The following is a 57,051-nucleotide window of genomic DNA, read 5'->3' as shown; positions in this document are numbered from 1 at the left end:
CTCCGAGCCGCCGCGCGACGACTGGGCGGTGCACGTGGCGCTGTGGGCCTCCTCCAACGGCGGTGAGCTGATCGCCGGTGCGGTCGCGCAGCCGGCGCTGGCGGACGCCTCCGTGCAGAGCACCTTCCACACCGGTGCCGCACCGGTCGTGCCGCCCTCGACCTCGACCCGCCCCCGGATCGCCGTCTCCCGCAGCCGCCCCCCGGCGTTCGTGGAGGCGCTGGCCGAGGAGCTCGGCGCCGAGCTCGTGCCGATGGGATCGGCCGGAGTGAAGATGATGTCGGTCGTGCGCGACATCTCCGACGCGTACGTGCACGCCGGCGGGCAGTACGAGTGGGACTCCGCCGCTCCCGTGGCGGTCGCGGCTGCTGCTGGGCTGTTCACCTCGCGCATCGATGGCTCGCCGTTGCGCTACAACCAGGACGATGTCTATCTGCCTGATGTGATCGTGTGCCGGCCGGAGCTCTCCGAGCAGATCCTCTCCTTCATCAAGCGGCATGGGGTGGAGTGACGCCGTCTCGGATGCCCTGGCTCGCCGGTCTTTCTTCGCCGCGGTTGGGTGAATGTGTTTTGGTCGGCTGTGGGCCGCCGACCCGTTCTTGAGTGTTTCTCGACCTGGCCCGGAGTCAAGGACGGCCTGCGGCCGCCGGCTTCGCCGGCCGCTTGCGCGGTCCTGGACACCGGACCATGTCGAGAAAGATTTGGCTGGCTATCGGGGCGGCGGCCCGGGTGTGGCCGCGGACGATTCAGTTCTCGGCGGGTGACTGTTCTGGGGCGAACGAACATTCGTTCGTCCCATCGAACCTCCCTGCCGCAGGTCCGCGCACCGCGGTGAAAGAAAAGTTTCTTTCACCCACCGACCCCACACCCCGGCAGCGGACGGCCCGGGCACGAACGAACGTTCGTTCGTCTCCCGCCCCTACCCGACCAATCGGGACGAAACAACACCGGCCGAAATCCCCAAGCCCGTGCCCAACCAAGACCGTCGCACCAAACCCCTGCCGCCGACCCGATAGCCAGCCAGTCTTTTCTCGGCGACGGCCGGTGTCAAGGATCGCCGAAGGCGACCGGCGAAGCCGGCGGCCAAAGGCCGTCCTTTACTCCGGACGCCGCCGAGAACACCCTCCAAGCAAGGGTCGGCGGCAAACCCCAACCACAAAGAACGCCAACCCGCCGACGCGCAAGAAGCAAAGCTCAAGCGCCGACCAACAACTCCTCGAGCGACTCCAGACTCTGCCGCGCATACCCCTTCCACATCCACCCGAACACAGGCATCGCGAACGAGGCGAAACCAGAGGCGGGCGTGACGTCCCACGACCAGGTGACCCGCGTGCCGGTCCCGGCCGGGGCGAAGGACCAGCGCCCGCCGACATGCCCGACCAGGAGCTTGAGCGGGCCGGTGAGCGGCGTGATCTCGTAGGAGAACGACGAGGGGGCGTCGACCTCGGTCAGGGTCTCGCGCATCGTCGCGCCGTCGGCGAGGACGATCGTGCGGGTCTCGCCGGCGGCGTCCCAGCCGCCGGCCTGGTCGCGGACCTCGGCGATGGGGCCGATCGCGGCGTACCGGCGACCGAAGATCTGCGGCAGCGGCGCGGGGAGGACGCGGGCGAGGGCGGTTTCGTACGCGACCGGGATCGCGCGGGAGGATTCGAGGTGCAGTGCCTCGGGATGCTGGGTCATGAGGACGAGCATGACACCACCTGCCTGCCGGTAGCGTGAGGGTCGTGGTCGAACAGATCGAGATCGAGACACCGGACGGCATCGCCGAGGCCTATCTGGCCCGGCCCGAGAGCGCACCGAAGGGCGGTGTCCTCGTCTACATGGATGCCATCGGCCTCCGGCCGCAGCTGGCCGAGATGGTCGAGAGGGTTGCCTCCTGGGGCTATGTCGTGCTCGCCCCCAACGTGTTCTACCGCGACGGCAGGGTGGCCGAGCTGGCTCCGACGGCCGACCTGCGGGAGCCCGCGGCGAGGGATGCGTTCTTCGCGGACGGTGCGATGGCCCGGGTCCGGGCGCTGAGCGTGAACCGGCTGGCAGCCGACATCCCGGCGTACGTCGAAGCCCTCCGGACGTACGTCACCGGCCCGCTCGCAACCCACGGCTACTGCATGGGAGCCCGGATCGCGGTGCGGACCGCGGGGCGGTTCCCGGACGAGTTCGTCGCGGTCGCCGGCTTCCACGGCGGTGGGCTGGTCACCGCGGAGGAGGCCTCGCCGCACACCTGCATCGCCGGGACGCGGGCGGAGTACTACTTCGGGCACGCCGACCATGATCGCTCCATGACGCCGGAGAACGTCGCCGACCTCAGCACGGCGCTCGACGACGCCGGGGTGATCTACACCAACCTCATCTACCCCGATGCCCCGCACGGCTACACGATGGCCGACACCTCCTCCTACCAGGAGGCCGGGACTCATCGGCACTTCGCCGATCTCGAGGCGCTCTACGCCCGTACGATGGCGTGATGGCGAACCCCGTACTTGTCGTGATGGGAGTCTCCGGCTCCGGGAAGTCGACCATCGGGGCGGCGATCGCCGGGCGGCTGCGGGTGCCGTTCGAGGACGCCGACGACCTGCATCCGCCGGCGAACATCGAGAAGATGACTGCGGGGATCGCGCTCGACGACGATGACCGCTACCCCTGGCTCGAGGCGGTCGGGGAGTGGCTCGCCCGGCATGCCGAGCGCGGTGGCGTGATGAGCTGTTCGGCGCTGAAGCGGAGGTACCGCGATCAGCTCCGGCGGCACTGCCCGGAGGTGACCTTCCTCCACCTGGAGGGCACCCGCGAGGTGATCGCGAGGCGCCAGGCCAGCCGCCCCGGCCACTTCATGCCGGCCACGCTCCTGGACAGCCAGTTCGCGACGCTCGAGCCGCTCGAGCCGGACGAGGCCGGGATGGTCCTCGACGTCAACCAGCCGGTCGACGCGATCGTCGAGGAGTACGCCGGCCGCATCGGTGCCCAGGACGGGGCCCAGTAAGCACCGAGAGGCGGCCGACACGCGCCCATCTCGGGTTGGGCACTGCGTGTCGGCCGCGGCCACGCCCGGGTGAGGGACCAGCGGGCGGGCCCACTTTCGACCGTAACCCAGGATGCTTCCGCAGAACAGAGGGTCTTCGACTGTCGCTGCAGGTCAGCCCGTAAAATGTGTGGGGTAGAAGACGTCCGGAACCTCGGACGCCTTCGAGGTGAACTCCGGGGCCCGCTTCTCCAGGAACGCGGCGACGCCCTCCTTGCCGTCGCCGATCGAGGCGTAGAACATCGCCAGCGAGTCGGACAGGTGCGCCTCGAGCGGATGGCGGGCGGAGGCGTTGCGGGTGATCAGCTGGCGGACGAGAGCGGTGCCGACCGGCGACCGGTTCTGGGTGAACCTCCGGGCCAGCTCGAAGGCGGCGGGCAGCAGCTCGTCGGGCAGGTGGATGCTGCGGACGAGGCCGCCGTCGAGAGCCTGGTCGGGGTCGAGGATCTCCGCGGTGTAGAGCCACTCCAGCGCCCGCGGGACGCCCACCACGCGCGGCAGGAAGTAGGAGGAGCAGGCTTCGGGAACGATGCCGAGCTTGCCGAAGACGAAGCCGATCTTCGCCTTCGAGGAGGCCAGCCGCGCGTCCATCGCACACAGCATGGTGGCGCCGATCCCGACGGCCGGGCCGTTGACCGCGGCGATCACCGGCTTGGGGAGCGCGTGGATCGCGAGCGTGACCTTGCCGCCCGTGTCGCGTACGCCCTCGGCGTACTCGGGGTGGTTGGCCGGGTCGGCGAGGTGCTCGGCGAGCCTCTCCGGCGTCGGCTGCAGCGACTCGTCGAGGCCGAAGACGTTCCCGGAGGCGGAGAGGTCCATCCCGGCGCAGAAGGCCCGCCCGGCGCCGGTCACGATCACCGCGCGCACCTCGTCGGCCATCGCGTCGGTGGTGAAGACCTCCTCGAGCTCGCGCGCCATCGTCACCGTGAACGAGTTGAGCGCGTCGGGGCGGTTGAGGGTCAGGAGCGCGATGCCGTCGGCGTCCACGTCGAAGGTCAGGGTCTCGTAAGCCATGGGTCACAGTCTGTATCGACTGCGTTCGGCTATGGAAGGGCGGGTCTGCCTACTGTCGAAAGTCGGTACAGCCCGGTCAGGACGGCAACTACCGTGGTGAGCGTGAGTCTGCTGCGACGGCCCCGCCTGTCGGCTCGGTCATTTCCCGCGCCGATCCTGTCGGGCCTCCTGGTCGTGGCGGTCGCCGCCGAACACCTCTACATGAGCGAGGCCGGCCATCCGCAGTGGTCGGGCTGGTCGGCGCTGGCGGGCGTCCTCGGCGTCACCCTCGCGATGTGGGTCCGGCGCAGGCATCCGGCCCTCGCGGTCGCGCTCGTGTGCGCACTGGTCGGCGGCACCGTGGTGGCCAACGACGGGTGGATCCTGATCAGCTACGTCGCGTTCGCGGCCCTGGTGAGCTTCCTCGTCGGCAGATTGGCCGACCAGGTGTGGCCGTCGGCCGTCGTGGCGGGCATGGCCGTGGTGATGCTGACGGTGCTGGACACGGTCGTCAACGGCGGCGGGGTGCAGGTCGCGATGGCCGGCAACATGATGATCTTCATGGTGCTGCCGTGGCTCAGCGGTCGCTACCTGCGTCAGGTCGCTCGCCACCACTCGACCGAGATCGAGCAGGCCCAGCTCACCGAGCGTGCCCGGATCGCCCAGGAGATGCACGACTCCTTGGGCCACGAGCTCAGCCTGATCGCGCTGCGCGCCGGTGCGCTCGAGGTGGCGCCGGGGCTGTCCGACGCCCACCAGGAGGCGGCCGGTGCCATCCGTGCGGCCGCCGCCGGGGCCACCGCGCGGCTCGGCGAGATCGTCGGTGTCCTCCGACCCGCTGCCGAGGAAGCCCCGCTGACCCCTGCCGGGGCCGGGATCGGTGGCCTCGTCGAGCGCGCGCGTGAGTCGGGGATGGACGTACGCCTGACGGGATCGCTCGACGAGGGGGCCGTCCCGGTGCGGGACGCGGCCGTGCACCGGATCGTGCAGGAGGCGCTCACCAACGCCGCCCGACATGCTCCGGGGTCGTCGGTGACGGTCGCGGTGGAAGAGCACGAACCCGACGGCGTACGTCTCTCGGTGAGCAACGGCCGGGCGACCCTCCCGCCGCGGGCCGGCACGACGACCGGGCTGGGCCTGGCCGGGCTCGAGGAGGCGGCCCGCGCGGCCGGCGGCAGATTGCGCCACGGCCCCGTTCCCGGCGGAGGCTTCGAGGTGGTCGCCGACCTGCCCGCCCACCACCGGCGCGAGGCCGCGCTGTGATCCGGGTGCTGCTGGCCGACGACGAGGCGATGGTGCGGGCCGGCGTACGCGCGATCCTCGAGACCGACGAGGCGATCGAGGTGGTCGCCGAGGCTGCCGACGGCCGGGAGGCGGTCGAGGCGGCCCAACGTCACCGGCCCGATGTCGCGCTGCTCGACGTCCGGATGCCGCGGATGGACGGTCTGGCGGCGGGGGCCGAGATCGCCCGGACCGCCCCGGAGACCGCGCGGGTCATGCTGACCACCTTCTCCGAGGACGCCTACATCGCCCGGGCCCTCGGTGACGGGGCGAGCGGGTTCCTGTTGAAGTCGGGCGACCCGCGCGAGCTGCTCGCGGGGGTCCACGCCGTCGCCGACGGCGCTGCCTTTCTCTCGCCACGGGTCGCCCAGCGCGTCATCGCCGAGATCGGCGCCGGTGCCGGCGACCGGATGTCGCGGGCCGCGGACGCGCGGGCCAAGGTCGCCGTGCTCACCGACCGTGAGCGCGACGTGATGGCGCTGGTCGGCGCCGGGCTCTCCAACGCCGAGATCGGCCGCCGTCTCCACCTCGTGGAGGGCACCGTGAAGGCCTATCTGAGCAGCGCCTTCGGCCGTCTCGGCGTACGCAACCGGGTGCAGGCAGCGGTCCTCGCTCACGAGGCCGGGCTCGTGGGCGAGGACCGCTAGCAGGGCGAAGGCCTCAGGCGTCACGCCGGCGGAACACCAACTGACCGGCGAGCAGCGTGACCACCGACCAGGCGGCGAGGAGCCCGAGACCGCCGCTGGGGCCGTAGGGGAGCCCGTCGTCGAGCCCGAAGAGGGTCGCGATCCCGATGCCGAGGTATTCCGTGCCCGCCGTCCCCGGCAGGTAGTAGGACACGTCGGTCATCAGGTCCATCCCGCTCATCATCAGCACCATCGGCAGCAGGAAGAGCACCAGGAAGGCCACGACCAGCGCCCCGGCGGTGCTGCGCAGACCGACCGCGAGCCCGATGGCCAGCGCGACCACCACGCCCAGGTAGATGCTGACCTTGCCGGCCACCGTGGCCACCGAGGAGACGTCGAAGACGCCGTAGTCGCCGGCGGTCAGGTAGCCGAGGCCGGCACCCAGGACGGCGAGGAGCGCCCCGGCGACCACCGCCACCACCTCGACGACGACGAGCTTCGCGACCAGCACCCGGCCGCGCCGGGGCTCGCACTGCAGCGTCGTACGCATGCTGCCGGAGGCGTACTCCGAGGTCACCGTCAGCAGGGCCAGCGCGATCAGCGCGAACTGGGTGAACAGCAGCCCCGCGGTGGCGACCTCCTCGACGTGGAGCAGCTGGTCGGCGTGGGACAGGTCCGGGTTGGGCTCGGCGGCGTCGAAGCCCAGCGGGACGGCGTAGAGCGCCATCAGCGCCGCCGCACCGATCAGGCACCACCAGGTCGAGCGGACCGACCAGAGCTTGGTCCATTCGGACGAGATCGCAGCCAGCATCAGGCCACCTCCCCGGCGTACTCGACGCTTCCCGCGGTCAGCCGGAAGTAGGCCTCTTCCAACGAGGAGTGTCCGGCGAGGAACGAGGCCATCGAGGAGTCCGCGAGCAGCCGCCCGCGGCCCAGCACGATCAGATGGTCGGCGGTCTGCTGCATCTCGCTCATCAGATGGCTGGAGACGAGGACCGTACGCCCCTCCGCGGCGAGCGACCTCAGCAGCTTCCGGATCCACAGCACCCCGTCGGGATCGAGCCCGTTGACCGGCTCGTCGAAGAGCATCACCCGCGGGTCGCCGAGCAGCACGCCCGCGATCCCGAGCCGCTGGCTCATCCCGAGAGAGAGCGATCCGGCCCGGCGGCGCCCCACCCCGGCCAGGCCGACCCGCTCGAGCACCTCGTCGACCCGGGCCACCGGGATCGAGTTGCTCCGCGCCATCGCCACCAGATGCGTACGCAACCTCCGTCCCGGGTGCACGGCACGAGCGTCCAGCAGCGCACCGACCTCGCGCAGCGGACGCCGCAGCGAGACGTACGGACGTCCGTCGATCGTGGCGGCCCCCGACGTCGGCCGGTCCAGGCCGAGGATCATCCGCATCGTGGTGGACTTCCCGGCGCCGTTGGGGCCGAGGAAGCCGGTGACCCGGCCGGGCTGTATCTGCAGGGTGAGATCGTCGACCGCGGTGGTCGCGCCGTATCTCTTGGTCAGGTGGTCCAGAGTGATCATGCCTCGAACCTAGGGACGCGCGGGGCCGGGCACAGTGGACGAAAAGCAGCCGTCCCTACCGACGAAGGTCAGTAGGGACGGCGGCGAACCAAACGCGGGGTCAGCCGGTGACGCTCTTCGGCAGTCCGGTCGGCGTGCAGAGGTCGGCGGGGATGTCGTCGACCGTGTCCTCCTTGATGTGACCGAACATCGTCAGGGCGCGCTCCCGGTCCCACTGGGTGCTCATGCCCACGATCGGGACGCCGCAGGTCATCGCGGAGCCACCGGCGAGCGCCTTGAAGGCCCAGGCGAACTTCGCGCCGCCGATGACGCTCATGCCCTTGCCGACCTTGAGGCCCTCGGCGCCCTTGCCCATCTCGGCGAGCTTAAACGGGTTGAGCACGGTGGCCGGGTTGGTCATCTTCTTGCCGATGCCGGAGATGACCTCGGTCTGGTTGACGCCTCGCGCCAGGTCGCCGGTGCTCTCCACGTGACGCGAGCGGGCGTAGGCCAGAGCGGTCGCGCCGTCGGCCTCCTGGCAGCCCTTCTCGATGTCCAACCCGGCAAGCGGGTCCTTCATGTTCTGCTTCGGGCAGATCTCGACGCCGCCGACACCGTCGACCAGCCGGGCGAGGCCGCCCATGCCGATCTCGACGTAGCCGTCGATACGTACGCCGGTGTTCTGCTCGATCGTCTGGGTCAGCAGCTCGGGACCGCCGTAGGCGAAGGCCGCGTTGATCTTGGTGTTGCCGTGGCCGGGGATGTCCACCGGGGAGTCGCGCGGGATGGTGACCACGATCGTCTTGCCGGCACCCGTGTGCAGCAGCTTGATCGTGTCGGTGCGGCTGCCCGCGGCGTCGCCGGTGTGCAGCTTCTTCTTCTCCTCGGCGGTCAGGCCCTCACGGGAGTCGCTGGCGACGATGAGGTACGTCGTGCCGGGCTGGTCCGCGGGCCGCTCGCCCGCGGTCGGCTCGTAGGGGACCTTGTCGACCTTGTTCCAGGCGCTGATGCCGATCCAGGCCACCGCGCCGACCAGGATCAGCACCGGGATCATCACGATCGCGACGAACGTGCGGAACGGGTGGCGCTTCTTGGGCCTGGGCTGACGGGGCTGGCGGCCCCCGCGACCGCCGCCGTAGCCATCGCCCGGACCCCCATAGCCGCCGTTGCCGCCGTATTCGCTCGGCTGGCTCCAGTCCTGGTTGTAGCCCTGGTCGTAGCCCTGGTTGCCATACCCACCCTGTTGACCAGGGGTCGGCGCGATCTGCCCCGGCTGGGGCAGCGGCCGGTCGTAGCCGCCACGCGGCGGCGCTGCGGGAGGCGGGCCGCCGGACGGGCGCCGGACGGTGGGCATGACGTTGGTGGGCTCGGGCCCCGAGGGCTGAGCTTGCTGGCCGTTGCCGTACGCCCAGCCGTACTGCTGCGACCGGGGATCGTTGGGGCTGCCAGGGTTGCGGGGGTTTGGCATGCGCTCAAACGTACCGTGCCGGGCCGCTAAAGTTAGTCGGCGCGTCGCACCACCGTGTTACTCGTGTGACTGGTGATACTGGCGGTGCAGACTCACACCCGAGGGACCCCAGATGGCTGACCAGAACTACCGGCCCCAGCGTACGGCCGCCGAGCGCGCCTCCCGCGTGCGGTTCCGTCGCGCCATGGCGCTGCTGCTGATCACCCTGCTCCTGCCGGGGTCCGCCCAGCTCGTCGCGGGCAACCGCCGCGTCGGCCGGATCGCGATCTGGACCGTCATCGGTCTCGCGGTCACCACCGGGCTGGTCTTCGCGATCTCGCTGCTCTGGCACGGCCTGATCTTCCGCCTCGGCACGACGCCGTGGCTGCTGGGTCTGTTCCGCATCGGTCTCATCGCCGGCGCCATCGCCTGGGCCGGGCTCTTCATCGACGCCTGGCGCCTGGGCCGCCCGCTCGAGCTCGACCTCAAGCAGCGCCGGATCGTGGTCGCGATCAACGGCGCGCTGGCCTTCTCCGTGGCCGCGACCCTGATCTTCGGCGCCCACCTGGTCGGCGTGCACAAGGGGATGGTCGAGGCGATCTTCGCCGGCGCCGAGGCCGCCGAGGCCCACAACGGCCGCTTCAACGTCCTGCTCGCCGGCGCCGACTCCGACGGCGGGAAGACCCGCTGGGGCCTGCGTCCCGACTCGCTCACCGTCGCCTCCATCGACGCGGTCACGGGTCGCACCGTCCTCATCGGCCTGCCCCGCAACATGGCGAACTTCACCTTCGACGAGGGCTCCCCGATGGATGAGGAGTTCCCGCGCGGCTTCGACTGCGACGGCTGCTACCTCAACGGCGTGAGCACCTGGGCCGAGGACCACAAGGACCTCTACCAGGACGAGGACCACCCCGGCATGGCCGCCACGGTCGACGCGGTCGAGGGCATCACCGACCTGCAGATCAGCTACTACGCGATCGTCGATCTCAACGGCTTCCAGGAGATCGTGGACGCGATCGGGGGAGTGACCCTGAACGTCCGCCAGCCGATCCCGGTCGGCCTGCCCTCCGACAAGTTCTACACCCACATCCAGCCGGGGGTGAAGAAGCTCGACGGCTGGGAGACCCTCTGGTACGCCCGGGCCCGCCACGACTCCGACGACTACTCCCGGATGGCCCGCCAGAAGTGCGTCCTGAACGCGATCCTGCAGCAGACCAGCCCCGCCGACGTCGTACGCCACTACCAGGACGTCGCGAAGGCGACCGGCTCCACCATCACCACCAGCGTGCCCCCGAGCGAGATCGAGCGGTTCTCGGCGCTGGCGCTGAAGGCGAAGTCGCAGAAGATCTCGACGCTCTCGCTGGTCCCGCCGCTGGTCGACACCGCCGACCCGAACATGTCCGACATCCACGCCGAGGTGCGCAAGGCGGTGAAGAAGGCCACCCCGAAGAAGGAGGAGGTCTTCGCCTCGCCCGGCACCGGCGACGACGGCGAGACCAAGGCACCCGCGCCGGAGAAGAAGACCAAGGCCGCCGGCGACTCCGACAAGGGCGGCCCGGTCACCGGCGGCTCCCTGGGTTCGCGCAACAAGGGCTACCAGGCCAACGAGACCGACGACCTCGCCTCGGCGTGCTGAGCGTGTTGAACAACGCGTTAACGGGGCGTCACAGCGACTCGCTGATTCCCGGGATACCCCGCGGTCGCGGCTAGTCTGGATCCGTGCCAGGGAGCAATCGTGTCACCGCGGTCGTGGTGACCTTCAACCGTCTCGAGCTGCTGCAGCGACTGCTGGAGCGGCTCGACGTGGTCGACGGCCTCGACGAGGTGATCGTCATCGACAACGCCTCCACTGACGGTACGTCGCAGTGGCTCGCCGAGCTCGACGGCGCCGCGGAGCCGGGTCAGCGCCAGGTGCCGGTGATCGCCCGCACCCTGCAGCGCAACAGCGGCGGTGCCGGCGGGTTCCACGACGGCCTGAAGCTGGCCATCGAGCGCGACGCCGACCTGGTCTGGCTGATGGACGACGACGGCCTGCCCGATCCCGACTGCCTGGGGCTGCTGCTCAAGCAGACCGACCTCGACTTCTGGGGGCCGCTGGTCGTCGACGAGGGCGACCCCGGCCGCCTGGTGTTCCCGATCCGGCTCCCGGGCCGCTCCAAGGTCGTGCACCAGCTGCGTGATGTCGAGCAGGCCGCCACCGACGGCCTGATCAAGGACATCGTGATCCCGTTCAACGGCGTCCTGGTCACCCGTGACCTGGTGGAGCGGATCGGCTACCCCCGGGCGGAGTACTTCATCTGGGGCGACGACCACGAATACCGCCTCCGGGCCGAGAAGGCCGGGGCCCGGATCGCGACCGTCGTCGGCGCTCAGGTGCGTCACCCCTCCGTCGGCGATCTCGGCACCCCGATGGCGTGGGGGCGGGCGACGTACAACCACACGCCGAGCGACCTGAAGCACTACTGCATGGCGCGCAACAACCTGCTCAACCTGCGCGACTACCGAGGGTGGCCCTTCGCTTTGGCTTTCGTGGCCAAGACTCTATGGTTCTACCTGCTCACCAAGCCGCAGCCGAAGCGGATCCGGCTCTCTGCGCAGGCCTGGTGGGCGGCTGTCCGGGGGGACTTCAGTGGACACGAGAGGTTCCTTCGTTGAGCACCACCCGTGAGACGGTCGCGATCGTCGTCGTCACCTACAACCGCGCCGACATGCTGCGTGGGCTGCTCGACGGGCTCACCAAGCTCGATCAGCCCGCCGACGCCGTGATCGTCGTCGACAACGCCTCCACGGACCACACCGCGCAGGTCCTCGCCGAGGCGGTCACGCCCAACCTCCAGGTCATCGACAGCCCGGAGAACCTCGGCGGCGCCGGTGGCTTCCACCTCGGCACCAAGGCAGCGGTCGAGCAGGGCTGGGACCGTCTCTACCTGATCGACGACGACGTCGTCCCGGCCCACGACTGTCTCGAGGTGCTGCTCGCCCAGGACGAGGACTGCCTCTTCTCGGTGCGCGAGGACCGCAACGGCAACCTGATCGAGCTGGCCGCGCTGAAGTTCGACCTGCGCAACCCGCTCGCGATCAAGCCCAAGACCGCCGCGGTCATGGACACCTACCCGACCCGCGACGCCATGCCCGAGCGGGTGCCGGTGGAGAACGTCGCCTTCGAGGGCTTCATGATCCGCCGCACCGTCCTGGAGGAGATCGGTCTCCCCGACCCCTCCTACTTCATCTTCTACGACGACGTGGATCTCGCGATCCGCGCCCGCCGCTCCGGCCGCACCATCTGGGCCGTACGCGACGCGGTGCTCGTGCGACAGCTCGACTTCAGCCAGCAGCACGACCTGGCCGGCTGGAAGGGCTTCTACATGTACCGCAACCTCTTCGTCGTCCACCTCCGCTACGGCGAGAACGTCCTCGTACGTCTCAAGCCCTGGCTCATCACCGCGGCTGTGGTCCTCCTCAGCCCGCTGCGTGGCGGCAAGCACGAGGCCGTCAACGTGATCAAGGCCCTGCGCGCCGCGCGGGGCATGCGAACGCTGCCTGTTGCAGCACCCTCCACCTCCTCCTGACCGTCCCCTTACCCACAGAGACCTAGACTGAGCGATCGTGTCCTTCCCTGAAACCACTCCTGACCTCGTCGTCGTCGGCTCCGGCCTCTTCGGCCTGACCATCGCCGAGCGCGCCGCCACCGAGCTGGACAAGAAGGTGCTCATCATCGAGCGCCGCCCGCACATCGGTGGAAACGCCTACTCCGAGTTCGACGAGGAGACCGGCATCGAGGTGCACAAGTACGGCACCCACCTCTTCCACACCTCCAACGAGAAGGTGTGGAACTACGTGCGGAAGTTCACCGAGTTCACCGACTACAAGCACAAGGTGTTCGGGAAGTACAAGGGGCAGGTCTACTCCCTGCCGATGAACCTCGCGCTGATCAACTCCTTCTTCGGGAAGTCGCACACCCCCGACGAGGCGCGCGCGCTGATCGCGGAGCAGGCCTCCGAGTTCAACACCGAGGACGCCAAGAACCTCGAGGAGAAGGCGATCTCGCTGATCGGCCGCCCGCTCTACGAGGCGTTCATCAAGGGCTACACCGCCAAGCAGTGGGAGAAGGACCCGACGGAGCTGTCGCCCGACATCATCACGCGCCTCCCGGTCCGCTACACCTTCGACAACCGCTACTTCAACGACAAGTACGAGGGCCTCCCCGTCGACGGCTACACCGCGTGGCTGCAGCGGATGGCGGACCACCCGAACATCACGGTCCTGCTCGACACCGACTTCTTCACGGTCGTCGACGACTTCAAGGGCAAGGTCCCGATCGTCTACACCGGTCCGGTCGACGAGTACTTCGACTTCTCCGCCGGCAAGCTCTCCTGGCGCACCGTGGACCTGGAGTCCGAGACCCTCGACGTGGACGACTACCAGGGCACCGGCGTGGTGAACGCCAACGACCCCGAGGTCCCGTTCACCCGCGAGCTGGAGTTCAAGCACCTCCACCCCGAGCGCGCCGACCGCTACAAGCCCGGCAAGACGATCGTGGTCAAGGAGTACAGCCGCTTCGCCCAGGAGGGTGACGAGCCGTACTACCCGATCAACACCGCCGACAACCGCGAGAAGATCCTGGTCTACCGCGACCTGGCCAAGAAGGAGCCGATGGTGCTCTTCGGCGGCCGCCTCGGCACCTACAAGTACCTGGACATGCACATGGCGATCGCGTCCGCGCTCACCATGTTCGAGAACAAGCTCCGTCCCCACTTCGAGGACGGCACCCCGCTCACCTCCGGAGGCGTTGACGAATGAGCGTGACCCGACTGCTCCAGCGGCAGATCCTGCCCCTGGACCGTGACTCCGACGTACTCCCGCTCTACGTCGACAACCAGGCCGCGATCCTCGACGCCGACAAGTACGAGGTCGGCTCCGACAAGACGGCCCAGGCGCTGAACAACGCCCAGATCCGCCAGTCGATCAACGACGGGACCCAGATCCACCCCGACCAGATCGAGTCGCGTACGGCACTGCGGATCCTGAAGAGCGAGCGGCTCTCGCTCGGCACCTACTTCAACGCGTTCCCCGCCAGCTACTGGCGCCGGCACACCGTGGTCGACAGCGTGAAGCTGACCGTCGCGCTCCAGGGCCGCGGCGCGAGCGTCATCGTCTACAAGTCGATGGCCAACGGCCGCTCGCAGCGCGTCGACGCCGCGGACACCGGCACCAACCCCGAGGGCACCTTCACCTTCGACCTGCCGCTGAAGCCGTTCGTCGACGGCGGCTGGTACTGGTACGACGTCGTCGCCTCCGACGAGGACGCCGTCATCACCTCGGCCGAGTGGACCGCGGAGGTCCCCGACGACCGTGCCGAGCACGGCACCGTCGACGTCTGCGTCACCACGATGAACAAGCCCGACTTCTGCGCCAAGCTGCTCGCGCAGATGGGCGAGGACGAGCAGCTGCGCCCCTACCTCGACACCGTCTTCGTGATGGAGCAGGGCACCAAGAAGGTCGTCGACGACGTCGAGTTCCCCGCGGCCGAGAAGGCGCTGGGCGACCTGCTGCACATCATCGAGCAGGGCAACCTGGGCGGCTCCGGCGGCTACGCGCGCGGTCAGCTCGAGTCGCTGCGCAAGGGCACCGCGACGTACGCCCTGATGATGGACGACGACGTCGTCTGCGAGCCCGAGGGCATCATCCGCGCGATCACCTTCGGTGACCTCGCCAAGCGGCCGACCATCGTCGGCGGCCACATGTTCTCGCTCTACGCCAAGTCGCGCCTGCACTCCTACGGCGAGATCGTCCAGCCGTGGCGCTTCTGGTGGCAGTCGGCTCCCGGCGTCTACGGCGACTGGGACTTCGGCGCCCGCAACCTGCGCTCGACCCGCTGGCTGCACAAGCGCGTCGACGTGGACTTCAACGGCTGGTTCATGTGCCTGATCCCGCGCAAGGTGATCGAGGAGATCGGGCTCTCGCTGCCGGTCTTCATCAAGTGGGACGACTCCGAGTACGGCCTGCGCGCCAAGGCGGCCGGCTTCCCGACCGTCTCGTTCCCGGGTGCGGCCGTGTGGCACGTCCCGTGGACCGACAAGAACGACGCCCTCGACTGGCAGTCCTACTTCCACCAGCGCAACCGCTTCGTGGCCGCGCTGCTGCACTCGATCTACGACGACGGCGGCCGGATGGTCACCGAGTCGTTCTCCCACCAGATCAAGCACCTGGTCTCGATGCAGTACTCGACGGTCCTGCTGCGCCACCAGGCGCTGCTCGACGTGCTCGCCGGCCCCGAGAAGCTGCACGAGACGCTCGCGACCCAGCTTCCGGCCGTACGCGAGATGGTCAAGGAGTACCCGGACGCGCAGCTCAAGGCCGACCGTGACGAGTTCCCGCCCGTGCGCCGCCACAAGCCGCCGCGCAAGGGCAAGGAGGACACCGAGGTCCCGACCAACCGCGAGGTCAAGCTGGCCGCGCTCAAGGCGCCGATCCGGCAGATCATGAAGCCGCGCAAGCTCTCCACCGAGTTCCCCGAGGCCGAGCTCGCCGCGATGGACAACCAGTGGTACCGGATCACCAAGTACGACAGCGCCATCGTGTCGATGAACGACCAGCAGGGCGCCGCCTTCTACCGCCGCGACAAGAAGCTCTTCAACCAGATGCTGAAGGACACCGTCAAGGTGCACCGTCGGCTCAAGCGCCAGTGGCCCAAGCTCGCCGAGGAGTACCGCTCCAAGCTGAGCGAGTTCACCTCGCCCGAGGCCTGGGAGAAGACCTTCGAGCCGTGGCAGGCCGCTGAGGAGAAGGGGACCGATGGCAACCGGAGTTGATGAACGCCCCGTACGGATCGTCGATGCGCCGCTGGCGCCTCCGGCGGAGAACCTCGGGCTGCTCTCGGTCTTCAAGCGCCGCTACCTCCTCAAGCTGCTCGTGCAGCGGGAGATCAGCGGTCGCTACTCCAACTCGATCCTGGGCGTCTTCTGGTCCTACATCAACCCGCTGACGCAGTTCTGCGTCTACTGGCTGTTCATGGGCAAGATCATGGGCGCGGACAAGGGGATGGACAACTACCCGGTCCACCTCTTCGCCGGGCTCGTCATCGTCCACTTCTTCACCGAGACCTTCGGCGCCGGGACGCGTTCCCTGCTCGGCAACAAGGGCCTGCTGAAGAAGATGGCGATGCCGAAGGAGATGTTCCCGGTCGCCTCGATGCTGGTCTCGCTCTACCACCTGGTGCCGGCGACCCTGATTCTGGTGGTCGTCTGCGTGTTCAGTGGGTGGACGCCGACCTGGGAGACGGTTCCGTCCCTGCTGCTCGCGCTCGGCATCGTGATGGCGCTGGGCACCGCCCTGGCGCTGGTCTTCAGCCTGGCCAACGTCTTCTTCCGTGACTTCGGTAGCGCGGTCAACATCCTGACCAACTACATCCGCTTCGGCGTCCCGATGATGTACCCCTTCTCGATGATCGAGGAGGCGCTCGGGGACAAGTCCTGGATCTACCTGCTCAACCCGATCTCGGATGCCGTGCTGCTCTTCCAGCAGGCCTTCTGGGTCGGGGTGACCCCGAACCCCGAGGCGACCGCTGCCAAGCACCTGCCCGAGCATCTGTGGCTGTTCGGGCTGGGGGCGTTCGCCGTCTCGCTGGTGCTGCTGGTGATCGCCCAGCTGATCTTCAGCAAGCACGAGAACAAGATTCCGGAGCGTCTGACATGACCGCCGACTCGATCGTGGTGGACGGAGTCACCAAGAACTTCACGCTCCGCTACCACCGCAGCATCAAGGACATCACCGTCGCCAAGATGAAGGGACGGGCGGTCTCCAACACCTTCAAGGCGCTGGACGACGTCACCTTCACGATCAAGCAGGGCGAGTCGGTCGGCCTGATGGGCCTCAACGGCTCGGGCAAGTCGACGCTGCTGAAGCTGATCAGCGGCGTGATGCGTCCCGACCAGGGCGTCGTGAAGACGCGCGGTCAGATCGCCGGCCTGATCGCGACGGGCGCGGGTTTCCACCCGCAGCTGTCCGGCCGGGAGAACATCTTCCTCAACGCCGCGATCTACGGCCTCTCCGCCGAGGAGACGGCCGCGATCTACGACGACGTGGTGAACTTCGCCGAGCTCGGCGACCACCTCAACTCGCCGGTCGGCAACTACTCCTCGGGGCAGTACTCACGCCTCGGCTTCTCCGTCGCCGTCCACATCGACTCCGACATCTTCCTGGCCGACGAGGTCCTCGCCGTCGGTGACAAGCCCTTCAAGAAGAAGTGCATGGAGAAGATGGAGGAGATCCGCGACAGCGGCCGCACCGTGGTCTACGTCAGCCACGCGGCGGGCTCGGTCAAGCGGATGTGCGACCGCGTCATCTGCCTGGAGAAGGGCCGCCTGGTCTTCGACGGCGACGTCGACGAGGGCATCGAGTACCTCCACTACGGTGAGGACGACGCCAAGGGTTCGGCCAAGCTCAAGCAGCTCGAGGCCGCTGACAGCGCCCTGGGCGCGGAGGTCTGAGCCAGTTCCGGACTGGGAGCCCGCGGGGAATTACAGATATGTAGTTCCTCGCGGGCTCTTCCGTCCTCTGTGGCTGATGTGAAAGATGTTCCCTGGTGTTACGGAACCAGGGGGGTCCAAGACGTGTCTTCGCAGGCCGGAGAAGAGCAGTCGAACGAGGTTCAGCGCGCCCGGTCGCGCTATGTCGCCTCGACCCAGCAGCTGCTCGTGCTCGGGGTCGTCCTGGCCGCGCTGGTCCCGGCGAGCACGGTCGTCGACCTGAAGGTCGTCCGCCCCGGAGATGTCCCGGTCGCCGACACTCAGACGGCCGAGCCGTCCGCGGCGCAGGTGCCCGTGGACTCCGTCGACGCCCACCTCGAGGAGATCTCGCTGACCGAGCCTCTGGCCGGCGGCCGCGCGTCCGGGCGCGGGGTGGTCGGCCGGATCACCGCTGAGGCCACGAAAGCCACCTCTCGGGGCGATTCTCGGGACGATGCGGTGACCGTCACCAGCCGGCCGCAGCCGGTGGACGGCTTCGGGACGGTCGGACTCACCTGGGCCCCCGGCGCGGTCGTGCCGGAGGAGGCGGTCGGGGCCGACGTACGCACGCTGGTGGACGGGACGTGGAGCGACTGGCAGGCGCTGGACGTCCACCTCGACGACCATGCTCCTGACCCGGGCTCCGCGGAGGCCGACGGATCGAGGCCGGGCACCATGGAGGCGGTCGTCGGCGAGGTCGACCAGGTGCAGACGCGGCTGCGGCTGACCGGTGCCCAGGTGCCGGCCGACCTCAGGCTCGCGGTGATCACGCCCGGCGAAGCGACCTCGAGCCGCAGCGAGTCACCCGAGATCGAGACCGGGGCCGATGACGCGCCGGAGCCTGCGGAGGGCGCGGAGGGAGCCGAGAGCGCCGAGGAGGGGGAGGCCGCGACGCTGTCGGCGGCGGCGTACACCGCCAAGCCCAGCATCTACAGCCGACGCCAGTGGGGCGCCGACGAGAGCGTGCGCGAGGCCGGGCCGCCCGACTACCACGAGGTCCGCGGCGGGTTCGTGCACCACACCGTCAACACCAACTCCTACACCAGGGACCAGGTGCCGGGGATCATCCGGAGCATCTACGTCTACCACGTGCAGAGCCGTGGCTGGCGCGACATCGGCTACAACTTCCTGATCGACAAGTTCGGCCGGATCTGGGAGGGCCGCTACGGCGGCGTCGACCGTCCCGTCGTGGGTGCCCACACCTCGGGCTACAACAGCTACGCCTTCGGCGCCTCCGCGATCGGCAACTTCGACAACGTCGCAGCGCCGACCGCGCTGGTCAACGCCTTCGGGACGCTGTTCGCGTGGAAGCTGTCGCTGCACGGTGTCCGCGGCAACAAGGGCTCGACCCGGATCGGCGACCGCACCTTCTCGCACGCGATCATGGGCCACCGTGACGCCGGCTCCACCGCGTGCCCGGGCCGCTATCTCTCCGCCAAGCTGAGCACGATCCGCTCGCAGGCGGGCTCGAAGCAGGCGAGCTGGGCCGCGCGTGAGCTGCAGTCGCAGATCAGCGGCCGTGGCTACCCCGACCTGGTCGCCCGGCGAGCCACCGACAAGCGGATCGTCGTGCTCCGCACCGACGGCACCGCCCACTTCGGTACGCCTCGGGCGACCAACCTGATCGGCGGCACCTCGGCCACCTTGATGAACGCCGGTGACTGGGACCGCGACGGCGACGGCGACATCCTGATCCGCCACACCGACGGAACGATCCGGGTCAACCGCGGCAACGGCACCGAGACGTTCTCCTCCGGTGTCATCATCGGGCGCGGCTTCCAGTCCGTCTCGGTCATCGACGTGGTCGGCGACATCACCGGCGACGGCTGGCCCGACCTCGTGGGCAAGCACTCAACCGGCGAGATCCGGGTCTGGCCGGGCCGTGGGACCGGTGCGCTGGGTGCGTCCTACCGGATCCGCAGCGGTGTCAGCGGAGCGAATCAGGTCATCGGCGCCGGCCGCTTCTACGCTGACGACGGCTCGCCGGAGGTGATCTTCAAGCGCTCCAACCAGCTGCTGATCTTCCGCACCAACGGCCCTGGTGGCCTGACCACCTACTCCGACCCCGGGATCGACACCAGCGCCTTCGACTTCATCCTCGCGACCAAGGATCTTCGCGGTGCCTCCACCGGCGGCGACGTGCTGCTGCGCCGCAAGTCCGACGGGATGTGGTTCGCCTACGAGCACAACCAGAGCGGCGGCTGGGACCGGAAGACCCAGATGGGCGTCGTGCGGGGCTACGACCAGTTCGGCTGAGCGCGCTCGGCCTCCGCGAGGGCGGCCAGGCGGTCGTCGGTCGCGTGGGTCGCCAGCACCAGCGAGCCGCCACCGGCGAGCAGGGCGGCCAGGAGTTCGGCCCCGGCAGGGGAGGCCGAGGGGACGGTGGAGAGCAGCCGATCGGCCTTCCCGTCGCTGAACAGGTCGGCGTGGCTGGTCTCGACGCCCGCCCACGAGGTGGCGGTGTCGTCCGCGGCCGGCGGATCGATGGGGGTGAAGGCGTCCGGCTGCCCCCAGACCTCGATGCCGACGTCGTGCACGCCCTGGGGGAGCGGGTCGGCGAAACGTACGCCGAACGGCAGCAGCGAGCATGCCAGCGTCGGCCGCTTCCCGGCACCGTCCGCCCAGGTCAGCAGGGTCTCGGGTCCGCAGACGACCGCGTCGGGGCTCTCTGAGTCGGTCACCACGAGACCGGTGTTCCAGGCGGCGCCGAGGAAGACGGTGGCCAGCCAGTGGGTGGGCAGGTCGATCCGGATGCTGTCCCCGCGCTCGAGGCCGTGCTCGTCCACGAGCAGCCCCGAGGCCTTGGCCACCCAGTTGGCGTACGTCGTGGTCGAGAGCTCCTGGCGCTCGCCGCTCGCCTCGTCGTAGAAGGTCACGAACGGGCCACCGGGGTTGGTCCGCAGGGCTCGGGCGAGGGTCTCGGGGAAGCTGGTCACACGGAAACCCTAAGGTGTGCGGCATGACGTTCTGGGCAGTGATCCCTGCTGGTGGTGCCGGCACGCGGCTGTGGCCGCTCTCGCGGTCCTCGGAGCCGAAGTTCCTGCGCGACCTCACCGGCCACGGGCGCACCCTCCTGCAGGAGACCTACGACCGCCTCGAGCCCGTCTCCGACGGCATCATGGTGGTGACCGGCGCGATCCACGAGCGGGCCGTGTGCGAGCAGCTGCCCGAGGTGCCGCACGACGCGATCCTGGCCGAGCCGAGCGGACGCGACTCGATGGCGGCGATCGGCCTGGCCGCGGCCTTCCTGGAGCGGCGCGACCCGGAGGCGGTGATGGGCTCCTTCGCGGCCGACCACGTGATCCGCAACCTCGACAGCTTCCACGAGACCGTACGCAGCGCCGCGGCGGTCGCCGCGGACGGCTGGCTGGTGACGATCGGGATCTCGCCGACCTTCGCCTCGACCGCGTTCGGCTACATTGCCGAGGGCACGCCGTTGGCCGCTCATCCGGGTGCCTACCTGGTCGAGGAGTTCGTCGAGAAGCCGTCGGCCGAGGTCGCAGCCGGCTATCTCGCGACCGGCCGCTACCGCTGGAACGCCGGGATGTTCGTGGTCCGGCCCACCGTCCTCCTCGACCTGCTCGCGGAGTCGGACCCCGGCTTCACCGACCGGCTGCGGGCCATCGCCGCCGAGCCGTCGCGGCTCGAGGAGCTGTGGGAGACGCTGCCGAAGATCGCGGTCGACCATGCGGTCGCCGAGCCCGCGGCCGCGGCCGGCAAGGTCGCCACGGTGCCCGCCGACCTCGGCTGGGACGACATCGGCGACTTCGACTCGCTCGCGACCCTGCTCCAGGCCGCCGCCACGGCCTCGGCCGACGGCCCCACGATCCTCGGCGACCGCTCGCTCGTCCACGCCCTCGACTCCACCGGCCTGGTCGTGCCCCACTCCGGCCGCACCATCGCCCTCATCGGCCTCGAGGACATCGTCGTCGTCGACACCGACGACGTCGTCCTGGTCACCACCCGCGCCCATGCCCAGCAGGTCAAGCAGATCGTCGCCGCCCTCAAGGACTCCGACCGCACCGACCTCACCTGAGCGGTGCCTCGCTGGTCGACACGCCTCCGCCTAGCGGCTCCGGCGGCTCGACCAGCGGAGATGAGAGACGGCCGCCTCCCCGAAGGGAGACGGCCGTTTCGTACGTCCTGAGGGCCGGAATCACATGGCCTGGGCCTCGGGGCTGGCGGTGTAGGGGTACTTCTGCATGAAGTCCTTGATCGCCTCGCCGGAGACGCTCTCGCAGTACTGGAAGACACCCTTCTGGGTGGAGGCCTCGGTCGGGTTGGCCGGGTCGGCGGACCAGTGCGTCATGGCGATGTGGGTGCCCGAGGGGAACTCGGTCTTCTTGTCGCCGGCGACCGCGGTCTCCTTGGCGTCGGCAGCGGTCCACGGGGCCGCGATGAACTTGTAGCGGAAGTTGGACGTGCCGGCGAACTTGTCACCGATCGCCCGGAGCGTGTTCAGCTCGTCGTCGGAGACGGTGTCGTCGTACCACACGATCGTGTAGCCGTGCTCGAGGTTGTGCACCAGCGCCTCGAGGTCGGGACGGTCCCCGGCGGTGTAGAACTTGCGCGACATGTCGGCCGGCGCGACGTTGGCCTCGTTCCAGTGCGGACCGAAGGCCGGGGGAGCAGTGGTGTAGGTCTGCTCGGTGCCGGTGGCGATGTGGTTCTGGTTGCCGTCGGCGGCCATCTCGGTCACCTTCTGGCAGCCGGCCGCCTTGGTGCTCTTGCCGATGTCCTGCAGTGCGACGTCGTCGTACTTGCTGGACTTGAAGAAGTCCGTGATCGGACCCCACGCGGCGGCACCCACGATCACCAGGGCGATGACGATGCAGACACCGACGATCGCCGCGCCACGGACGCGCTCGGCGCGGCCCTGCTTCTTGCGGATGTCGTTGATGACCGCTTTGCGGTCTTTGTTGAGCGACTTGTTGGCCACTGTTCGGCGTACCTCGGGTCTTTTGTCGGGACGCGCAGATTCTAGGTGGTCACTGGTAGCAGAAGGGAAGTTGCCCCGCGATTATTCTCCTCGCGCTCGCTTCGCCAGCCGTGGGCGAACGCCAGCGCGGCGATCACCGCGGGGTCGGCTCCGGCCACCCGAAGGCCGTCCTGGTGCGGTTCGGGGGCGGTCCCGGTCACCTCAGCGACGGCCGCGGAGAGCTCCTCGACACTCGCCGGCGCACCGAACGGAGCCCGGTCCTCGGCGGCACCCTTCAGGGCGCGTACGACGGCCTCCCTGGCCCCGAAACCGAAGAAGTCCGACCCCTCGGGGCGGATGAGTGCGCTCGCTCCCGGACCGTCGTCGCCGGGCTCGCGGACGAGGTCCGCCCGGCCACGCAGGACCGCGAACGGGCGCGCGCCCAGCTTGCCCTGGGAGATCTCGGCCGCCGAGGCGATCTCGTCGACGACGGCGGGGGCCGTGACGACGAGGTCGTTGCCGTAGGCGTCGACCTGGCCGGCGAAGCTTTCGAGCACCTCGAGACCGGCGGCACCGATGGCGATGTCGGTCTGGCCGTCGCGCCAGGCGCGACCGGCGGTGTCGGTGATGATCACCCCGACGTTCGCGCCGGTGCGGTCGCGGAGGGTGGCGCGCAGGGCGTGCGCGGAGGCGTCGGGGTCGAGGGGGAGCAGCACGATGTGGCCGGCCTCGACGTTGGAGGCGTCGATCCCGGCCGCGGCCATCGTCAGCCCGAGCCGGCTGCGCACGATCTGGGTCGGTCCGCGCCGGGCGACCACCCGCGTCGTCTCCCCGGGCAGCGCGTCGTCGCGGTTGCCCTCGCGCACCTGACCCTCGGCCTTGGAGACGACCTTCGAGGTGACCACGACGATGTCGCCGTCGACCAGCGGGGACTCGAGAGCGTCGAGGAGCAGGGCGGCGAGGTCGTCGCCCTTACGCACCTCGGGTACGCCGTCGGGGGCGGTGACGGTGATGCCCTGCCCGCTCATCGGCCCGGCCGTGTGGCGCGTCATCGGGTGACCAGCTCGACCGCAGCGGCGGCGATGTCGGCGGTCGCGTCCTCGGAGGACATCCACAGCGGGACGGCGGCCGCCTTCAGCCCGGACCCGGTGAGCGCGGGGAGAGCGGCGGCGTCGGCGGTGTCGACGAGCCAGCCGTCGAGAATCCCGCCGGAGCCTCGCGTCCCATGATGCAGACCGACTCCGGCGGCGGTCGCGTCGACGCCGATGGCGGCGAGCATCTGCTCCGCCATGCCGCGTACGTGGTGACCGCTGATGATCGGGGAGATCCCCACCACGGGGGCCGAGGTGGCGACCAGACCCTCCCGGATCCCGGGTACGCCGAGGATGGTCCCGATCGAGACGACCGGGTTGGACGGGGGCACGATCACCAGGTCGGCATTCAGCAGCGCGTCCATCACGCCGGGGCCCGGCTTCGACTCGTCCTGCCCCACGAAGATCAGCTTCTCGACGGGAACGCCGGCGCGCAGGCGTACCCAGTATTCCTGGAAATGAACGACAGCGAGTCCACTGGGTGAATTCTCGTCCTTGATCGCGACATGGGTTTCGACGCGGTCGTCGGTCATCGGCAGCAGGCGCACGCGGTCGCCCCATACAGGCTTCAGCCAGCGCTCGCACAACGCGGTGGTGACCTGCGACAACGGGAATCCGGCCTCGAGCATCTGGGTGCGGACGAGATGGGTGGCGATATCGCGGTCGCCGAGCCCGAACCAGGTGCCGGGCACGTCGTAGGCCTCGAGCTCCTCCTTGATCGACCACGTCTCGGCCTTGCGGCCCCAGCCGCGCTCATGGTCGAATCCGTTGCCGAGGGTGTACATCACCGTGTCGAGGTCGGGGCAGACCTTGACACCGTGCATCCACAGATCGTCGGCGGTATTGGCGATCACGGTGACCCGGGCATCTTCCCCAATGCCTGGGACGCGGCCGGTGGAAATGCCGTGGAGGAGCCCGGAGATGAACTTCGAGCCACCATGGCCGCCGGAGAGAACGGTGATGTCACGCATGGCCCTAGCCTCTCAGACCGGGGCCAGCACCCCTGCTCCAGCCGGTGCGGAAAGCCTGTGTTAAAGCGGCCCTAGCAGATTTGAGGGTTGACTTGTGGCACCGACAGGCATGTAATTTCATCAGTGTGATTCGAAATTGAACCGGGGACCGACAACTGTGAAGACAGTGCTGGGAAATCTCGGGAAAATTTCAGCAGGGAACTGCATCAAAATGACGGCCTAGGTCGTAACAAGAGGCAGTTCCCGCAAAAAACGGGGGGATCGGTTACCTGCCGATGGCGTGAGGTGACTGGCCCAAGATGGGGTCACGGTCCCGAAAACAAGCTGAATAGGGTCGAAAGGTCGGAAAGACGATGAGAGAGCTGTTTCTCCTCGAGCCGGACACCGACGAAGGGGGCTGGCAGGAGCGCGCCCTGTGCGCGCAGACGGATCCGGAGGCGTTCTTCCCTGAAAAGGGTGGATCGACTCGGGAAGCCAAAAAGGTCTGCCAGACCTGCGAGGTGCGCCAGGACTGCCTTGAGTCTGCTCTGGGCAACGACGAGCGTTTCGGAATCTGGGGTGGACTCTCCGAGCGAGAGCGCCGCAAGCTGAAGAAGCGCGCGGTCTGACGCAATACCAAGCACGAGCCAGCAAGGCCCGGACCGTCACGGTCCGGGCCTGCTGTCTTCTTTTGCCGATCGCTCCGCAGCCCATGCCGCAGACCCATCGGACGCCGTTCATGCCCAGGGGGATATCGCCGATCGCTCGACAGGTCCATTCGGTCTATCACCAGATGGGCACTAGGGTTGCCGATCGTGCAAGCGTCGGTCGCCCTCGTCCTCGTCTCTCATAACGGCGCCGGCTGGCTTCCGACCGTCATCGACGGGATCAGGAACCAGCAGGCTCCGGTGAGCTTTGCCGTCACGATCGACACGGGCTCGACCGACAGGTCGGTCGAGATCCTGGAGGAGACCTTCGCCCAGGTGGTCAAGCTCCCGGCGTCGACGACGTTCGCGGACGCGGCCAACGAGGCGCTCGCCATCCTCCATCAGGCGGCGCAGCCGCCGGAGTGGATCTGGTTCCTCCACGACGACTCCACCCCCGACCCGCACGCGCTCGCCAACCTGCTCAACGCCGCCGAGGAATACCCGGAGGCCGACATCCTCGGCCCCAAGATCCGGGAATGGCCCTCGCTGCGCCGGATGCTCGAGCTCGGTGTCTCGATCTCGGTCACCGGAAACCGGGAGACCGGCCTGGAGCGGGGTGAGTACGACCAGGGCCAGCACGACGAGGTACGCCGCGTCCTGGCCGTCAACACCGCCGGCATGCTGATCCGCCGGGAGGTCCTCGAATACCTGGGCGGCTTCGACAAGCACCTCCCGGTCCTCGGCACCGACATGGACCTCGGCTGGCGGGCCGCCAACGCCGGCTTCACGACCATCGCCGTCCCGGACGCGGTCGTCTTCCACGTGGAGGCGGCCCACCGCGGCGTACGCAAGACGCAGCTGACCGGGCGCCGGATCCACTATCAGGAGCGCCGGGCCGCGCTCTACACCCTGCTGGTCAACGGCCGGCCGGGGACGCTGGCGCTGTGGATGGTCCGGTTCTTCTTCCAGACCCTGTGGCGGATGCTCGGCTTCATCCTGGTGCGCGACCCCGGGACCGCGCTCGACGACCTGGCCGCGCTGGGCTGGATCTATGGCCACACCGGCCAGATCATGCTCGCCAAGCGACGGCGCCGGAAGCAGGCGCACGCCGATAAGGACGTGGTCAAGGCGCTGCTGCCTCCGCCGTGGCTGCCCTACCGTCACGGGCTCGACTTCGTCTCCGACGTCGCGACCGCGGTCACCCTGCAGGCCTCCGACATCGCCGAACGGCGCCAGATGGCGCAGGCCGAGGCCGATCCGGCCTCCTTCGCCGCCAAGCGGCAGGCCGACCGGGCCCAGCTGGAGGAGGACGAGATCCCCGCCGAGACCGGGTGGCTGGTGCGTCTGTTCACCAACCCGGTCGCGGTGCTCCTGGTCGTCGTCGGCATCCTCGGCGTCATCGGGGCACGGGCGGCGCTCGGCGGCGTGGCCGGCAGCGGCCTGGGGCCGACGCCCCAGAACGTGGGCGACTGGTGGCAGCTGCAGTTCGAGTCGTGGCACGCCATCTCGCAGGGCACCGGCGTGCCCGCGCCACCGCACGTTTTCCCGCTGGCGGTGCTCGCCACGATCCTCGGCGGCAACCCGAGCCTGGCGGTCACCGCCGTCATGCTGCTCAGTTTCCCGATCGCGCTCGGCGGCGCGTGGCGGCTGCTGCGGGTCACGGGCCGGCTGATCAGCCACCTCGGTGCCCCTCGCTGGCTGCTGCTGTGGGGTGCGACGGCGTACGCCCTGGTTCCCTACGCCAGCGGTGCCTTCGGTGACGGCCGGATCGGTGCGGTGGTCGTCGGCGCGCTGCTGCCCTGGCTCGCCCACGCCGCGCTCGGGTTCAGCGACCCCGTCGCCGACCGCCGCTGGCGTGCCGGGTGGCGCACCGGTCTGCTGCTGACCGTCATCACCGCCTTCGCGCCGATGGCCTTCCTGGTCGCCGTCGTCTTCGCGGCGGTCATCTTCATCGTCGCCCGCCGGCTGATGCCCGCCGTGCTCAGCGACCGCGACCAGTGGGGTCCGCCCGCCGCGGCCATCGCGACACCGGTCGGGCTGCTGCTGCCGTGGTGGCTGCCGTCGATCTTCTCCGGCGGCTGGGCCGGCCTGCTGCTCGACCCGGGCCGGCTGCCGGCCCCGGCCGCCGGCGGGTTCGACCTGCTCGTGGGCCGTCTGACCGGGCTCGACGGTGCCGACCTCGGCGCCCCGTGGTGGCTGGGCCTGGCGCTGCCGCTGCTGGCCGTGCTCGCGCTGATCCCGAGCCGCACCCGGATCCCGGTCATGGTCTGCTGGATCGGTGCGGTCGCGACGGCGGTCGTCACGATGCTGCTCTCCTGGATCCCGATCCATCTCGACGCCGGCATCGCCCGGGTCGGCTGGGGCTTCCCGCTGGTCGCCATCCAGGGCTTCGCTGTGGTCGCGGCGGTGCTGGGCGCCCAGGGCGCCATCCTCGACGGCCTGAGCGGGCTGCGGAAGGTCATGGTCGGTGCGGCGGCTGTGGTCGCGGCGGTCGGTGTCGTCGGCAGCCTCGGCTGGTTCGTCTACGCCGGCACCGGCGACCTCACCGACAACACCAGGGCTCTCGGCCACACCGGGGTGCCCTCCTACATGCTCGACCCGACCTCGACCACCCTCGGCCCCGAGGACGGCGTCCTCGTGCTGCGCGGATCGGTCGACGAGGGAATCCGCTACGCCGTCCTGCGCAACGACGGGATCACGCTCGGTGAGGACGAGATCGCGCAGGTCGCCGGGGGCACGGACGAGCTCACCGGCGTCGTCCGCCGCCTGGCTGCCGACCCCGACGACGCGGTGATCGGTGATCTCGCCGCCCAGGGCGTGGCCTACATCGTGATGCCCGGGCCGGCCGACTCCTCGGTCGCCGAGGGGATCGACGCCTCCGGGTCGGTGACCCAGGCGAGCACCGTCGAGCGCTCGACGCGTGCCTGGTTGCTCGACTCCGAGCCGAGCGACCCGGGCGTGACCGAGTCGCAGTCCATCATCCGTACGATCCTGTTGGTCCTGGCCGGGATCGGGCTGTTCGTGGTCCTGGTCCTGTGCCTGCCGACGCTGATCCAGAGGAGGGAGTCGGCATGAGTCACTCACGTGACCCCTACGACCGCTCGCACGAGCCCCAGGCCGAGGACGTCTACGGCCAGGAGCCGTGGATGCTGGACCCCTACGCCGACCCGTACGCCGGGCAGACGGCCCAGAACCCGCCGGAGGGCTACACCCCGGAGCAGCTCTACGCCCAGGAGCCCTACGTACCTGGTCCCGAGACCGGGCAGATGCTCGCTCAGACGGGATACCCGCCGCCCTACGACGGCGACTACCGGACCGGCGAGTTCCAGCCCGCCTACGAGCCCGAGTTCGAGGCCTGGCCGACCGCCGACGAGATGCGGGCGGGGGAGCCGGAGCCCGAGTCGGAGCCGGAGCGTGCCAAGGGTGGCCGGATGGCGGCTGCCGCCGCGGCAGCGGCCGCGGCGCGACCCCGGCTGCGCCGCGTACGCCGGCAGCGCGGCCGCCGCCTGGACACCACCGTGCTGGTGGCGCTCGGCCTGATCGGCGCGATGGCCGTGGCGCTGCTGCTCAACCGGCCCCACCAGTGGGAGCAGCCCCAGCTGGCCGCCGACAGCAGCGCGCCGACGGCCGCCACCGTGGTGTGCCCCGGCAAGCCGAAGTCCGGCGCCGACCAGGTGGCCGTCACCAACGCCACCGACGGGTCCGGCAAGGTCACGCTGAGCGGGCCGGGCGCGGGCAACGGGGCGCAGGCCACCGCCGGGTCCGGCAAGGTCACCAGCGCCTCGGTCAAGCCCGGCTCGGTCGTGGTCAAGGCGGGCAAGGAGGTCGCCTCCGGCCTGGTCGCGGGACGTTCGACGACCAAGCCGCTCGCGGCGACCGGGTGTCTGCCGCCGCAGGCCGAGGCGTGGTTCCCGGGCGTCGGCGCGGGCGCCACCCACGACTCGATCCTCGAGCTCACCAACCCCAACAGCGGTGCGGCCACGGTCGACATCTCGCTCTACGACGAGAAGGGCGTGGTGGCGGTCCCCGAGGAGCTCCGCGGCGTCGCGATCCCCGGCAACACCACCCGCACCTTCGACCTGCTGCACGTGATTCCCCGCAAGGGCGAGCTGACCCTGAAGACCACGGTCGTACGCGGCCAGGCCGGGGTGATGGTCCGTGACCGTGCCGTCGCGCTCGAGACGCAGGGTGGCCGCGAGGACTACTTCCCGGGCCAGTCGGTACCGGCCGAGACCAACCTGCTGGTCGGCTACCCCAACAAGTCCGCCAGTCGCACGCTCACCGTCGCGAACCCGGGTGACGCCCAGGTCAGCGCGAAGCTGCGTCTGCTCACCCCGAAGAACGTCCTCACCCCGGAGGGCGCTCCGGAGATCAGCGTGCCGCCCCAGGGACAGGCGCAGGTCGACCTGACCAAGCTGCTCGGCAAGGACAGCGCCGACGACGCCTACGGCCTCGAGATCGTCGCCTCCGGCCCGGTCGCCACCGCGATGCGCTCGGTCGACGGTGGCGACGTCGTGGTCACCACGGCCACCGAGACCATCTCGGAGCCCACCGCGGTGGTCGTCCCGGCCGGTTCGGCCGTCGACAAGAAGCGAGTCGCGATCTCCGGCCCCGTCGCCAAGACCGGCGCCAGCGGCACCGTCCAGGTGGTCCCGGTGACCGCGAAGGGCAAGGCGCTCAAGGCCAAGTCCGTCAAGGTCGGTCCGGGGCTGGGCGCCGAGGTCGAGGTGCCCGTGGAGGCGGCGCTGATCCAGCTCGTTCCTCAGGGGGTCGAGATCAACGCGGCTGTGGTGATGAGCGGTGACGGTGACGCGGTCGTCCCGTTCCGGCCGTTGCGGTCGGAGGTTCGTACTGCTGGGGTGGCTCCGGGGTTGCCGCTGCCGTTGTCGCGCTGAGCGTTCTTCCTGAGCGTTGTTTCGCCGCGGTTTTGGTGGCGTCTTTTGGTGGTTGGGGTTTGCCGCCGACCCTTGCTTGGAGGGTGTTCTCGGCGGCGTCCGGAGTAAAGGACGGCCTGCGGCCGCCGGCTTCGCCGGTCGCCTTCGGCGATCCTTGACACCGGCCGTCGCCGAGAAAAGACTGGCTGGCTATCGGGCCGGCGGCAGGGGTTTGGTGCGACGGTCTTGGTTGGGTGCCGGCTTGGGAGGGTCGGTCGGTGTTGTTTCGTCCCGGTTGGTCGGGTGGCGGCCGGAGACGAACGAATGTTCGTTCGGGGGAGGGCCCTTCGCCTGGCCGAGTGGGGTTGGTGGGAGGCGAACGAACTTTCGTTCGTGCCCGGGCCGTCCGCTGCCGGGGTGTGGGGTCGGTGGGTGAAAGAAACTTTTCTTTCACCGGGGTGCGCGGACCTGCGGCAGGGAGGTTCGATGGGACGAACGAATGTTCGTTCGCCCCAGAACAGTCACCCGCCGAGAACTGAATCGTCCGCGGCCACACCCGGGCCGCCGCCCCGATAGCCAGCCAAATCTTTCTCGACATGGCCCGGTGTCCAGGACCGCGCAGCGGCCGGCGAAGCCGGCGGCCGCAGGCCGTCCTTGACTCCGGGCCAGGTCGAGAAACACTCAAGAACGGGTCGGCGGCCCACACCGGCCCCAAAATCTCAGTTCCTAAGGACCGGTACGAAACGAACAACCCCGCCTAAGGCTGATAGCGCGGATCGACATCCTCGGCGTCGATCCCGAGCAGGTCGGCGACCTGCTCGACGACGACCATGAGCACCATCGCCTCGACCTCGGATCGAGTGTGGCAGCGGTGCTCGATCGGCCGCCGGTAGATCACCAGCCGTGCGGGTTTCGCGCCGGAGCCACGCTCGAGCGAGCCGAGCGGGATGTGGTCGTCGACGGTCCAGTCCTTGGGGATGTCCGGCGACTCCTCCACGGCGTACTCGATCAGGCCGAGCCGTGACTGCCAGCGACCGTCGATCTCGGTGACGATGGCGAGCGCGATGTCGTCGAAGCGCTCCCGGCGGGTGCGCAGGACCGGCACCTTCGGGTCGGTCGGGACGGCCACCGGGCCACGTCTGCCACGGCCGTGCCGATCCCTGTGCCTGGTCATGTACGCGAGCCTAACTGCGCGGCTGGCCTCAGGGGAGTACGGTTCACTCGTGACTGCTCGTCGTTGTTCGCGTACCGCCTGCCAGCGTCAAGCCGTCTGCACGCTCACCTATGTGTACGCCGACCAGACGGCCGTTCTCGGCCCGCTGGCGACCTATGCCGAGCCGCACGCCTACGACCTGTGCGAGGAGCACGCCGAGCGGCTCTCCGCGCCCAGGGGCTGGGAGGTCGTCAGGCTGGCCCGCGAGCCGGTCGACCCGCAGCCGAAGGGCGATGACCTGCTCGCGCTGGCCGATGCCGTCCGTGAGGCCGCGAGGCCGCCGGCTCCGTCCCCGCGAGGGCCCGTCGGGGCCCCCGGGAAGGACGACGCCGACGAGCCGGGGGCGAACGACGGCCAGCCCCGCCCCGGCGGCACTCGCCGCGGGCACCTCCGCGTGCTGACCTCGGAGTAGGGCGACTAGAGTTCCGGACATGCCGGAGAGAGTCGACCCCGACATCGCCAACGCCGTCTTCAAGGCGTACGACGTCCGTGGCACCGTCCCTGACCAGATCGACGAGAACCTCGCCCGACTCGCCGGGCGCGCCTTCGTGCACGTCGTCGGCGCCCGCGGAGGGGAGATCGTGGTGGGCCACGACATGCGCCCCAGCTCCCCGGCGCTCTCCGGAGCATTCGCCGAGGGCGCGACCGAGGCCGGCGCCGACGTGACGATGATCGGGCTGGCCTCGACCGACGAGCTCTACTTCGCCTCCGGCCACCTCGGGCTGCCGGGCGCGATGTTCACCGCCAGCCACAACCCGGCGCAGTACAACGGCATCAAGCTGTGCCGGGCCAACGCGGTCCCGGTCGGCGCCGAGAGCGGGCTCGACGAGATCCGCGACCTGGTCATCTCCGGTGAGGCCCCGGTCACCGAGGTCGCCGGCAGCATCAGCGAGACCGATGTGCTGGAGGCGTACGCCGCGCACCTGCTCGGTCTGGCCCCGGTCAAGGGCCGTCGGCTCACCGTCGTCGCCGACGCCGGCAACGGCATGGCCGGCCACACCGCGCCCGCTGTCTTCGGCCGCCTGGGCGAGGAGGCCGTCGAGCTGATCCCGATGTACTTCGAGCTGGACGGCACCTTCCCCAACCACGAGGCCAACCCGCTCGACTCGACCACGCTGGTCGACCTGCAGGCCAAGGTGCTCGAGACCGGCGCCGACGCCGGCCTGGCCTTCGACGGCGACGCTGACCGCTGCTTCCTGGTGGACGAGAAGGGTGAGGTGGTCAGCCCGAGCGCGATCACCGCCCTGATCGCCGAACGTGCTCTGGCCCAGGAGCCGGGCGCGACGATCATCCACAACCTGATCACCTCCCGCGCGGTTCCGGAGATCGTCACCGAGCTCGGCGGCACCCCGGTACGCACCCGCGTCGGCCACTCCTACATCAAAGCCGTGATGGCCGAGTCGGAGGCGGCCTTCGGTGGCGAGCACAGCGGCCACTTCTACTTCCGCGACTTCTGGCGCGCCGACTCCGGCATGCTCGCCGCGCTGCACGTCCTCGGCGCCCTCGCCGAGACCGACCGGCCGCTGAGCGAGCTGCTCGCCGCCTACGCGCGCTATCCGATGAGCGGCGAGATCAACTCCACCGTCCCCGACCAGGCCGCCACCGTGGCCGAGATCGAGAAGGCGTACGCCGGGCGCGAAGGTGTCACCGTCGACAAGCTCGACGGCCTGACCCTCTCCCACGCCGACTGGTCGATCAACGTACGCGCCTCCAACACCGAGCCGCTGCTGCGGCTCAACGCGGAGGGCAAGGACACACTCACAATGGAGCGCGTGCGCGACGAGGCGCTCGCGATCATCCGAAAGGACAACGCATCATGACTGGCGCAACGACCCCCCTGGGCCTGAGCGAGAAGCTGCTCGAGATCATCGTCTGCCCGCAGTGCCACGGCGACCTACTGCCGGTCGAGGCGGACAGTGAGCTGGTCTGCCAGGGCGAGTGCGGCCTGGCCTACCCCGTCCGCGACGGCATCCCCGTCCTGCTCATCGACGAGGCCCGTCCGACCAAGAGCGAGTGAGGCAGCGATGACCTGGTTCGACGAGTCCAGGCTGGACGACGAGCGGGCGCTGGCCGGGATCGACCTGCTGCTGCGCTCCCTGGCCGAGTCCGGAGCCCGGGTCCGCCGGGAGGCGGCGGGAGCCGCAGAGCCCCTGCAGGAAGCCGTACGCCGCGCCGCGGAGTCCGGCCGACCCCGAGCCGTCGTCGCCGCAGGTCCCGACTCGCGCCTGCTGCGCGCCGTCCTCGAGCCGTTCTGCCCGGTGCCGTTCGTCGCCTGGCCGGCCCCGGGTCTGCCGGGCTGGGCCGGGAGCCTCGACCTCGTGGTCGTGCTGGCCCCGACCGGCTCCGACCCGGGGGAGGCCTCGGCTGCCGCCGAGGCCGTCCGCCGTGGTGCCCAGCTGGTCGTGGCCGCTCCGGAGAGGTCGCTGGTCGCCCAGCACGCCGAGGGGCGCGACAGCACCCTGCTCCCGGTCGAGGGCGGCGACACGCTCGCGATGGCGATCCTGATGCTCACCTACCTCAACTCGGTCGGCCTCGGCCCCGAGGCCGACGCGGACAAGGTGGCCGACGCGCTCGACGACGTCGCCACCGCCTGCTCGCCGCACCGCGACATCTCGGTCAACCCGGGCAAGATCCTGGCGATCTCGCTGGCCGACTCGCTTCCGGTCGTGTGGGGCGGCTCCGTGCTCGCCGCCCGCGCCGCCCGCCGCGTCGCCGAGAACCTGCGCCGGGCCAGCGGCCGTGGCGCGATCGCCGGCGACGCCGACGACCTGCTCCCGGTCCTCGAGGCGGCCCGGCCCCGCAACGTCTTCGACGACCCCTTCGCCGAGGAGCAGGCGTCCGTACGTCCCGTTCTGGTCATCCTCGACGACGGCGCGACCGATCCGATCATGCTCGAGCAGCGACGTTCGCTCACCGAGGCCGCGGACGCGCGCGGCGTACGGGTGGAGGTCGTCGAGGCGAATGCGAGCACGGAGGTCGCCCGCTACGCCTCGCTGCTGCTCCAGGGGACATACTCCGCGGAGTATCTGCGTTTGGGTTTGGTTAACGACGGTTAATTCCGCATGACGGACAGATCCCTGTGATCTGCCTCATAGCTTGCGCTCAGATCCGTTGGCGGCATGTCGCCATCGTGAGAGACCCCTGGACGCGGGGGAGTGGCAACTGTTTGATTTGGCAACAATTCAGACACGTCGCGGTCACACTCCCCCTGGAACAGGATCCCCCTCCCATGAGCCAGACCAAGTTCGTCGTCGCTGGTGCTCTCGCCCTCCTGGGCGTGATCGTCTTCAGCGGACGACTCTCCGACCCTGCCCCGCCGGCGACCGACGAGGCGAGCGCCGCGGCCGGCGGCACCCTCCGCATCGGCGTCGACAGCGCCGAGCCGGCGTACTACAAGGTCGACGGCGTGACCAGGGGCTTCGACTACCAGATGGCGCGCAGCGTCGCCGAAGGCATGGGTGCCGAGCCGGAGTTCGTCGAGATGGAGTACAACGAGCTCTTCCCGGCTCTCGAGGCGGGCAAGATCGACATGATTGGTGCCCAGGTCACCAAGACCGAGGAGGCGGAGCGGCGGTACGACTTCAGCACTCCGTACTTCGTGACGTACGTGTCCTTCCTCGCCCCGAAGGGCTCGACCATCAAGAGCCGCGACGACATCGACGGCAAGAACATCGCCGTGGTCGAGGGCACCGTCCAGGAGCGCTATCTCGAAGATCAGTACGAGGACGTCACCGTCATCAAGGCCGAGAACGCGGACGCGGCGGTCAGGTCGATGGGGCGCGGCGAGGCCGACGCGTTCTTCTACGGCGCCCCCTACGCCGAGTCGGTCATCGCGGACGCGCCGATCCCGCTGACCGAGCCGATCGTCTACCAGGCCGAGGACGCCCCCATCGGCTTCGTGGTCCGGGAGGGCGACGAGCGCAAGGAGCAGATCGACGGGGTCATCGAGGACATGGTCCTCGACGGCGAGTGGGTGAAGATCAAGACGGACTACTTCGAGGCGGTCCCGCTCTCTGAGATCTTCAGGGAGAAGGGTGCCTGAGATGCGGGTTACCGTGTTTGGGCCCGTTCGCCTCGACAAGCTTGTCGAAGGCGGACGATGCACGTGATCCGGGTCACGCACTGCGGTGAAGGTTCGGTCACGGATCGTGACAGTGATCGCCGAAAACCTGGACGCGAGACAGCCGACAGGTGTTTGATGCAACATCGTCCGGCCATCCGTGGCCAGCACGTCTCGGATTCTCGGCGCCGACGTGACGGGCATGCCCCACCATCCCGAAAACACAGGACTTCCGCATGAATCACATCAAGTTCGTCATCGCCGGCGCCCTGGCCCTCCTAGGGGTCCTGGTCATCGGCGGCTATTTCGCTGACCCGGCCCCGAAGGCGACCGATCAAGAGAGCGCCGCCGCCGGTGGCACGCTCCGGATCGGCGTCGACGGCACCGAGCCGGCGTACTACAAGGTCGACGGCGTGACCAAGGGCTTCGACTACGAGATGGCGCTCGGTGTCGCCGAGGGCCTGGGTGCCAAGCCGGAGTTCGTGGTCATGGACTTCAGCGACCTCTTCACCGCCCTCGAGGCCGGTGAGATCGACATGATCGGTGCCCAGGTCACCGAGACCGCGGAGCGGAAGCAGGACTTCGACTTCACCGCGCCCTACTTCGTCACCTATCTGTCGTTCCTCACCCCGGAGGGCTCGCCCATCAAGAACCGTGACGACATCAACGGCAAGAACATCGCGGTCGTCGAGGGCACCATCCACGAGCGCTACCTCCAGGAGCAGTACGACGGCGTCAACATCATCAAGGCCAAGGACGAGGACTCCGCGGTCAAGGCGATCCAGGACGGCAAGGCGGACGCGTTCTTCTACGACGCCCCCTACACAACGCCGATCATCGCTCGCTGGCAGGACAAGTTCCCGCTGAAGGAGGCGATCGTCTACCCGGCCGACGATGCTCCGATCGGGTTCGTCATGCAGAAGGGTGACAAGCGCAAGGAAGCGATCGACGGGGTCCTCGAGCAGATGATCCTCGACGGGGACTGGCTGAAGATCAAGAAGGAGTACTTCAAGGAGTACCCGCTCTCGGACGTCTTCAAGGACAAGGGCGTCTGAGCCTGACGCCGCTCGCCCCGCTTTGGGGCGCCTGAAGTCCAGTAGCCTACGATGCCCGCTGGCCTGGCTCACCCCAGGTCACAGCGTCTCGGCGCACCCCTCCCCCCACCCAGGACGTCGTATGAAATCCTTGAAGTTCATCCTTGCGGGCGCGGTCACCCTCCTGGTGATCCTGATCGTGGTCTCCAACACGGTCGAGACGACCGGCCCCTCCTCCGCCAGGCGCAGCAGCGCAGCCGATGACGGCCAGCTCAAGGTCGGTGTGCTGGACAGTGCCCCGGTCTACTACACCGAAGGTTCCGCCGCGAAGGGCTTCGACTACGAGGTGGCCCTCGGCGTCACCGAGTCGCTCGGCATCAAGCCGTCGTTCGTACCGATGGACTTCGCCGACCTGTTCACCGCGCTCGACGAGGGCGAGATCGACATGATCGCCTCCCAGGTGAGCGTGACCGAGGAGCGTGAGAAGGCGTACGACTTCTCGCACCCCTACTTCGTGACGTACCTGTCCTTCACGACCCCGAAGGACTCCAAGATCAAGAAGCTCAAGGACGTCAACGGCACCCGGGTCGCCATCGTGGACGGCACCGCGCAGGAGAGCATCCTCAAGGCGCGCTTCCCCAAGGCCGAGATCGTGAAGCGGAAGAACGAGGCGGCCGCGCTCGAGGCGGTCGCCGCGGGCAAGGCGGACTCGTTCTTCTACGACGCGCCGTTCACGGAGGGACTGATCAAGAACGCCCCGATCCCGATGGAGGAGCGGATCGTCTTCCCGTCCGACAAGGCCCCCATCGCCTTCGTCTTCCGCAAGGGCGACGGGCTCAGGGACCAGGCCGACGACGCCATCGACGAGATGATCGTCAACGGGGACTGGCTGCGGATCAAGACCGACTACTTCAAGGAATACCCGCTCTCGGAGCGCTTCCGGGAGCAGGGCGTCGAGTAGCACGACACGCCCGATAAGGTTCGGGTCATGAGCGAGCGCCAGCGAGCGACAGTGGGCCTCAGGCCGTCGCCTCCGTATTCTTTGCCCTTCGCAACGGAGGCGACGGCATGAGCGCCGGACTCTTCGCACTCCTTGATGACGTAGCCGCCATCGCCAAGCTGGCGGCTGCGTCCGTCGACGACGTCGGCGCCGCGGCCGGCAAGGCCTCGGCGAAGGCCGCCGGTGTCGTCATCGACGACACCGCGGTGACGCCGCAGTACGTCCACGGTATCGCCGCCGAGCGCGAGGTGCCGATCATCAAGAAGATCGCCTTCGGCTCGCTGCGCAACAAGCTGCTCATCATCCTGCCGGTGGCGCTGATCCTGGCGCAGTGGGCGCCGTGGGCGATCACGCCGATCCTGATGCTCGGTGGTGCGTTCCTCGCCTTTGAGGGCGTCGAGAAGGTCCTGGAATGGGTCCGCCCGCACGAGAAGGCCCACGAGACGCCGGTCGCCCTGGAGGGGCCCGAGGCCGAGAAGACCATGATCGCGGGTGCCGTACGCACCGACCTGATCCTCTCCACCGAGATCATGGTGATCGCGCTCAACGAGGTCATCGACCAGGGCTTCTGGTTGCGCCTGGGCGCCCTGGTGGCGGTCGCCTTCCTGATCACGCTCGTGGTCTACGGCGTGGTCGCGCTGATCGTGAAGATGGACGATGCGGGCCTCTCGCTCTCCCAGCGCCCCAGTGCCTTCGCCCAGCGGCTCGGCCTGGGCATGGTGGCGGCCATGCCGAAGGTGCTTGCCGTGATCTCGGTGGTCGGCACCATCGCGATGCTCTGGGTCGGTGGCCACCTGATCCTTGTCGGCGTCCACGACGTCAACGGTCTCGCCGCCGGTCACCCCGGTTGGGCGTGGCCGTACGACACCGTCCACCACCTCGAGGAGGAGGTCCACCACGCCCTCGGTGCCGTCGGCGCGGCCGCCGCCTGGCTGGTCAACACCTTCTTCTCGGCGGTCGTCGGGCTCATCGTCGGAGCGATCGTGGTCGGCGTACTCCACCTGCTGCCGTTCAAGAAGAACCACTGACGGTCGCCGGGGCCTACCCGGCCGCGGCTGCTCGTGCCTCCCCGGCCTCGATCTCGGCCATCAGGTCGATGACGTAGCGGGCGAAGTCGATCTGGATGGTGTGGCGCGGGGCGGCGTAGTACTGATCCAGGTGAGCCTCCTCGTCGGCCTTCAGGATGCGCTCCTGCTCCTCGACCGGTGGGAGCGCATAGCTCCCGGTGAGCAGGCGGGCCAGGAGCTTGGACTGCTGCTCGGCGAGGTTGACGATGGTGGGGGAGGACTGGGCGAGCCCCATGAAGTAGAGGTGGTCGGCGCCCGGCTTGATCATCCGCTTGAACAGCGGATAGCGGTGGTCGGCATCGGGATGCAGTGAGACCTCGGCCGGGTCGAAGAACGGGAACGACATGTCGTAGCCGGTCGCCGCGATCACCACGTCCGCCTCGACCGACGATCCGTCGACGAGGTGCACCGTCGATCCCTCGAACCGAGCGATCTCGGGAAGCACGTGGATGTCGCCCGAGCCGGCTTTGGTCAGGAAGTCGGCGCTGACCGACGGATGCGCGGACAGCGGCTCGTGGTCGGGCTCCGGGAGTCCGTACGTCGACATCGAGCCGACCAGCCCGCGGATCAGCTCGCGGGAGGCCACCAGCGCCTGTTCCTTGGGGATGTCGGGCGGAGCCATCACCTTGTCGGCAGGCTGCCCGTTGCGATACTTCGGCAGCACCCACACGCCCCGTCGCGCGGAGACGTACAGCTTCGACGCCATCCACGGCGAGGACAGCTCCGAGGCGATGTCCATCGCCGAGTTGCCCATCCCGACCACGATCACCCGCTTGCCGCGGATCTCGACGGGCTCGAACGGGGAGACGTAGGAGTGGCTGTGGATGATCTCGCCGGCGAACTCGCCCTCCCACGCAGGCAGTCGTGGTGACCAGTGGTGGCCGTTGGCGACCACCAGATCGGTGTAGGAGCGGGTCTCGCCGGTCGACAGTGTCACCTCCCAGGAGCCGTCCTCGCGCTGGGTGGCTCGTTCGACCCCGGTGTTGAACGTGATCTGCTCCCGCAGCCGGAAGTGGTCGGTGTAGTCGCGGAAGTACTGATGGATCAGGCTGTGGTGCGGGAAGTGCGGGAACGACTCCGGCGCGGGGAAGTCCTCGAACTCCAGCCGGCTGGTCGAGGTGTCGATGTGCAGCGACTCGTAGACCGAGGAGAGCCCGTTGGGGTTGCGGAAGTACCAGTTCCCGCCGACGTCGTCGGAGAGCTCGAACTGGTCGTAGGCCACCCCGAACTCCTTGAGCCGTTTGGCCGTCGTGATCCCCGAGCAGCCGGCGCCGATGATGCAGACCTTGACCTCGCTCATCGGGCCACCTCCAGGCCGGCCGACTCCACGCACTCGAAGGCGGTGCGCACGTAGGCGTCGGTGCGCTGCGAGGAGGTCATGTGCTGGGACATCCGGTTCATCGCGTACGCCACCGTGACCCGTCGTTCCAGGTCGTTGACCACGATCGCGCCGCCGTAGCCGGTCCACCAGCAGACCCGTCCCTCGGGCACCGCCGGCGCCGCGACCGGCTGCGGCAGGCCGTAGCCGATTCCCCATCGCATCGGCGTCAGGAGCACCTGGTCGACACCGTCGGCGTGTACCTCGAAGATCCGCTCGATGGTGGCCGGTGACAGCAGACGTACGCCGTCGACCTCCCCGCCGTGGGACACGGCGGACTGGATCCGGGTGATCGAGCGCGCGTTGCCGTGCCCGTTGATCCCCGCCAACGAGACCGTACGCATCGAGGCCGCGTTGAACTCGGCAGGATCCAGCTTCGGGTTGACCAGCGTCGGGATCATCAGGTTGCCCTCGGGCAGCGCGGCGACGTCGATCCCTCCGGGCGGGGGAGCCTCGAGGTCGGCGCAGCGGCCGAGCTCGCTCTCCGGGACGCCCAGGTGGAAGTCGGCCGCCAGCGGCCCCGCGACCAGCTCGGCGAACACCTCCGAGAGCGGCTTCCCGGTGGCGCCACGGACCAGGCCGTCGACCAGATGCCCGTAGGAGACCATGTGGTACCCCGACCCCGAGCCCGGCTCGAACCAGGGTTCCTGCCGGGCGAGCATCTCGTTGGCGAGCGGCAGGTCCAAGAGCGCCTCGGTGGAGAGCGGCTCGGTCCACCCGGACATGCCGGAGGTGTGCGAGAGCAGGTGGCGGACCAGAACCCGCTCGTCGGCGAACGAGGGCCAGTAGTCCGCGACCGGAGCGTCCAGGTCCAGGTGGCCACGGTCGGCGAGCACGAGCGCGGTCAGAGCAGCCATCGTCTTGGTCACCGACCAGACGCGGACGATGGTGTCCTCCTGCCACGCTTCGCCCGGCCGGGCCTCACCACCCCACAGATCAGCCACGAGCTCGCCGTCATGGACCACCGCGACGGAGGCACCGAGGTCGGCTCCGGAAGAGAGGTTGCGCGCGAGCCGGTCGCGCAGAGGCTCGTACGCAGGGGCGCAGACGCCCTGGACCGTGTGCTGGTCGGGTGTGGGTGCCGTCATGCTCGCCAATAATAGGAACTTGTTCTAGTTTTCGACAGGGTTACGGGCGAACTGTTGGTTGCGGATTACCGTTCCCGTCAACCAGCGCTTGTACCCTGGGAGCAACCTGCGTGGGAGATCCCGCTGATGCGCAGATGCGCGACGCAGGCCCGCATTAACTTCGGTAAGGAATAACCATGGACTACAAGGTTGCCGACCTGAGCCTGGCCGAGTTCGGCCGCAAGGAGCTCTCCCTCGCCGAGCACGAGATGCCGGGCCTGATGGCCATGCGCGAGCGCTATGGCAAGGACCAGCCGCTCAAGGGTGCCCGCATCGCCGGCTCGCTGCACATGACGATCCAGACCGGCGTCCTGATCGAGACGCTGACCGCGCTCGGCGCCGACGTGCGCTGGGCCACCTGCAACATCTTCTCCACCCAGGACCACGCCGCCGCGGCCGTCGTCGTCGGCACGGGCACCGCCGAGGACCCCCAGGGCACTCCGGTCTTCGCCTGGAAGGGCGAGACCCTGGCGGAATACTGGGACGAGGCCGAGAAGGTCTTCGACTTCACCGACGAGGCCGGCAACAAGGTCGGCCCGAACATGCTCCTCGACGACGGTGGTGACATCACCCTGCTCGTCCACAAGGGTGTCGAGTTCGAGAAGGCCGGCGCCGTGCCGGGCCAGGACTCCACCGACAACGAGGAGTTCAAGGAGGTCCTCCGGGTCCTCGACCGTTCGCTGAAGAACGACCCGCAGCGCTGGACCAACATCGCCAACGGCATCAAGGGCGTCACCGAGGAGACCACCACCGGTGTCCTGCGCCTCTACGACCGGTTCAAGGAGGGCTCGCTCCTCTTCCCGGCGATCAACGTCAACGACTCGGTCACCAAGTCGAAGTTCGACAACAAGTACGGCTGCCGCCACTCGCTCATCGACGGCATCAACCGCGCCACCGACGTGATGATCGGCGGCAAGGTCGCGGTCGTGTGCGGCTACGGCGACGTCGGCAAGGGCTCGGCGGAGTCGCTGCGCGGCCAGGGTGCTCGCGTCATCGTCACCGAGATCGACCCGATCTGCGCGCTGCAGGCCGCGATGGACGGCTACGAGGTCCGCCGCCTGGAGTCGGTCGTCGAGACCGCCGACATCTTCATCACCACGACCGGCAACTTCGACATCATCCGGGTCGAGCACTTCGAGAAGATGAAGAACCAGGCCATCGTCGGCAACATCGGCCACTTCGACAACGAGATCGACATGGCCGGCCTCGCCAAGATCCCGGGTGTCGTGAAGGACGAGATCAAGCCGCAGGTCCACCAGTGGATCTTCCCCGACGGCAAGAAGATCATCGTGCTCTCCGAGGGCCGCCTGCTCAACCTGGGCAACGCCACCGGTCACCCGAGCTTCGTGATGTCGAACTCCTTCACCAACCAGACGCTGGCGCAGATCGAGCTCTTCACCAAGACCGACGAGTACCCGACCGGCGTCTACGTCCTGCCCAAGGCGCTCGACGAGGAGGTCGCCCGCCTCCACCTCGACGCTCTCGGCGTCGAGCTGACCGAGCTCAACCAGGCTCAGGCCGACTACCTCGGCGTCCCGGTCGAGGGCCCGTACAAGTCGGACCACTACCGCTACTGATCACCGTCCGAACCCGCGCCGAGTCGGCGCGTCCTGACCGAAAACCCCGCCGAGTCGGCTCGTCATGACGAGCCGACTCGGCAGGGAATCGGGTCAGGACGCGCCGACTCGCGCATTGTGGGGTGGCTCATGTGACGCGCCGCACGCACTGGGTGACAGAATCGGACACATGGCCGATCGCAGTGCTTCCGACCAGCCCGCCAAGGGAAAGGTCCTCGTCGTCGATGATGATGCCTCGCTGAGCGAGATGCTGGCGATCGTGCTGAGACAAGAGGGGTTCGACTCACAGCTGGTCGCTCGTGGTGACATGGCCCTGCCGGCGTTCCACGACTACAAGCCCGACGTGGTGCTGCTCGACCTGATGCTTCCCGGGATGGACGGCATCGAGGTGTGCAAGCAGATCCGCAAGGAGTCGGGTGTGCCGATCGTCATGCTCACCGCAAAGGGTGACACGGTGGACGTGGTGGTCGGGCTCGAGTCCGGGGCCGACGACTACGTGGTCAAGCCGTTCAAGCCCAAGGAGCTGATCGCCCGGATCCGGGCGCGGGTCCGCAGACACGGCGACGCCGTGCCCGAGGTGCTGGAGATCGGCGACCTCACCATCGACGTGGCCGGTCACCAGGTCACCCGTGACGGTGAGCAGATCCAGCTCACGCCGCTGGAGTTCGACCTGCTGGAATGCCTGGCCCGCAAGCCGCACCAGGTCTTCTCCCGCGAGGTTCTGCTGGAGCAGGTGTGGGGCTACCGTCACGCCGCCGACACCCGGTTGGTCAACGTGCACGTCCAGCGGTTGCGCTCCAAGGTCGAGCACGACCCCGAGAACCCCGAGATCGTCGTCACCGTCCGCGGTGTCGGCTACAAGGCAGGGCCCGTGTGACACTCCAGCAGGTCGTCCGCACGACAGCCCGGACGCCCAAGAAGCTCCTGACCACCTGGCGCCGGTCGATCCAGACCCGCGTCGTGGTCTACACCGTCCTCCTCACCGCGGCCGCCGTCAGCCTGGTCGGACTGATCCTGCTCGAGCAGATCGGCGACGAGCTGGTTCAGGACCGCGTCGCCGCGGCGAAGGCGGAGGCCTCCGAGGAGCTCTCCGCGGCCCGCGCGAGCATCGCGGAGACCTCGGGCGCCAACGGGGGCACCCCGCTGCAGCGCAACGACCTGGGCGACCCGATCATCCAGCGCAGCCTCTCGCGGGGCTACGGCGTCGTCATGGCCGGACCCGTGACCTCGACCTCCGGCCGGATCAGCGACGACGGTGTGGAGTGGACGCCCGGTGTGGACGTCGGCAGCGTCCCGCGCACCCTCGAGGACCGCTTCCAGACGATCCGCGCCGAGCCGGCCTGGACCTACACCCGGATTTCCTACGACGACGGCGAGCGGTCCTCGACCCCCGGCATCGTGATCGGGTCGCAGCTGGAGCTGCACGACGACACCTACAACGTCTACTTCCTGTTCCCGATGGACCAGGAGCAGGAGACGCTCGGCGTCATCACCCGTGGGCTGCTGGCCGCGGGCGCGATCCTGATCCTGCTGATCGGCGTCGGCAGCTGGATCGTGACCCGCCACGTCGTCACGCCGATCCGGATCGCGCGCAGGACCGCCGAGCGGCTCGCCGCGGGCCGCCTGGAGGAGCGGATGGTCGTCCACGGCGAGGACGACCTCACCGGCCTGGCGCTCTCGTTCAACCAGATGGCGAGCGGGCTGCAGAACCAGATCCGGCAGCTCGAGCACCTCTCCCGCGTCCAGCGACGGTTCAGCTCCGACGTCTCCCACGAGCTGCGTACGCCGCTCACCACCGTCCGCATGGCCAGCGACGTCCTCTACGAGGCCCGGGACACCTTCGATCCCCCGACGGCCCGGGCGGCCGAGCTGCTGCAGACCGAGCTGGACCGGTTCGAGACGCTCTTGAGCGACCTTCTCGAGATCAGTCGCTTCGACGCCGGCGCGGCCGTGCTCGACCTCTACGACACGGACCTGACCGCGCTGGCCCACGCCGTCGTGGAGGCCTACACGCCGCTCGCCGACAAGCGCGACATCGAGCTGAAGGTCATCGCTCCGAGCCATCCCTGCACGGCCCAGGTCGACCATCGCCGGGTCGAGCGGATCGTACGCAACCTGGTGGCCAACGCCACCGACCATGCTCTGGTGGGCCAGACCGTCACGATCCGGATCGACAGCGACGAGCACGCGGCTGCCCTCACCGTGCGCGACCACGGCGTCGGGCTCGCGCCGGGGGAGACCGCCCTGGTCTTCAACCGGTTCTGGCGCGCCGACCCCGCCCGTGACCGGTCCAGCGGCGGCACCGGCCTGGGCCTGTCGATCTCCCTTGAGGACGCCCATCTCCACGGCGGCTGGCTGCAGGCCTGGGGCCGCCCGGACCAGGGTGCGCAGTTCCGGCTGACGCTGCCGCGCTATGCCGGCGCGGCGCTCAGGCACAGCCCGCTCCCGCTCGTCCCAGCAGATGCCCGTGACGCCGTGGAGGCATCGTGAGAACCTCCCTTGCTCTGATCCTGACCGCGCTCGCGCTCCTCGTCTCGGCCTGCTCGGGCGTGCCCGACTCCGGTCCTGTCCAGCGCGTCGACCTGGCCGCGCCGGAGGCGCGGGAGGAGGTCATCCCCTACAACCCCGGGGCCCCGCGTGCGGGGGCGTCCCCGGGCGAGATCGTCGACGGGTTCCTCGACGCGATGAAGGCCACCCCGATGAGCACGGCCTACGCCCGCCGCTACCTCACCAAGGACGCGGCGATGAACTGGGCGCCGGCCGGCCGCACCCTGGTCTACGGCGAGCTCGGCAGCCACGTCGGCTCCTCGCCGCGGGTGTCGGTGGAGCTCGAGGACGCCGGCTGGCTCGACGACCGGGGCGTGTGGCGTGGTGGGCTGGCCGCCTCGCAAGCGATCCTCGACTTCGAGCTCACCCGCGCCGAGGGCGAGTGGCGGATCAGCTCGGCCCCGAACGCCCTCGTGGTCGAGGAGGACTGGTTCCTGACCCACTTCGCCCGCAGCAACCTCTACTACGTCGAACCGACCGGGCACACCCTGGTCCCGGAGCCGATCTTCGCCCCCAAGGGCAGCTCCTACGCCACCACCCTCGTCTCCAGCCTGCTGAGCGGGCCGGGTGAGGAGGCGCAGGGCGTGATCCGCAGCGCGCTCCCGGCCGCCGCCGACGGCCCCCGCTCGGTGGACGTACGCGACGGGGTGGCCGAGGTCGACCTCGCCGGTGACCTGGGTGAGCACAGCTCCGAGGACCTCCAGCTCATGGGAGCCCAGCTCGCCTGGACGCTGCGGCAGGACGCCAGCGTGAAACGCATCCGGCTCACGATCGACGGCGAGCCGGTGGTGCTGCCGGGCTACGGGGAGACGTTCAGCGTCGACAGCGGCGGCGGCTACGACCCCAACGGCAACACCGCCAGGGTCGACCTCTACGCGCTCCGTGGCGGAGCGCTGGTGACCAGCACCGGCGAGAGCGGCGACCCGTGGGTGCCCGTGCTCGGCGGCTGGGCGAAGTCTCACGGCGTGACCGACGTCGCGGTCGACGCCGACGGCTCGACCGCCGCCGCGGTCACCGCCGACCGCACCGGTGTCATCGTCGGCGAGCTGACCAGCGACGGCGAGCTCGCCAGGGCGCCGGTGAAGGGCACGCGGCTGCTGAGGCCTTCCTGGGACCTCGCCGGCAGGCTGTGGCTGGTCGACAAGGACTCGACCGGCGCCCGGGTGATGTACGTCGACGGCGACCGTCGCGTCCGCGTCGCCATCCCCGGTGTGACGGGGGAGAACGTGACCCGGTTCCTGGTCTCTCGCGACGGCACCCGGTTCGTCGCGGTGATCAGCGGCGAGTCCTCCGACCGGATCGTGGTCAGCCGGCTGCGGGCCAGCTCGAAGGGCGAGATCACGACCGCGACGTCGGCCGTCCTGCTGCCGCACCCGGATGCCGCGACGATGCAGGTCACCGACGTCGGCTGGACCTCGCCGACCACCATCGTCGCGGTCCAGCAGATCGGCTCGACCGCGCTCTTCCAGTCGGTCTCGCTCGACGGCGCCCCCAGCGGGGAGCGCTACACCCTCAGCGACCGGGTCACCGGTGTCGTCGGCTCCCCGGTGGCCTCGGCCCGTCTCTACGCGATCTCGGGCTGGACCCTCCTGGACCCCCTCGACCGGTTCGACCTGGGCCTGCCCTCGGACCTCTCCGACGTCACCTACCAGGGCTGACTCTCCACAGCTTTGTCCACAGCCACGCCACCCGTGGTTGCCCGGTGGCGCACACCCTGGTCGACTCGGGTCCATGACTCTCCGCCTCGAGCTCGCCGACGCCTGGCACGACCTGGTCGTCGGCGGCCGCTGCGTCGGCTGCCGGCGGCCCGGCAGGCTGCTCTGCCACGACTGTCGTGCCGACCTCCCGGACTCGGCGCGGCCGTGCCCGCCGAGCCCGGCGCCGCCGGGCATCGTCCCGGTCTTCGCGGCCGGGCCCTATGACGGCACCCTGAAGCAGCTCGTCATCGGTCTCAAGGAAAACCAGCTCCTCGGCCTCCGCAGGCCGCTGGCCGGCCTGCTCGCGCTCTCCGTCCTCGAGGCGATGGCGACGACCGGCACCGGCCCGATCGTCCTCGTCCCGGTCCCGTCACGCCCGGCCTCCGTGCGCGAGCGCGGCCTCGACAGCACCGCGGCGATCACGCGCAGGGCGGCCGCGATGCTGAGGCGCCACGGGCTCGGCGTACGTCATCACCAGCTGCTCCGCACCAGACCCGGAGTCGCGGACCAGGCCGGTCTCGACTCGCGGCAGCGACAGGCCAATCTGGACGGCTCGATCACCTGCCCGGCGTCCGGCATCCGGACACTTGCCAAGAAGATCCCGCGGGCGACGCTCATCGTCTGCGACGACGTGATCACCACCGGCGCGACCGCGCGGGAGGCTCAACGAGCGCTGGAATCGGTCGGTCTCGGGGTGAGAGCGATTGCGACCGTAGCGGCCACCCAGCGTCGGTCTCGCGTTCAAATGTAGGAAACCATCATGTAATTCTGTTGAAGGCCTTTCGTGGGGAACATCGGCGAACTACCGTCACTACATGGAGTCCGCCTGGGTCCGTGGTTGCGTCGCAGAGAGGTCCGCGTTGCGGACATCCGAGCGGCAAGCCGATGCCAGTCGCAGGCGAAACGGTCCACGTAACCCTGTGTCCTCAGTTCTGGGGGCAAGGGGATCACGGTGCGGCTTAGAGATAAGTCCTGCCCTTGCCCTTCCGTCAGATACGGGAACCAGCAAGGAGAAGGTGGAGTGGCACCAAGCCGCTAAGCCTCTGCAGGCGATTGTGGGGTCGAAGACCAGGTCGGCCGGGCGGACTCCGTACCCCGGAGGTCACATGCGCTGACCATCCGGGAATCCGCCAACCCCGAAACACCGGGAGGTACCGATGGAAGTTGTCGTCACGGCTCGCAACGCCGAGGTCTCAGACCGCTATCGCGCTCACGTAGCAGAGAAGCTCGCGAAGCTCGAGAAGCACGACCACCGCATCATCAGGATCAACGTGGAGGTCGACAACGAGCCCAACCCGCGTCAGCACAAGGGCGCCGTCCACGTCGAGCTCACCGCATACTCGAAGGGTCCGGTCATCCGGGCCGAGGCGTGTGCCGAGGACAAGATGGGGGCGCTCGACCTGGCTGTCGACAAGATGGCTTCTCAGATGCGCCGCGCCGCCGACCGCCGCAGAGTCCACCGCGGCCGTCGCACGCCGGTATCGGTCGGGCAGGCACTGGCGGGCATCGAGCCCGACGGCCTGGCCACTACGTCCGAGTCCGAGACGTTCGAGGAGGACACGGTGCGCGAGCACCAGGTCGGGCCGATCACGGTGACGGGGGAGGGGCCCTTGGTGGTCCGGGAGAAGACGCACACCGCGGAGCCGATGACGCTCGACCAGGCCCTCTACGAGATGGAGCTGGTCGGACACGACTTCTACCTCTACATCGACAAGGACTCGATGAGGCCGGCGGTCGTCTACCGCCGCAGGGGATACGACTACGGGGTGATCGCGCTCAACCGCGCAGACCTCGTCTGACGGCCGTGACGGGCGATCGCCCGTAAGCACGTCGGCCGGGACTTTTCCATCCCTCAGATGGAGGAGTCCCGGCCATTCTCTTTGTCATCATGAGTTACGTGCCATGATGCATTCGTGTCATCTACATCTGGTGCCGATCGTGAGCCGGTCCGCGTCTTGGTTGTCGACGACCAGGAGCTTTTCCGAAGGGGCCTGGTCGCGCTGCTGGCGAGCGAACCCGGCATCGAGGTCATCGGTGAGGCGACCAACGGCATCGAGGGCACCGAGCGTGCCGCGGCTTCGGCTCCGGACGTCGTGCTGCTCGACGTACGCATGCCCAAGCAGACCGGCCTGGAGGCGTGCGTCGCCATCAAGGAGGCCGTGCCCTCGGCCAACATCATCATGCTGACCGTCTCCGACGAGGAGGCAGACCTCTACGACGCGGTCAAGGCCGGCGCGATGGGCTACCTCCTCAAGGACTCCTCGATCGACCAGGTCGCCCAGGCGATCCGGGTGGTCGCCGACGGCCAGTCCCTGATCAGCCCCTCCATGGCGGTCAAGCTGATGGAGGAGTTCAAGCAGATGTCCCGGCCGGACCGCTCCCCGGTCCCCGGCCCCAAGCTCACCGACCGCGAGCTCGAGGTCCTCGGCCTGGTCGCCAAGGGCCTCAACAACCGCGAGATCGCCAAGCGGCTGTTCATCTCGGAGAACACGGTCAAGAACCACGTACGCAACATCCTGGAGAAGCTCCAGGCCCACTCGCGCATGGAGGCGGTCATGTACGCCGTGCGCCAGAAGCTCCTCAACGTCGACTGAGCCGGCTCGGCTAGGCTGTCGCCAGCGTCGCGTGCCGGTGACAGACCGTGTCAGGCATGGAGGCGCCGGACACGAAGGAGCACGACTGATGTTGTCGTCCCCTTCGCCCTCACGTGACTGAGGGCGAGAAGACCAGGCTGATCGCCTGGGCAGATGAGATGCGGCGGGTCCACGACCGGCTGCGCACGGCACTGCGAGTGACGCAGGAGACCATCGCCGCGGGAGATCCTGCCGAGCCCGCGGCCCGCGACCTGCTGCTGTTCTGTCACGGGTTCTGCGCGGCCCTGACCGGACACCACGAGGGTGAGGACCGCGAGCTCTTCCCGGTGATCGCACGAGCCCGTCCCGAGCTGCGCGAGACGATCCGCTATCTCGAGCAGGACCACTCCATGATCGGCCACCTCCTCGGCGGCCTCCAGGCCGCCGTCGATCAGGCTGCGACCCCCGAGGACCTCGGCAAGCATCTCGAGGGCATCGCCGCGATCATGGAGTCCCACTTCCGCTACGAGGAGCGCAAGCTGTTGAGCGTGCTCGAGTCCCTCGAGCTCGACGCGGACGTGGGAGAGGTCTTCGGCCCGCTGTGAAAGAAAAGTTTCTTTCACACGCGGAGAGCACCAACCGTCCGGCGGGCGTCGTTCCACGCGAACCAGGCCGTACGTAGGCGGGGTAGCGGCGCCGGGTCACCCCGGCGCCGCGCCCTCAGCCGGTCGCGAAGCCAGCGTGGAGCCTCCGCCTCCTCGATCGCCGCCGTCTTCGTGAGCAGCCGGCCGTGCTCGACCGCGTGCCGTCCACGGGCCATCGCGGTCAGGCTCAGCTCGGCAAGCTGGGGCTCGAGGATCCACCAGGCGGGGTGCTTGACGGCGCCCGCCCAGTAGCCGCAGACCTCGTCACGTGACGCGTTGCGGATGTCGTCCTCGCTGACCTGTGGGAAGGCCTCCCTCACGTCCTGTCCGAACACGGTCAGGCCGTGGACGGCCAGCTCGACGCGGGGGATCGGGGTCAGCGGTCGGTGCATCAGCCGGCCGTGGGTCCACGTGGGGTGAGGTGCCTCGGGGTCGTCTCGTCGGCCAGCGACGACGTAGGCGCAGCCGAGGTCGGCGCCCGCGGCGACACCGGCGTCGAGGTCGCTGTGAATGGACGAGAGCAGCGCCTTGTCCGGCGACCGGTCGGTGAGTGCGACCAGGTCCAGGTCGCTCACGCCCGGAACGTGGTCGTCGGTGGCGAGCGACCCTGCGACGTACAGGCCGCTCACCCAGGACAGCGTCGCGAGGCGGTCGGCGAGTGCGACCACCGCCGGGTGACCAGCCGGTTCGGAGCTGTCCGTGGAGGGTGCCATGGCCTCAAGGGTCCCGCACTCGGGTGGCGGAGTCCGGTTCCGGACGGCAGTTGTCCGGAACCGGCTCTAGAGTCGGAGTCGTGCCTCGCTCTCAGACACTCAGCCGCTCCCAGGCCCGCCGGATCGCGCTGGCCGCGCAGGGGTTCGCCGACAAGCCCCACGCCCTGCCGACGATGCGTACGTTCCAGCGCACCCTCGAGCGCACCGGAGTCCTCCAGGTGGATTCGGTCAACGTCCTGCAGCGCGCGCACTACATGCCGCTCTACAGCCGGATGGGGGCGTACGACACGGGGCTGCTGCGCCGCGCCAGCACCGGCCACAAGGACCGCCGGATGGTCGAGTACTGGGCCCATGTCCAGGCGTTCATGCCGGTCGAGCTCTGGCCGCACATGCAGTGGCGGATGGACCACTACCGCGCTCAGAAGGGCTCCAAGTGGTGGGGGAGCGTGCCGGACGGGATGAAGGAGAAGGTGCTCGCGCTGGTGGCCGAGCGGGGAGCGCTCACCGCGCGCGAGGCGGCCAAGGCGCTCGACGACGCCGGCCCGCAGACGAAGGACCACTGGGGCTGGAACTGGTCCGACTCCCGCAAGACGCTCGACATCCTCTACATGTTCGGTGAGCTGGCGATCTCGCACCGCAACGACCAGTTCGAGGTCGCCTATGACCTGCCCGAGCGCGTCATCCCGCGGGTCCACCTGGACACGCCGACACCGACGAAGGAGGAGGCCCACCTCGAGCTCGTACGCCGCGCCGCCCGCTCCCACGGGGTCGGCACCGCCAAGGACATCGCCGACTACTTTCGGATGCGCGTCGACGACACGACACGCGCGCTGAACCAGCTCATCGACGCCGGCGAGGTGGAGCCGGTCGCGGTCGAGGGCATCCGCAAGCAGGCGTACCTCTTCTCGGGGTCCCGCCTCCCCAGGCGCATCGAGGCTCGCGCGCTGCTGAGCCCGTTCGACCCGCTGGTCTGGGAGCGGGAGCGCACCGAGGCACTCTTCGACTTCTTCTACCGGATCGAGATCTACACGCCCGCGCCCAAGCGGCTCCACGGCTACTACGTGCTGCCGTTCCTCCTCGGAGAGCACATCGTCGGCCGCATCGACCTGAAGGCCGACCGCAAGCGCGGAACGCTGCAGGTCAAGGGGGCTTTCGCGGAAGCGGGCGCACCCGTGGAGACGGCCATCGAGCTGGCCGCCGAGCTCGAGCGGCTCGCCGGCTGGCTGGGTCTGAGCGCCATCGAGGTCGATCTCAAGGGCGACCTGGCACCCCTGCTTGCGCCGTTGGTGTGAGTGGGTGACCGGGAGGTGGGTAGAGTGAGCGTGCTATCTGTCTGCCGCTAGTAGGAGCCCGCCACCGTGGCAATTCTCGACAAGATCCTTCGCCTCGGCGAAGGCAAGATCCTTCGCGAGCTCGAGGCCATCTCGAAGGCCGTCAACGCGATCGAGGACGAGTTCGTCGCGATGAGCGATGACGAGCTGCGCGGGATGACCGACGAGTTCAAGCAACGCCTGGAGAACGGCGAGGACCTCGACGACATCATGGCCGAGGCGTTCGCCACGGTCCGCGAGGTCACCAAGCGCGTCCTGGGCCAGCGTCACTACGACGTGCAGATCCAGGGCGGTGCGGCGCTCCACCTCGGCAACATCGCCGAGATGAAGACCGGTGAGGGCAAGACCCAGACAGCGGTGCTGCCGGCCTACCTCAACGCGCTGGCCGGCAAGGGCGTCCACGTCGTCACGGTCAACGACTACCTGGCCAAGTTCCAGGCCGAGATGATGGGCCGCATCTACGGCTTCCTCGGCCTCAGTGTCGGCGTGATCCTGCCGCAGATGACCCCGGCGCAGCGCCGCGAGGCCTACAACTGCGACATCACCTACGGCACCAACAACGAGCTCGGCTTCGACTACCTGCGCGACAACATGGCGTCCTCCATGCAGGACCTGGTCCAGCGCGGCCACTTCTTCGCGATCGTCGACGAGGTCGACTCGATCCTCATCGACGAGGCCCGCACGCCGCTGATCATCTCGGGTCCGACCGAGGACGACGTGAAGTGGTACGACGAGTTCGCCACGATCGCCAAGAGCCTGACCAAGGACGTCGACTACGAGGTCGACGAGAAGAAGCGCACCATCGCCGTCCTCGAGCGGGGCATCACCAAGGTCGAGGACCACCTCGGCATCGAGAACCTCTACGAGGCCGTCAACACCCCGCTGATCTCCTTCATGAACAACTCGATCAAGGCCAAGGAGCTCTTCCGCCGCGACAAGGAGTACGTCGTCGCCAACGACGAGGTCCTGATCGTCGACGAGCACACCGGCCGCATGCTCGCCGGTCGTCGCTACAACGACGGTCTGCACCAGGCGATCGAGGCCAAGGAGGGTGTGAAGGTCCGCGAGGAGTACCAGACCCTCGCGAGCATCACCCTGCAGAACTACTTCCGCCTCTACGAGAAGCTCTCCGGCATGACCGGTACGGCGATGACCGAGGAGTCGGAGTTCGACAAGATCTACAAGCTCGGCGTGGTCCCGATCCCGACCAACAAGCCGATGATCCGCAAGGACCAGCCCGACCTCGTCTACCGCACCGAGGAGGCGAAGTACGAGGCCGTCGCCGACGACCTCGTCGAGCGCCACAAGAAGGGCCAGCCGGTGCTGGTCGGCACCGTCTCGGTGGAGAAGTCCGAATACCTCGGCAACATCCTCAAGAAGCGCGGCGTCCCGCACACCGTCCTCAACGCGAAGTACCACGCCGACGAGGCCAAGATCGTCGCGCTGGCCGGTCACAAGGGCGCCGTCACGGTCGCCACCAACATGGCCGGCCGAGGCACCGACATCATGCTCGGTGGTTCCGTCGACTTCCTGGCCGACCAGGAGCTTCGTAAGCAGGGCCTGGAGCCCACGGGCGAGACCGCCGATGCGTACGAGCAGGCGTGGGCGCCGACCGTCGAGCGGATCAAGGCGCAGGTCAAGGCCGAGCACGAGGAGGTCACCAAGCTCGGTGGTCTCTACGTCCTCGGCACCGAGCGCCACGAGTCCCGCCGCATCGACAACCAGCTGCGTGGTCGTTCCGGCCGTCAGGGTGACCCGGGCGAGTCCCGCTTCTACCTGTCGCTGGAGGACGACCTGATGCGCCTGTTCAAGGGCGAGTGGGTCGACCGCATCCTGACCACGCTGAAGATCCCCGACGACGTGCCGATCGAGGCCAAGTCGGTGACCAAGTCGATCGCCAACGCGCAGACCCAGGTCGAGGGGCAGAACTTCGAGTCCCGCAAGAACGTGCTCAAGTACGACGACGTCATGGACCGCCAGCGCAAGGTGATCTACGCCGAGCGCCGTGAGGTGCTCGAGGGCGCCGACCTCGAGGAGCAGATCCGCGGCTTCATCGACGACGTTGTCGAAGGCGTCGTCACCGGAGCGACCCAGGACTACGCCGAGGAGTGGGACCTCGACCAGCTGTGGACCGACCTCAAGCAGATGTGGCCGGTCTCGGTCGATCCCGACAAGCTGATCGCGGAGGCCGGGGGAAGCAAGGACGACCTCGACCGCGGCGAGCTGATCGAGATCCTCAAGAAGGATGCTCAGGAGGCGTACGACCGCCGCGAGGAGGAGATCGGCTCCGAGGGCATGCGCGAGGTCGAGCGCCAGGTCGTGCTCTCGGTGCTGGACCGCAAGTGGCGCGAGCACCTCTACGAGATGGACTACCTGCGCGAGGGCATCGGGCTGAGGGCGTACTCCCAGCGTGACCCGCTGGTGGAGTACCAGCGCGAGGGCTACGACATGTTCACCGCGATGATGGACGGCATCAAGGAGGCCGCGGTGGGCTACCTGTTCAACCTGGAGGTCCAGGTCGAGCAGGCGGAGCCGGAGTTCCACTACCACCCCGACGGCACCCGTCACGCCGGCCCGATGCACGAGGGTGCGCTCGCGGAGCCTCCGGTCAGCGTCGGTCAGGCCGGTGGTCTCGAGGACATCTCCGCCGCGCTGAGGGCCGAGGCGGCGAAGGCTTCGGCCAGCGCCCCGCAGGTCACCGCGAAGGGTCTGCAGAGGCCCGCTGCTCCCAAGCACCTGGCCTTCTCCGGGCCGGACGAGCAGGGCCAGGCCGAGGCCCAGGGTGCCACCGTCAGCAACGCCGACGACCCCTACGCCAAGGTCGGCCGCAACGAGCAGTGCCCGTGCGGCTCGGGCAAGAAGTTCAAGCAGTGCCACGGCCGTCCCGGCGGCCCGACCGGCCTCACCACCCGCGTCAACGGCTGAGGTCGCACCCGGTCTCGAACCACAGGAGCGCTGTACGTACCAGGTACGTACAGCGCTCCTGTGGTCTATTCATACGGACCGAAGTTGAGGACCGTGCAGATCCAGCTCTCGCCGCTCTGCTCGAACCGGAGGGCCATCGCGCGGTGGCCGTGACCGAACTTGATGTTGACGGTGGCCTCGACGATGGTCTCGGTGACCATGTGGAGATGCCAGCGGTAGACGCGGGGGCGGACCGGCTGGTGGCGGCCCAGGCCGGGCTCGTACGCCCCGCTACGGGCGGTGAGGGCGGCGCGGTATCGCAGGTCGGCGACGACCTCCTTGGTCGTCCAGCGGACCAGCTGGCTCGCCGGACGGTCCCCGCCGACGACCTCGGCGACCTTCTGCGCGAACTGTGGGATCCACGCGCTCAGGTGGCCGCGGGCGGGGACGATGGGAATCGGCTCGGCCAGCAGGGCGTCGTCCTGCCCGCTCCGGTCCGGCTGCGGCGGGTCGAGGCGTGGCTGTAGGTCGAAGGCGAGCATGCCCTGGACATCGGCCAGGGGCACCTCGCCGGGGCGCTGTGGATCCGGCTCGGCTGCCGGATCGGGGTCCCGAGATGGTAGAGCGCTCATGGGCGCAAACTCCTTTCTACGCAGGCAACCTCCTCTTACCCGTTATTCGTGGTTCTAAACCGACGAGTAACAGAAGGTGCTGCTGCGACGAAGGAGACAGGAGTGACCGGGCTAGGTCGCCTGGTCGTCGTAGGGCGGCTTCTCGCCGGCCAGAAGAGGCTTGGGCGCCTTGGCGCGCGCCTCTTCCTCCTCGATGTCGGCGAGCGCTTCCTGGATCTGTCTGCTGACGATGCGACGCGGGTCGAGGTCGCGCAGCTCGAGGTCCTGATAGGCGGGCCCGAGCTCTCCGCGCAAGTCGTCTCGCGCGTTGTTGGCCAGGTTGCGCACCTGGTGGAGGAGGCGGGCGATCTGCCGTGCCATGTCGGGGATCTTGTCCGGCCCGAAGACCAGGATGGCGATCACGACGATGACGGCGAGCTCCGCGAAGCCGATGCCGAACACGCGCCGAACCTACAGGGTCAGAGCTTGGAGGTGGGAGTGAGGCCCAGTTGCATGCCCGCGAGCCCGCGCCCGCGGCCCGAGATCGTACGCGCCACCTCGGCCAGCACCTTGGCCGACTCGGCGGTCGGGTCGGCCTCGACGATCGGCTTTCCGGCGTCGCCGGCCTCGCGCAGGGTCTGCTCCAGCGGGATCTGACCGAGCAGCGGCACCTTCGAGCCGAAGCGCTGGGAGAGGGTGTCGGCGACCCGCTGGCCACCGCCGGAGCCGAAGACCTCCATCTTGGAGCCGTCGGGCAGCACGAGCCAGGACATGTTCTCCACGACGCCGACGACGCGCTGGTGCATCATCTCGGCCATGGTGCCGGCCCGCTCGGCCACCTCGGCGGCGGCCTCCTGCGGGGTGGTGACGACGACGATCTCGGCGTTGGGCAGGTGCTGTCCCAGCGAGATGGCCACGTCGCCGGTGCCCGGGGGCAGGTCGAGCAGCAGCGCGTCGAGGTCGCCCCAGTAGACGTCGGAGAGCATCTGGACCAGGGCCCGGTCGAGCATCGGCCCGCGCCAGGCGACGACCTGGTCGCGACGCGGCTTCAGCATCCCGATCGAGATCACCGAGACGCCCGAGGCGGTCGGGACCGGCATGATCAGGTCGTCGACCTGGGTCGGCCGGGAGTCGGCCACGCCCAGCATCGCGGGCACCGAGTGGCCGTAGATGTCGGCGTCGACGATGCCGACCTTGAGGCCCTGGCCGGCGAGCGCGACGGCCAGGTTGACCGTGACCGAGGACTTGCCGACACCGCCCTTGCCCGACGCGATCGCGAAGACCTTGGTCAGCGAGCCCGGCTGGGCGAAGGGGATCTCGCGCTGCGCCTGGCCGCCGGTGAGCCCGTTGCGCATCTCGGTGCGCTGCTCGTTGGTCATCACGCCGAGCTCGAGGTCGACGCCGGTGACGCCGTCGACCTTCTCCAGCGCCGCGGTGGTGTCGCGGTTGATCGTGTCCTTGAGCGGGCAGCCGGCAACGGTCAGCAGCACCTTGACGCTGACCACGCCTGCGTCGTCGATCGAGACGGAGTCGACCATCCCCAGCTCGGTGATGGGTCGTTTGATCTCCGGGTCCTGAACGGTCGCCAGGGCTGCGTTGACACGGTCGAGAAGCGGGCTACTCACGGTATGCAAGCCTACGTCGTGCGTGGGGACTCTCCCGCATCGCCCGAGGACTGGTCGACCGGAGCGCGGTGGCGGTCGCGCTCGTCGA

General features: G+C 69.0%; 52 protein-coding genes (2 of these 52 cut by a window edge). 35 read left to right on the top strand and 17 right to left on the bottom strand.

The window, feature by feature from the left end; translation table 11 throughout:
• A protein-coding gene (locus ACZ6WN_RS07540) for a 3'(2'),5'-bisphosphate nucleotidase CysQ (protein WP_465863758.1) crosses the window boundary here: on the top strand, nucleotides 1-511 show its 3' portion. The gene continues 326 nt to the left of window position 1, outside the view; 511 of the gene's 837 nt are visible here — the last part of the coding sequence; its start codon lies off the left edge, out of view; its stop codon occupies nucleotides 509-511.
• Nucleotides 512-1,194: 683 nt separating this feature from the next.
• Here the strand turns inward: ACZ6WN_RS07540 and ACZ6WN_RS07535 are convergent.
• Nucleotides 1,195-1,680, bottom strand: a complete 486-nt coding sequence (locus ACZ6WN_RS07535; RefSeq protein WP_465863757.1) for an SRPBCC family protein — start codon at nucleotides 1,678-1,680, stop codon at nucleotides 1,195-1,197.
• Nucleotides 1,681-1,724: 44 nt separating this feature from the next.
• On the opposite strand from ACZ6WN_RS07535, the gene ACZ6WN_RS07530 reads away from it, so the two are divergent.
• Entirely contained in the window at nucleotides 1,725-2,465 is a 741-nt protein-coding gene (locus tag ACZ6WN_RS07530; protein ID WP_465863756.1) for a dienelactone hydrolase family protein, read from the top strand.
• A complete protein-coding gene (locus ACZ6WN_RS07525) occupies nucleotides 2,465-2,977 on the top strand; it encodes a gluconokinase (protein ID WP_465863755.1) in 513 nt (170 codons plus the stop codon). The genes ACZ6WN_RS07530 and ACZ6WN_RS07525 overlap by 1 nt, the downstream gene beginning before the upstream one ends.
• A gap of 153 nt (nucleotides 2,978-3,130) precedes the next feature.
• Here the strand turns inward: ACZ6WN_RS07525 and ACZ6WN_RS07520 are convergent, their stop codons facing one another.
• A complete protein-coding gene (locus ACZ6WN_RS07520; RefSeq protein WP_465863754.1) occupies nucleotides 3,131-4,030 on the bottom strand; it encodes a crotonase/enoyl-CoA hydratase family protein in 900 nt (299 codons plus the stop codon).
• 102 nt (nucleotides 4,031-4,132) lie between these two features.
• Here ACZ6WN_RS07520 and ACZ6WN_RS07515 point away from each other — a divergent pair, with 102 nt between their 5' ends.
• Nucleotides 4,133-5,272, top strand: a complete 1,140-nt coding sequence (locus tag ACZ6WN_RS07515; RefSeq protein ID WP_465863752.1) for a sensor histidine kinase — start codon at nucleotides 4,133-4,135, stop codon at nucleotides 5,270-5,272.
• The gene (locus ACZ6WN_RS07510) at nucleotides 5,269-5,937 is read left to right on the top strand and encodes a response regulator (RefSeq protein ID WP_465863750.1); all 669 of its coding nucleotides are present in this window, start codon (nucleotides 5,269-5,271) and stop codon (nucleotides 5,935-5,937) included. The genes ACZ6WN_RS07515 and ACZ6WN_RS07510 overlap by 4 nt, the downstream gene beginning before the upstream one ends.
• A gap of 13 nt (nucleotides 5,938-5,950) precedes the next feature.
• Here ACZ6WN_RS07510 and ACZ6WN_RS07505 read toward each other — a convergent pair whose 3' ends face one another.
• The 3 genes from ACZ6WN_RS07505 to ACZ6WN_RS07495 all read right to left on the bottom strand — a co-directional run bounded on the left by ACZ6WN_RS07505 (nucleotide 5,951) and on the right by ACZ6WN_RS07495 (nucleotide 8,896).
• Nucleotides 5,951-6,727: a hypothetical protein gene (locus ACZ6WN_RS07505; protein WP_465863749.1), complete on the bottom strand. Its 777-nt coding sequence runs from the start codon at nucleotides 6,725-6,727 to the stop codon at nucleotides 5,951-5,953.
• Nucleotides 6,727-7,449, bottom strand: coding sequence for an ABC transporter ATP-binding protein (locus ACZ6WN_RS07500; protein WP_465863747.1), 723 nt, complete (start codon nucleotides 7,447-7,449; stop codon nucleotides 6,727-6,729). Before ACZ6WN_RS07500 ends, ACZ6WN_RS07505 begins: the two co-directional genes overlap by 1 nt.
• A 100-nt stretch (nucleotides 7,450-7,549) precedes the next feature.
• Nucleotides 7,550-8,896, bottom strand: a complete 1,347-nt coding sequence (locus ACZ6WN_RS07495) for an LCP family protein (RefSeq protein WP_465863746.1) — start codon at nucleotides 8,894-8,896, stop codon at nucleotides 7,550-7,552.
• 112 nt (nucleotides 8,897-9,008) lie between these two features.
• Here ACZ6WN_RS07495 and ACZ6WN_RS07490 point away from each other — a divergent pair, with 112 nt between their 5' ends.
• From ACZ6WN_RS07490 to ACZ6WN_RS07455, 8 genes are all read left to right on the top strand, one after another.
• Complete coding sequence (locus tag ACZ6WN_RS07490) at nucleotides 9,009-10,511, top strand: LCP family protein (protein WP_465863744.1); 1,503 nt, start codon at nucleotides 9,009-9,011, stop codon at nucleotides 10,509-10,511.
• A gap of 83 nt (nucleotides 10,512-10,594) precedes the next feature.
• On the top strand, nucleotides 10,595-11,530 hold the full coding sequence (locus ACZ6WN_RS07485; protein ID WP_465863742.1) for a glycosyltransferase family 2 protein: 936 nt from the start codon (nucleotides 10,595-10,597) through the stop codon (nucleotides 11,528-11,530).
• A complete protein-coding gene (locus ACZ6WN_RS07480) occupies nucleotides 11,527-12,444 on the top strand; it encodes a glycosyltransferase (RefSeq protein ID WP_465863741.1) in 918 nt (305 codons plus the stop codon). Before ACZ6WN_RS07485 ends, ACZ6WN_RS07480 begins: the two co-directional genes overlap by 4 nt.
• Before the next feature lie 37 nt (nucleotides 12,445-12,481).
• Nucleotides 12,482-13,675 carry a UDP-galactopyranose mutase gene (gene glf / locus ACZ6WN_RS07475; protein ID WP_465863739.1) on the top strand — a complete coding sequence of 398 codons (1,194 nt, stop codon included), beginning with the start codon at nucleotides 12,482-12,484 and terminating at the stop codon, nucleotides 13,673-13,675.
• Nucleotides 13,672-15,687: a glycosyltransferase gene (locus ACZ6WN_RS07470; RefSeq protein ID WP_465863738.1), complete on the top strand. Its 2,016-nt coding sequence runs from the start codon at nucleotides 13,672-13,674 to the stop codon at nucleotides 15,685-15,687. The genes glf and ACZ6WN_RS07470 overlap by 4 nt, the downstream gene beginning before the upstream one ends.
• A complete protein-coding gene (locus ACZ6WN_RS07465; RefSeq protein WP_465863736.1) occupies nucleotides 15,671-16,570 on the top strand; it encodes an ABC transporter permease in 900 nt (299 codons plus the stop codon). Before ACZ6WN_RS07470 ends, ACZ6WN_RS07465 begins: the two co-directional genes overlap by 17 nt.
• Entirely contained in the window at nucleotides 16,567-17,364 is a 798-nt protein-coding gene (locus ACZ6WN_RS07460; RefSeq protein ID WP_465863735.1) for an ABC transporter ATP-binding protein, read from the top strand. Before ACZ6WN_RS07465 ends, ACZ6WN_RS07460 begins: the two co-directional genes overlap by 4 nt.
• 123 nt (nucleotides 17,365-17,487) lie before the next feature.
• On the top strand, nucleotides 17,488-19,638 hold the full coding sequence (locus ACZ6WN_RS07455) for an N-acetylmuramoyl-L-alanine amidase (protein WP_465863734.1): 2,151 nt from the start codon (nucleotides 17,488-17,490) through the stop codon (nucleotides 19,636-19,638).
• On the opposite strand, the gene ACZ6WN_RS07450 is transcribed toward ACZ6WN_RS07455, so the two are convergent.
• Entirely contained in the window at nucleotides 19,620-20,318 is a 699-nt protein-coding gene (locus ACZ6WN_RS07450; protein WP_465863732.1) for a TIGR03089 family protein, read from the bottom strand. The genes ACZ6WN_RS07455 and ACZ6WN_RS07450 overlap by 19 nt on opposite strands.
• Nucleotides 20,319-20,341: 23 nt before the next feature.
• On the opposite strand from ACZ6WN_RS07450, the gene ACZ6WN_RS07445 reads away from it, so the two are divergent.
• On the top strand, nucleotides 20,342-21,418 hold the full coding sequence (locus ACZ6WN_RS07445) for a mannose-1-phosphate guanylyltransferase (RefSeq protein WP_465863731.1): 1,077 nt from the start codon (nucleotides 20,342-20,344) through the stop codon (nucleotides 21,416-21,418).
• A gap of 120 nt (nucleotides 21,419-21,538) precedes the next feature.
• Here the strand turns inward: ACZ6WN_RS07445 and ACZ6WN_RS07440 are convergent, their stop codons facing one another.
• The 3 genes from ACZ6WN_RS07440 to cofD are packed head-to-tail and all read right to left on the bottom strand — an operon-like array spanning nucleotide 21,539 to nucleotide 24,362.
• Entirely contained in the window at nucleotides 21,539-22,321 is a 783-nt protein-coding gene (locus ACZ6WN_RS07440; RefSeq protein ID WP_465863730.1) for a DUF3105 domain-containing protein, read from the bottom strand.
• Between the two features lie 41 nt (nucleotides 22,322-22,362).
• Complete coding sequence (locus ACZ6WN_RS07435) at nucleotides 22,363-23,352, bottom strand: coenzyme F420-0:L-glutamate ligase (RefSeq protein WP_465863729.1); 990 nt, start codon at nucleotides 23,350-23,352, stop codon at nucleotides 22,363-22,365.
• Nucleotides 23,349-24,362, bottom strand: a complete 1,014-nt coding sequence (gene cofD / locus ACZ6WN_RS07430) for a 2-phospho-L-lactate transferase (RefSeq protein WP_465863728.1) — start codon at nucleotides 24,360-24,362, stop codon at nucleotides 23,349-23,351. The genes ACZ6WN_RS07435 and cofD overlap by 4 nt, the downstream gene beginning before the upstream one ends.
• 353 nt (nucleotides 24,363-24,715) lie before the next feature.
• On the opposite strand from cofD, the gene ACZ6WN_RS07425 reads away from it, so the two are divergent.
• From ACZ6WN_RS07425 to ACZ6WN_RS07415, 3 genes are all read left to right on the top strand, one after another.
• Nucleotides 24,716-24,970 (top strand): WhiB family transcriptional regulator, encoded by a 255-nt coding sequence (locus ACZ6WN_RS07425; protein WP_008361238.1) that lies wholly within the window; start codon nucleotides 24,716-24,718, stop codon nucleotides 24,968-24,970.
• A 186-nt stretch (nucleotides 24,971-25,156) separates the two neighbouring features.
• Nucleotides 25,157-28,063 carry a glycosyltransferase gene (locus ACZ6WN_RS07420; protein ID WP_465863727.1) on the top strand — a complete coding sequence of 969 codons (2,907 nt, stop codon included), beginning with the start codon at nucleotides 25,157-25,159 and terminating at the stop codon, nucleotides 28,061-28,063.
• On the top strand, nucleotides 28,060-29,883 hold the full coding sequence (locus tag ACZ6WN_RS07415; protein WP_465863725.1) for a DUF5719 family protein: 1,824 nt from the start codon (nucleotides 28,060-28,062) through the stop codon (nucleotides 29,881-29,883). Before ACZ6WN_RS07420 ends, ACZ6WN_RS07415 begins: the two co-directional genes overlap by 4 nt.
• A 736-nt stretch (nucleotides 29,884-30,619) precedes the next feature.
• Here ACZ6WN_RS07415 and ACZ6WN_RS07410 read toward each other — a convergent pair.
• Complete coding sequence (locus ACZ6WN_RS07410) at nucleotides 30,620-31,036, bottom strand: metallopeptidase family protein (RefSeq protein ID WP_465863724.1); 417 nt, start codon at nucleotides 31,034-31,036, stop codon at nucleotides 30,620-30,622.
• On the opposite strand from ACZ6WN_RS07410, the gene ACZ6WN_RS07405 reads away from it, so the two are divergent.
• The 8 genes from ACZ6WN_RS07405 to ACZ6WN_RS07370 all read left to right on the top strand — a co-directional run bounded on the left by ACZ6WN_RS07405 (nucleotide 31,035) and on the right by ACZ6WN_RS07370 (nucleotide 38,197).
• The gene (locus tag ACZ6WN_RS07405; protein ID WP_465863723.1) at nucleotides 31,035-31,487 is read left to right on the top strand and encodes a DUF3499 domain-containing protein; all 453 of its coding nucleotides are present in this window, start codon (nucleotides 31,035-31,037) and stop codon (nucleotides 31,485-31,487) included. The two genes, ACZ6WN_RS07410 and ACZ6WN_RS07405, sit on opposite strands and share 2 nt — an antisense overlap.
• Before the next feature lie 19 nt (nucleotides 31,488-31,506).
• A complete protein-coding gene (locus ACZ6WN_RS07400) occupies nucleotides 31,507-32,895 on the top strand; it encodes a phosphomannomutase/phosphoglucomutase (protein ID WP_465863722.1) in 1,389 nt (462 codons plus the stop codon).
• A complete protein-coding gene (locus ACZ6WN_RS07395) occupies nucleotides 32,892-33,092 on the top strand; it encodes a Trm112 family protein (protein ID WP_465863721.1) in 201 nt (66 codons plus the stop codon). The genes ACZ6WN_RS07400 and ACZ6WN_RS07395 overlap by 4 nt, the downstream gene beginning before the upstream one ends.
• Before the next feature lie 7 nt (nucleotides 33,093-33,099).
• Complete coding sequence (locus tag ACZ6WN_RS07390) at nucleotides 33,100-34,131, top strand: SIS domain-containing protein (protein ID WP_465863720.1); 1,032 nt, start codon at nucleotides 33,100-33,102, stop codon at nucleotides 34,129-34,131.
• A gap of 173 nt (nucleotides 34,132-34,304) precedes the next feature.
• Nucleotides 34,305-35,117: a substrate-binding periplasmic protein gene (locus tag ACZ6WN_RS07385; protein ID WP_465863719.1), complete on the top strand. Its 813-nt coding sequence runs from the start codon at nucleotides 34,305-34,307 to the stop codon at nucleotides 35,115-35,117.
• A 254-nt stretch (nucleotides 35,118-35,371) separates the two neighbouring features.
• Nucleotides 35,372-36,190 carry a substrate-binding periplasmic protein gene (locus tag ACZ6WN_RS07380; RefSeq protein WP_465863718.1) on the top strand — a complete coding sequence of 273 codons (819 nt, stop codon included), beginning with the start codon at nucleotides 35,372-35,374 and terminating at the stop codon, nucleotides 36,188-36,190.
• Nucleotides 36,191-36,311: 121 nt separating this feature from the next.
• Nucleotides 36,312-37,130 (top strand): substrate-binding periplasmic protein, encoded by an 819-nt coding sequence (locus tag ACZ6WN_RS07375; protein WP_465863717.1) that lies wholly within the window; start codon nucleotides 36,312-36,314, stop codon nucleotides 37,128-37,130.
• 107 nt (nucleotides 37,131-37,237) lie between these two features.
• A complete protein-coding gene (locus ACZ6WN_RS07370; protein ID WP_465863716.1) occupies nucleotides 37,238-38,197 on the top strand; it encodes a DUF808 domain-containing protein in 960 nt (319 codons plus the stop codon).
• A 13-nt stretch (nucleotides 38,198-38,210) separates the two neighbouring features.
• Here ACZ6WN_RS07370 and ACZ6WN_RS07365 read toward each other — a convergent pair whose 3' ends face one another.
• The gene (locus ACZ6WN_RS07365; RefSeq protein ID WP_465863715.1) at nucleotides 38,211-39,536 is read right to left on the bottom strand and encodes a flavin-containing monooxygenase; all 1,326 of its coding nucleotides are present in this window, start codon (nucleotides 39,534-39,536) and stop codon (nucleotides 38,211-38,213) included.
• Nucleotides 39,533-40,702, bottom strand: coding sequence for a serine hydrolase domain-containing protein (locus ACZ6WN_RS07360; RefSeq protein ID WP_465863714.1), 1,170 nt, complete (start codon nucleotides 40,700-40,702; stop codon nucleotides 39,533-39,535). Before ACZ6WN_RS07360 ends, ACZ6WN_RS07365 begins: the two co-directional genes overlap by 4 nt.
• Nucleotides 40,703-40,878: 176 nt before the next feature.
• Here ACZ6WN_RS07360 and ahcY point away from each other — a divergent pair, with 176 nt between their 5' ends.
• The 8 genes from ahcY (at nucleotide 40,879) to ACZ6WN_RS07320 (ending at nucleotide 49,740) form a co-directional block, all read left to right on the top strand.
• The gene (ahcY, locus tag ACZ6WN_RS07355; RefSeq protein ID WP_465863713.1) at nucleotides 40,879-42,318 is read left to right on the top strand and encodes an adenosylhomocysteinase; all 1,440 of its coding nucleotides are present in this window, start codon (nucleotides 40,879-40,881) and stop codon (nucleotides 42,316-42,318) included.
• Between the two features lie 169 nt (nucleotides 42,319-42,487).
• Nucleotides 42,488-43,195 carry an MtrAB system response regulator MtrA gene (gene mtrA / locus ACZ6WN_RS07350; RefSeq protein WP_357334660.1) on the top strand — a complete coding sequence of 236 codons (708 nt, stop codon included), beginning with the start codon at nucleotides 42,488-42,490 and terminating at the stop codon, nucleotides 43,193-43,195.
• Entirely contained in the window at nucleotides 43,192-44,808 is a 1,617-nt protein-coding gene (gene mtrB, locus ACZ6WN_RS07345) for an MtrAB system histidine kinase MtrB (RefSeq protein WP_465863712.1), read from the top strand. Before mtrA ends, mtrB begins: the two co-directional genes overlap by 4 nt.
• Entirely contained in the window at nucleotides 44,805-46,523 is a 1,719-nt protein-coding gene (locus ACZ6WN_RS07340; protein WP_465863711.1) for an LpqB family beta-propeller domain-containing protein, read from the top strand. Before mtrB ends, ACZ6WN_RS07340 begins: the two co-directional genes overlap by 4 nt.
• Nucleotides 46,524-46,596: 73 nt before the next feature.
• On the top strand, nucleotides 46,597-47,313 hold the full coding sequence (locus tag ACZ6WN_RS07335; RefSeq protein ID WP_465863710.1) for a ComF family protein: 717 nt from the start codon (nucleotides 46,597-46,599) through the stop codon (nucleotides 47,311-47,313).
• Nucleotides 47,314-47,719: 406 nt separating this feature from the next.
• The gene (gene hpf, locus ACZ6WN_RS07330) at nucleotides 47,720-48,361 is read left to right on the top strand and encodes a ribosome hibernation-promoting factor, HPF/YfiA family (RefSeq protein ID WP_350659377.1); all 642 of its coding nucleotides are present in this window, start codon (nucleotides 47,720-47,722) and stop codon (nucleotides 48,359-48,361) included.
• A gap of 114 nt (nucleotides 48,362-48,475) precedes the next feature.
• Entirely contained in the window at nucleotides 48,476-49,156 is a 681-nt protein-coding gene (locus ACZ6WN_RS07325) for a response regulator (protein ID WP_045547972.1), read from the top strand.
• Between the two features lie 113 nt (nucleotides 49,157-49,269).
• A complete protein-coding gene (locus ACZ6WN_RS07320; RefSeq protein ID WP_465863709.1) occupies nucleotides 49,270-49,740 on the top strand; it encodes a hemerythrin domain-containing protein in 471 nt (156 codons plus the stop codon).
• Nucleotides 49,741-49,754: 14 nt separating this feature from the next.
• Here ACZ6WN_RS07320 and ACZ6WN_RS07315 read toward each other — a convergent pair whose 3' ends face one another.
• On the bottom strand, nucleotides 49,755-50,492 hold the full coding sequence (locus tag ACZ6WN_RS07315) for a hypothetical protein (protein ID WP_465863708.1): 738 nt from the start codon (nucleotides 50,490-50,492) through the stop codon (nucleotides 49,755-49,757).
• Nucleotides 50,493-50,572: 80 nt separating this feature from the next.
• Between ACZ6WN_RS07315 and ACZ6WN_RS07310 the strand changes: the two genes are divergently transcribed.
• Nucleotides 50,573-51,784, top strand: coding sequence for a winged helix-turn-helix domain-containing protein (locus tag ACZ6WN_RS07310; protein WP_465863707.1), 1,212 nt, complete (start codon nucleotides 50,573-50,575; stop codon nucleotides 51,782-51,784).
• Nucleotides 51,785-51,850: 66 nt separating this feature from the next.
• A complete protein-coding gene (secA, locus tag ACZ6WN_RS07305; protein WP_465863706.1) occupies nucleotides 51,851-54,748 on the top strand; it encodes a preprotein translocase subunit SecA in 2,898 nt (965 codons plus the stop codon).
• A gap of 65 nt (nucleotides 54,749-54,813) precedes the next feature.
• Here the strand turns inward: secA and ACZ6WN_RS07300 are convergent, their stop codons facing one another.
• The 4 genes from ACZ6WN_RS07300 to ACZ6WN_RS07285 form a co-directional block, all read right to left on the bottom strand.
• Nucleotides 54,814-55,359, bottom strand: a complete 546-nt coding sequence (locus ACZ6WN_RS07300) for an Rv3235 family protein (RefSeq protein ID WP_465863705.1) — start codon at nucleotides 55,357-55,359, stop codon at nucleotides 54,814-54,816.
• A 111-nt stretch (nucleotides 55,360-55,470) separates the two neighbouring features.
• Nucleotides 55,471-55,800, bottom strand: coding sequence for a sec-independent translocase (locus ACZ6WN_RS07295; RefSeq protein ID WP_008364136.1), 330 nt, complete (start codon nucleotides 55,798-55,800; stop codon nucleotides 55,471-55,473).
• A 17-nt stretch (nucleotides 55,801-55,817) separates the two neighbouring features.
• Nucleotides 55,818-56,963: an Mrp/NBP35 family ATP-binding protein gene (locus ACZ6WN_RS07290; protein WP_465863703.1), complete on the bottom strand. Its 1,146-nt coding sequence runs from the start codon at nucleotides 56,961-56,963 to the stop codon at nucleotides 55,818-55,820.
• Nucleotides 56,964-56,974: 11 nt separating this feature from the next.
• Nucleotides 56,975-57,051: the 3' end of a DUF1003 domain-containing protein gene (locus ACZ6WN_RS07285; protein WP_465863702.1), read on the bottom strand. Its footprint extends 469 nt past the window's final position; 77 of the gene's 546 nt are visible here — the last part of the coding sequence; its start codon lies beyond the right edge, outside the window — the gene reads right to left on this strand; it ends in the stop codon at nucleotides 56,975-56,977.

It is taken from the genome of Nocardioides sp. NPDC054178 (genome assembly GCF_055585005.1).
This window is presented reverse-complemented; position numbering and strand designations above follow the sequence as displayed.

Coding starts and splice junctions, on each gene's coding strand:
- ACZ6WN_RS07535 (WP_465863757.1), bottom strand. CDS start 1,680: ATGACCCAGCATCCCGAGGCACTGCACCTCGAATCCTCCCGCGCGATC.
- ACZ6WN_RS07525 (WP_465863755.1), top strand. CDS start 2,465: ATGGCGAACCCCGTACTTGTCGTGATGGGAGTCTCCGGCTCCGGGAAG.
- ACZ6WN_RS07520 (WP_465863754.1), bottom strand. CDS start 4,030: ATGGCTTACGAGACCCTGACCTTCGACGTGGACGCCGACGGCATCGCG.
- ACZ6WN_RS07505 (WP_465863749.1), bottom strand. CDS start 6,727: ATGCTGGCTGCGATCTCGTCCGAATGGACCAAGCTCTGGTCGGTCCGC.
- ACZ6WN_RS07500 (WP_465863747.1), bottom strand. CDS start 7,449: ATGATCACTCTGGACCACCTGACCAAGAGATACGGCGCGACCACCGCG.
- ACZ6WN_RS07495 (WP_465863746.1), bottom strand. CDS start 8,896: ATGCCAAACCCCCGCAACCCTGGCAGCCCCAACGATCCCCGGTCGCAG.
- ACZ6WN_RS07490 (WP_465863744.1), top strand. CDS start 9,009: ATGGCTGACCAGAACTACCGGCCCCAGCGTACGGCCGCCGAGCGCGCC.
- ACZ6WN_RS07470 (WP_465863738.1), top strand. CDS start 13,672: ATGAGCGTGACCCGACTGCTCCAGCGGCAGATCCTGCCCCTGGACCGT.
- ACZ6WN_RS07465 (WP_465863736.1), top strand. CDS start 15,671: ATGGCAACCGGAGTTGATGAACGCCCCGTACGGATCGTCGATGCGCCG.
- ACZ6WN_RS07460 (WP_465863735.1), top strand. CDS start 16,567: ATGACCGCCGACTCGATCGTGGTGGACGGAGTCACCAAGAACTTCACG.
- ACZ6WN_RS07445 (WP_465863731.1), top strand. CDS start 20,342: ATGACGTTCTGGGCAGTGATCCCTGCTGGTGGTGCCGGCACGCGGCTG.
- ACZ6WN_RS07435 (WP_465863729.1), bottom strand. CDS start 23,352: ATGACGCGCCACACGGCCGGGCCGATGAGCGGGCAGGGCATCACCGTC.
- cofD (WP_465863728.1), bottom strand. CDS start 24,362: ATGCGTGACATCACCGTTCTCTCCGGCGGCCATGGTGGCTCGAAGTTC.
- ACZ6WN_RS07425 (WP_008361238.1), top strand. CDS start 24,716: ATGAGAGAGCTGTTTCTCCTCGAGCCGGACACCGACGAAGGGGGCTGG.
- ACZ6WN_RS07415 (WP_465863725.1), top strand. CDS start 28,060: ATGAGTCACTCACGTGACCCCTACGACCGCTCGCACGAGCCCCAGGCC.
- ACZ6WN_RS07405 (WP_465863723.1), top strand. CDS start 31,035: ATGTACGCGAGCCTAACTGCGCGGCTGGCCTCAGGGGAGTACGGTTCA.
- ACZ6WN_RS07410 (WP_465863724.1), bottom strand. CDS start 31,036: ATGACCAGGCACAGGGATCGGCACGGCCGTGGCAGACGTGGCCCGGTG.
- ACZ6WN_RS07400 (WP_465863722.1), top strand. CDS start 31,507: ATGCCGGAGAGAGTCGACCCCGACATCGCCAACGCCGTCTTCAAGGCG.
- ACZ6WN_RS07395 (WP_465863721.1), top strand. CDS start 32,892: ATGACTGGCGCAACGACCCCCCTGGGCCTGAGCGAGAAGCTGCTCGAG.
- ACZ6WN_RS07390 (WP_465863720.1), top strand. CDS start 33,100: ATGACCTGGTTCGACGAGTCCAGGCTGGACGACGAGCGGGCGCTGGCC.
- ACZ6WN_RS07385 (WP_465863719.1), top strand. CDS start 34,305: ATGAGCCAGACCAAGTTCGTCGTCGCTGGTGCTCTCGCCCTCCTGGGC.
- ACZ6WN_RS07380 (WP_465863718.1), top strand. CDS start 35,372: ATGAATCACATCAAGTTCGTCATCGCCGGCGCCCTGGCCCTCCTAGGG.
- ACZ6WN_RS07375 (WP_465863717.1), top strand. CDS start 36,312: ATGAAATCCTTGAAGTTCATCCTTGCGGGCGCGGTCACCCTCCTGGTG.
- ACZ6WN_RS07370 (WP_465863716.1), top strand. CDS start 37,238: ATGAGCGCCGGACTCTTCGCACTCCTTGATGACGTAGCCGCCATCGCC.
- ACZ6WN_RS07365 (WP_465863715.1), bottom strand. CDS start 39,536: ATGAGCGAGGTCAAGGTCTGCATCATCGGCGCCGGCTGCTCGGGGATC.
- ACZ6WN_RS07360 (WP_465863714.1), bottom strand. CDS start 40,702: ATGACGGCACCCACACCCGACCAGCACACGGTCCAGGGCGTCTGCGCC.
- ahcY (WP_465863713.1), top strand. CDS start 40,879: ATGGACTACAAGGTTGCCGACCTGAGCCTGGCCGAGTTCGGCCGCAAG.
- mtrA (WP_357334660.1), top strand. CDS start 42,488: ATGGCCGATCGCAGTGCTTCCGACCAGCCCGCCAAGGGAAAGGTCCTC.
- ACZ6WN_RS07335 (WP_465863710.1), top strand. CDS start 46,597: ATGACTCTCCGCCTCGAGCTCGCCGACGCCTGGCACGACCTGGTCGTC.
- hpf (WP_350659377.1), top strand. CDS start 47,720: ATGGAAGTTGTCGTCACGGCTCGCAACGCCGAGGTCTCAGACCGCTAT.
- ACZ6WN_RS07315 (WP_465863708.1), bottom strand. CDS start 50,492: ATGGCACCCTCCACGGACAGCTCCGAACCGGCTGGTCACCCGGCGGTG.
- ACZ6WN_RS07300 (WP_465863705.1), bottom strand. CDS start 55,359: ATGAGCGCTCTACCATCTCGGGACCCCGATCCGGCAGCCGAGCCGGAT.